The 57,671-nt window shown below is 59.9% G+C and carries 47 protein-coding genes (2 of these 47 running past the window's edge); 21 read left to right on the top strand and 26 right to left on the bottom strand.

The window, feature by feature from the left end; all coding sequences use genetic code 11:
- From ACSQ8V_RS03600 to purN, 6 genes are all read right to left on the bottom strand, one after another.
- Positions 1–384, bottom strand: the 5' end (the start) of a protein-coding gene (locus ACSQ8V_RS03600; protein ID WP_436204918.1) for a transporter substrate-binding domain-containing protein. 483 nt of this gene lie to the left of the window's left edge; 384 of the gene's 867 nt are visible here — the first part of the coding sequence; its start codon is at positions 382–384; the stop codon falls past the left edge of the window.
- 385 nt (positions 385–769) lie between these two features.
- Complete coding sequence (gene nadC, locus ACSQ8V_RS03595; protein ID WP_436204917.1) at positions 770–1,654, bottom strand: carboxylating nicotinate-nucleotide diphosphorylase; 885 nt, start codon at positions 1,652–1,654, stop codon at positions 770–772.
- Positions 1,654–2,784: a quinolinate synthase NadA gene (gene nadA / locus ACSQ8V_RS03590; protein WP_436204916.1), complete on the bottom strand. Its 1,131-nt coding sequence runs from the start codon at positions 2,782–2,784 to the stop codon at positions 1,654–1,656. The genes nadC and nadA overlap by 1 nt, the downstream gene beginning before the upstream one ends.
- A gap of 160 nt (positions 2,785–2,944) precedes the next feature.
- On the bottom strand, positions 2,945–4,141 hold the full coding sequence (locus ACSQ8V_RS03585; RefSeq protein WP_213762349.1) for a DesA family fatty acid desaturase: 1,197 nt from the start codon (positions 4,139–4,141) through the stop codon (positions 2,945–2,947).
- A gap of 281 nt (positions 4,142–4,422) precedes the next feature.
- Entirely contained in the window at positions 4,423–5,724 is a 1,302-nt protein-coding gene (locus ACSQ8V_RS03580) for an RsmB/NOP family class I SAM-dependent RNA methyltransferase (RefSeq protein ID WP_436204915.1), read from the bottom strand.
- Positions 5,721–6,371, bottom strand: a complete 651-nt coding sequence (gene purN / locus ACSQ8V_RS03575; RefSeq protein WP_436180912.1) for a phosphoribosylglycinamide formyltransferase — start codon at positions 6,369–6,371, stop codon at positions 5,721–5,723. Before purN ends, ACSQ8V_RS03580 begins: the two co-directional genes overlap by 4 nt.
- A gap of 1,248 nt (positions 6,372–7,619) precedes the next feature.
- Here purN and ACSQ8V_RS03570 point away from each other — a divergent pair.
- The 6 genes from ACSQ8V_RS03570 (at position 7,620) to dut (ending at position 14,842) form a co-directional block, all read left to right on the top strand.
- Positions 7,620–8,609 carry a bifunctional riboflavin kinase/FAD synthetase gene (locus tag ACSQ8V_RS03570; protein ID WP_436180911.1) on the top strand — a complete coding sequence of 330 codons (990 nt, stop codon included), beginning with the start codon at positions 7,620–7,622 and terminating at the stop codon, positions 8,607–8,609.
- Between the two features lie 151 nt (positions 8,610–8,760).
- The gene (ileS, locus tag ACSQ8V_RS03565; RefSeq protein WP_436204914.1) at positions 8,761–11,595 is read left to right on the top strand and encodes an isoleucine--tRNA ligase; all 2,835 of its coding nucleotides are present in this window, start codon (positions 8,761–8,763) and stop codon (positions 11,593–11,595) included.
- Positions 11,595–12,095, top strand: a complete 501-nt coding sequence (gene lspA / locus ACSQ8V_RS03560) for a signal peptidase II (RefSeq protein ID WP_089163444.1) — start codon at positions 11,595–11,597, stop codon at positions 12,093–12,095. Before ileS ends, lspA begins: the two co-directional genes overlap by 1 nt.
- A gap of 38 nt (positions 12,096–12,133) precedes the next feature.
- Complete coding sequence (gene coaBC / locus ACSQ8V_RS03555; RefSeq protein ID WP_436204913.1) at positions 12,134–13,351, top strand: bifunctional phosphopantothenoylcysteine decarboxylase/phosphopantothenate--cysteine ligase CoaBC; 1,218 nt, start codon at positions 12,134–12,136, stop codon at positions 13,349–13,351.
- A 34-nt stretch (positions 13,352–13,385) separates the two neighbouring features.
- Entirely contained in the window at positions 13,386–14,399 is a 1,014-nt protein-coding gene (locus tag ACSQ8V_RS03550) for an LLM class flavin-dependent oxidoreductase (protein ID WP_436180907.1), read from the top strand.
- Positions 14,396–14,842 carry a dUTP diphosphatase gene (gene dut / locus ACSQ8V_RS03545; RefSeq protein ID WP_436204912.1) on the top strand — a complete coding sequence of 149 codons (447 nt, stop codon included), beginning with the start codon at positions 14,396–14,398 and terminating at the stop codon, positions 14,840–14,842. Before ACSQ8V_RS03550 ends, dut begins: the two co-directional genes overlap by 4 nt.
- A gap of 15 nt (positions 14,843–14,857) precedes the next feature.
- On the opposite strand, the gene ACSQ8V_RS03540 is transcribed toward dut, so the two are convergent.
- The 9 genes from ACSQ8V_RS03540 to clpS form a co-directional block, all read right to left on the bottom strand.
- The gene (locus tag ACSQ8V_RS03540; protein WP_436204911.1) at positions 14,858–16,141 is read right to left on the bottom strand and encodes a D-tagatose-bisphosphate aldolase, class II, non-catalytic subunit; all 1,284 of its coding nucleotides are present in this window, start codon (positions 16,139–16,141) and stop codon (positions 14,858–14,860) included.
- A 4-nt stretch (positions 16,142–16,145) separates the two neighbouring features.
- The gene (locus ACSQ8V_RS03535) at positions 16,146–17,120 is read right to left on the bottom strand and encodes a tagatose kinase (protein ID WP_436204910.1); all 975 of its coding nucleotides are present in this window, start codon (positions 17,118–17,120) and stop codon (positions 16,146–16,148) included.
- The gene (locus ACSQ8V_RS03530) at positions 17,113–18,105 is read right to left on the bottom strand and encodes an ABC transporter permease (protein WP_436204909.1); all 993 of its coding nucleotides are present in this window, start codon (positions 18,103–18,105) and stop codon (positions 17,113–17,115) included. The genes ACSQ8V_RS03535 and ACSQ8V_RS03530 overlap by 8 nt, the downstream gene beginning before the upstream one ends.
- On the bottom strand, positions 18,102–19,628 hold the full coding sequence (locus ACSQ8V_RS03525) for a sugar ABC transporter ATP-binding protein (RefSeq protein WP_436204908.1): 1,527 nt from the start codon (positions 19,626–19,628) through the stop codon (positions 18,102–18,104). Before ACSQ8V_RS03525 ends, ACSQ8V_RS03530 begins: the two co-directional genes overlap by 4 nt.
- Positions 19,625–20,521 (bottom strand): substrate-binding domain-containing protein, encoded by an 897-nt coding sequence (locus ACSQ8V_RS03520; protein WP_436204907.1) that lies wholly within the window; start codon positions 20,519–20,521, stop codon positions 19,625–19,627. Before ACSQ8V_RS03520 ends, ACSQ8V_RS03525 begins: the two co-directional genes overlap by 4 nt.
- 27 nt (positions 20,522–20,548) lie before the next feature.
- Entirely contained in the window at positions 20,549–21,355 is an 807-nt protein-coding gene (locus ACSQ8V_RS03515) for a DeoR/GlpR family DNA-binding transcription regulator (protein WP_436204906.1), read from the bottom strand.
- Between the two features lie 82 nt (positions 21,356–21,437).
- The gene (locus ACSQ8V_RS03510; protein ID WP_436204905.1) at positions 21,438–22,811 is read right to left on the bottom strand and encodes an amino acid permease; all 1,374 of its coding nucleotides are present in this window, start codon (positions 22,809–22,811) and stop codon (positions 21,438–21,440) included.
- Between the two features lie 142 nt (positions 22,812–22,953).
- A complete protein-coding gene (clpA, locus tag ACSQ8V_RS03505) occupies positions 22,954–25,254 on the bottom strand; it encodes an ATP-dependent Clp protease ATP-binding subunit ClpA (protein WP_213762335.1) in 2,301 nt (766 codons plus the stop codon).
- Positions 25,251–25,565, bottom strand: coding sequence for an ATP-dependent Clp protease adapter ClpS (gene clpS, locus ACSQ8V_RS03500; protein WP_031359828.1), 315 nt, complete (start codon positions 25,563–25,565; stop codon positions 25,251–25,253). The genes clpA and clpS overlap by 4 nt, the downstream gene beginning before the upstream one ends.
- Positions 25,566–26,195: 630 nt before the next feature.
- Here clpS and ACSQ8V_RS03495 point away from each other — a divergent pair.
- Entirely contained in the window at positions 26,196–26,405 is a 210-nt protein-coding gene (locus tag ACSQ8V_RS03495) for a cold-shock protein (protein WP_031359827.1), read from the top strand.
- A gap of 100 nt (positions 26,406–26,505) precedes the next feature.
- Here ACSQ8V_RS03495 and ACSQ8V_RS03490 read toward each other — a convergent pair whose 3' ends face one another.
- From ACSQ8V_RS03490 to icd, 3 genes are all read right to left on the bottom strand, one after another.
- Complete coding sequence (locus ACSQ8V_RS03490) at positions 26,506–27,096, bottom strand: ImmA/IrrE family metallo-endopeptidase (RefSeq protein ID WP_436204904.1); 591 nt, start codon at positions 27,094–27,096, stop codon at positions 26,506–26,508.
- Between the two features lie 20 nt (positions 27,097–27,116).
- Positions 27,117–27,641, bottom strand: coding sequence for a hypothetical protein (locus ACSQ8V_RS03485; RefSeq protein ID WP_213762333.1), 525 nt, complete (start codon positions 27,639–27,641; stop codon positions 27,117–27,119).
- Between the two features lie 205 nt (positions 27,642–27,846).
- Positions 27,847–29,100 (bottom strand): NADP-dependent isocitrate dehydrogenase, encoded by a 1,254-nt coding sequence (icd, locus tag ACSQ8V_RS03480; RefSeq protein WP_213762332.1) that lies wholly within the window; start codon positions 29,098–29,100, stop codon positions 27,847–27,849.
- Between the two features lie 428 nt (positions 29,101–29,528).
- On the opposite strand from icd, the gene ACSQ8V_RS03475 reads away from it, so the two are divergent.
- The 9 genes from ACSQ8V_RS03475 (at position 29,529) to ACSQ8V_RS03435 (ending at position 40,494) form a co-directional block, all read left to right on the top strand.
- A complete protein-coding gene (locus ACSQ8V_RS03475) occupies positions 29,529–30,107 on the top strand; it encodes a pseudouridine synthase (protein ID WP_436204903.1) in 579 nt (192 codons plus the stop codon).
- 328 nt (positions 30,108–30,435) lie between these two features.
- Entirely contained in the window at positions 30,436–30,630 is a 195-nt protein-coding gene (locus tag ACSQ8V_RS03470) for a hypothetical protein (protein ID WP_213762330.1), read from the top strand.
- A gap of 340 nt (positions 30,631–30,970) precedes the next feature.
- Entirely contained in the window at positions 30,971–31,426 is a 456-nt protein-coding gene (locus ACSQ8V_RS03465; RefSeq protein WP_218627180.1) for a DUF192 domain-containing protein, read from the top strand.
- 359 nt (positions 31,427–31,785) lie between these two features.
- Positions 31,786–33,891 carry an elongation factor G gene (fusA, locus tag ACSQ8V_RS03460; protein WP_436204902.1) on the top strand — a complete coding sequence of 702 codons (2,106 nt, stop codon included), beginning with the start codon at positions 31,786–31,788 and terminating at the stop codon, positions 33,889–33,891.
- A gap of 147 nt (positions 33,892–34,038) precedes the next feature.
- The gene (locus ACSQ8V_RS03455; protein WP_213762327.1) at positions 34,039–34,533 is read left to right on the top strand and encodes a cupin domain-containing protein; all 495 of its coding nucleotides are present in this window, start codon (positions 34,039–34,041) and stop codon (positions 34,531–34,533) included.
- Between the two features lie 259 nt (positions 34,534–34,792).
- Positions 34,793–36,478 (top strand): ABC transporter substrate-binding protein, encoded by a 1,686-nt coding sequence (locus tag ACSQ8V_RS03450; RefSeq protein ID WP_436204901.1) that lies wholly within the window; start codon positions 34,793–34,795, stop codon positions 36,476–36,478.
- A gap of 52 nt (positions 36,479–36,530) precedes the next feature.
- On the top strand, positions 36,531–37,565 hold the full coding sequence (locus ACSQ8V_RS03445) for an ABC transporter permease (protein ID WP_436206582.1): 1,035 nt from the start codon (positions 36,531–36,533) through the stop codon (positions 37,563–37,565).
- Positions 37,562–38,425 (top strand): ABC transporter permease, encoded by an 864-nt coding sequence (locus tag ACSQ8V_RS03440; protein WP_213762324.1) that lies wholly within the window; start codon positions 37,562–37,564, stop codon positions 38,423–38,425. Before ACSQ8V_RS03445 ends, ACSQ8V_RS03440 begins: the two co-directional genes overlap by 4 nt.
- Positions 38,422–40,494, top strand: coding sequence for a dipeptide ABC transporter ATP-binding protein (locus ACSQ8V_RS03435; RefSeq protein WP_436204900.1), 2,073 nt, complete (start codon positions 38,422–38,424; stop codon positions 40,492–40,494). Before ACSQ8V_RS03440 ends, ACSQ8V_RS03435 begins: the two co-directional genes overlap by 4 nt.
- A 1,020-nt stretch (positions 40,495–41,514) precedes the next feature.
- Here ACSQ8V_RS03435 and ACSQ8V_RS03430 read toward each other — a convergent pair.
- The 3 genes from ACSQ8V_RS03430 to aspT form a co-directional block, all read right to left on the bottom strand.
- On the bottom strand, positions 41,515–42,378 hold the full coding sequence (locus ACSQ8V_RS03430) for an aldo/keto reductase (RefSeq protein WP_436204899.1): 864 nt from the start codon (positions 42,376–42,378) through the stop codon (positions 41,515–41,517).
- A gap of 94 nt (positions 42,379–42,472) precedes the next feature.
- Positions 42,473–44,245, bottom strand: a complete 1,773-nt coding sequence (locus tag ACSQ8V_RS03425) for an aspartate-alanine antiporter family protein (protein ID WP_436204898.1) — start codon at positions 44,243–44,245, stop codon at positions 42,473–42,475.
- Between the two features lie 118 nt (positions 44,246–44,363).
- Positions 44,364–46,046: an aspartate-alanine antiporter gene (gene aspT / locus ACSQ8V_RS03420; RefSeq protein ID WP_436204897.1), complete on the bottom strand. Its 1,683-nt coding sequence runs from the start codon at positions 46,044–46,046 to the stop codon at positions 44,364–44,366.
- A gap of 581 nt (positions 46,047–46,627) precedes the next feature.
- On the opposite strand from aspT, the gene ACSQ8V_RS03415 reads away from it, so the two are divergent.
- From ACSQ8V_RS03415 to ACSQ8V_RS03400, 4 genes are all read left to right on the top strand, one after another.
- A complete protein-coding gene (locus ACSQ8V_RS03415; RefSeq protein ID WP_213762319.1) occupies positions 46,628–47,608 on the top strand; it encodes a LysR family transcriptional regulator in 981 nt (326 codons plus the stop codon).
- A 40-nt stretch (positions 47,609–47,648) separates the two neighbouring features.
- Positions 47,649–48,641 carry a 2-hydroxyacid dehydrogenase gene (locus tag ACSQ8V_RS03410; RefSeq protein WP_436206581.1) on the top strand — a complete coding sequence of 331 codons (993 nt, stop codon included), beginning with the start codon at positions 47,649–47,651 and terminating at the stop codon, positions 48,639–48,641.
- Between the two features lie 256 nt (positions 48,642–48,897).
- Complete coding sequence (locus tag ACSQ8V_RS03405; RefSeq protein WP_436204896.1) at positions 48,898–49,989, top strand: ligase-associated DNA damage response exonuclease; 1,092 nt, start codon at positions 48,898–48,900, stop codon at positions 49,987–49,989.
- Positions 49,986–51,656 (top strand): ATP-dependent DNA ligase, encoded by a 1,671-nt coding sequence (locus ACSQ8V_RS03400; RefSeq protein ID WP_436204895.1) that lies wholly within the window; start codon positions 49,986–49,988, stop codon positions 51,654–51,656. Before ACSQ8V_RS03405 ends, ACSQ8V_RS03400 begins: the two co-directional genes overlap by 4 nt.
- Positions 51,657–51,855: 199 nt before the next feature.
- Here ACSQ8V_RS03400 and ACSQ8V_RS03395 read toward each other — a convergent pair whose 3' ends face one another.
- Complete coding sequence (locus tag ACSQ8V_RS03395; protein ID WP_213762316.1) at positions 51,856–52,308, bottom strand: hypothetical protein; 453 nt, start codon at positions 52,306–52,308, stop codon at positions 51,856–51,858.
- A gap of 241 nt (positions 52,309–52,549) precedes the next feature.
- Between ACSQ8V_RS03395 and ACSQ8V_RS03390 the strand changes: the two genes are divergently transcribed.
- Positions 52,550–53,719: an MFS transporter gene (locus ACSQ8V_RS03390; protein WP_436180886.1), complete on the top strand. Its 1,170-nt coding sequence runs from the start codon at positions 52,550–52,552 to the stop codon at positions 53,717–53,719.
- A 1,001-nt stretch (positions 53,720–54,720) separates the two neighbouring features.
- Here the strand turns inward: ACSQ8V_RS03390 and fahA are convergent.
- The 4 genes in view from fahA to ACSQ8V_RS03370 are tightly spaced (at most 22 nt apart) and all read right to left on the bottom strand, a layout consistent with a single transcriptional unit that may run on beyond the window.
- Positions 54,721–56,058 (bottom strand): fumarylacetoacetase, encoded by a 1,338-nt coding sequence (gene fahA, locus ACSQ8V_RS03385; protein ID WP_436204894.1) that lies wholly within the window; start codon positions 56,056–56,058, stop codon positions 54,721–54,723.
- The gene (gene hmgA / locus ACSQ8V_RS03380; RefSeq protein WP_436204893.1) at positions 56,055–57,407 is read right to left on the bottom strand and encodes a homogentisate 1,2-dioxygenase; all 1,353 of its coding nucleotides are present in this window, start codon (positions 57,405–57,407) and stop codon (positions 56,055–56,057) included. The genes fahA and hmgA overlap by 4 nt, the downstream gene beginning before the upstream one ends.
- Positions 57,408–57,429: 22 nt before the next feature.
- Entirely contained in the window at positions 57,430–57,651 is a 222-nt protein-coding gene (locus ACSQ8V_RS03375) for a DUF2783 domain-containing protein (protein ID WP_436206580.1), read from the bottom strand.
- Positions 57,651–57,671, bottom strand: partial view of an FAD-dependent oxidoreductase gene (locus ACSQ8V_RS03370; protein ID WP_436204892.1) — the 3' end only. Its footprint extends 1,647 nt past the window's final position; the window shows 21 of its 1,668 coding nt (coding positions 1,648–1,668); its start codon lies beyond the right edge, outside the window — the gene reads right to left on this strand; the stop codon is at positions 57,651–57,653. Before ACSQ8V_RS03370 ends, ACSQ8V_RS03375 begins: the two co-directional genes overlap by 1 nt.

The raw sequence follows: 57,671 nt of genomic DNA, 5'->3' as shown, positions 1-57,671 counted from the left end.
TTGATCGGCGGACACGAAAGCGGCGGGCGTCGATGCGTACGGCGTGGAGAAAGCGATGATTTTCTCGCGTTCCGGCGTGACCGAAATGGCGTCCATGAGCACGTCGAACTTGCCTGCCTGCAGGCCGGCGATCATGCCGTCCCAGTCTTGCGTGACCAAGTTGCACTGGATCTTGATGCGGGCGCAGACGTTCTCGATCAGTTCCGGCTCAAAGCCGCCGAGCTTGCCGCCGGGAAGCGTCAGGTTCCACGGTTCGTACGCGCCTTCAGTGGCGATCGTGACGGATTTCCAGTCTTTTGCCTGGGCGCTGGCAGCGCCGAGAGCGATTACACCAACGGCCACCGATGCAGCCAGCCGGGCGAGCAATTTCGTTTTGCCTGTCATTGTTAAGCCACTCTTCCACGAAGGTTGTTGGATCAAGTGGCGAACGCCAACTTGTATATACAAGCATGGAGTGAACAAAAAGGACTGGCAACGTTTTTTTCGCCTAAGCAGGGGAAGTTAGGGAAAATACTGAGGAGCTTGATGGATAAGGCTTACGGAGGCTTTACTACGGTTGATGCAGGGAATTTGACGGGCGGTCGTTCGATTTGTTTTAAGGTTTATTGAAGTTGTCTAGACACAATGGGAGAAGAATGCCGGCTGATTGCTGCTCGGCCGGCGGTGACCTGTGGCGGATTGGTTTTGAGCGCAGCGGCCGGAGCCGGTGCGGGATTGCTGCTTTCAGGCTGTTCACCCAGCCTGAAAACAGCAACCGGGCATCACGCCGCTATTCAAGCCGCATCGAATAATCCGTGGCCCGCACGTCCTTGGTCAGCGCGCCGATGGAAATTCGGTCCACGCCGGTCTCGGCAATCGTCCTCACGGTATCGAAGTTCACACCGCCGGACACTTCCAGCACCGCCCGGCCGGCGGTCAGCCGCACGGCATCGCGCATGGCATCGAAGGCGAAATTGTCGAGCAGGATCGATTCCGCCCGATGCGCCAGCGCCGTTTCAAGCTGTTCGAGCGTCTCCACTTCAATCTGAATCGGCACGCCGACATTCAGCGCGAGCGCCGCATCCATCGCCGCACCCACGCCGCCCGCCGCGGCAATGTGGTTTTCCTTGATCAGAATGCCGTCGTAAAGGGCCAGCCGCTGGTTCGCGCCGCCGCCCACCCGCACGGCGTACTTCTGCGCCAGACGCAAACCCGGCAAGGTCTTGCGCGTGTCGAGAATCCGCGCCCGCGTCCCTTCGATTGCATCAACATAACGACGCGTCGCGGTCGCCACCCCCGACAACATCTGCAGGAAATTCAGTCCATTACGCTCGGCCGTCAACAGCGCGCGCGCCGGCCCGTGCAACAGAACCACGGGCGTATTGGCGATCATTCGCGCCCCTTCGCGATACAGCCATTCCACGTGAATAGATCCATCCACCCGGCGCATCACCGCTTCGAACCACGGAACGCCGCACAACACCGCTTCCTCGCGGACCGTGACGCGTGCCGTACGCTGCACGTTGGCAGGCACGAGAAGCCCGGTCCGGTCTCCGTCGCCGATATCTTCTGTCAGTGCATCGGTGACGTTGCGCTGAAGCGCCTGATCGAACACAGCGCCGTACAAGGCCCGGATTTCTTCAAGCAAGGGAGAAACCAACTGACTCGCCGCCATCACGCCGCTCCTACGTTTGAAAACAACGAAACATCCTTCGCGAGATCACCGCTTGCCTGCACGCGCTTCTTGTGACGGGCAGCGAAATCGAGCATGCGGTCGATCGGCAACCGTGCGCGCGCCGCGATCTGGGAATCAACGAAAATCTCGTTGTGGCCGCGTTCCAATACGGCCGCCAGGTTCGCAAGGCCGTTCATCGCCATCCAGGGGCAATGCGCGCAACTCTTGCAGGTCGCGCTGTTCCCGGCCGTTGGCGCTTCGATGAACTCCTTGTCCGGCGCCGCAAGCCGCATCTTGTGCAGGATTCCAAGATCCGTCGCGACGATAAACCGCTTCGCCTCAAGCCTCACCGCCGCATCGATCAACTGCGTGGTTGAACCCACCACGTCAGCCAACGCGACCACCGCTTCCGGCGATTCCGGATGAACGAGGATTTTTGCATCGGGATACTCGGCGCGCAGCAGATCGAGTTCGATGCCTTTGAACTCATCGTGGACAAGACACGAACCTTGCCACGACAGCATGTCGGCGCCGGTTTTCTTCTGGATATAACCGCCCAGATGCCGGTCGGGCGCCCAGAGGATCTTTTCACTGCGCGCATGCAGATCAGCAACGATCTCCAACCCGATCGACGATGTCACCATCCAGTCCGCCCGTGCTTTCACCGCAGCGCTGGTGTTTGCGTACACCACGACCGTGCGATCGGGATGGGCATCGCAGAAAGCGGAGAATTCGTCGGCGGGGCAACCCAGGTCGAGGGAACACGTGGCGTCGAGATCGGGCATCAGCACGCGTTTTTCGGGGCTGAGGATTTTCGCGGTCTCGCCCATGAAACGAACACCGGCCACGATCAGCGTCTGTGCCGCGTGATCGCGCCCGAAACGCGCCATTTCCAGCGAATCCGCTACGCAGCCACCGGTTTCATCGGCGAGTTCCTGCAACTCGGCATCGACATAATAATGCGCGACCAACACCGCTTTCTCGCGCACGAGCAACGCGCGGATGTGCTCCTTCAACTCGCGCTTTTCCTCGCGCGACGGGGCGTCCGGCACTTTCGCCCACGCCTGCCCGATGCCGCATGTCAGTCCCTGCGGCCGGTCGTACTCGACGCTTTTAATCGCCTGCTCCATCGCTTCCTCGTCTCCGTGTCTCGTGAATACGCCGTGAATCCGTCGTGAACCTGTCGTGAAAACCAGGCCCCAAAACGACAAAACCCCGCCAGAGCGGGGTCTTGTGACGTCATGAAATTTTAACGGATATCGATGACGAAGGTCGGCGCGGTTGCTGCCGTCAGGCGTAGCGTCGCAGGCGTGACGCGAAGTCCTGCAGCGCCTTGATGCCGCTCTGTTCCGCCCGGTGACACCAGTCCTGCAATTGCGCGAGCAGTTGTTCGCGCGACGCATTGGAACGGTCCCACATGGCGGCCAGATCCTGACGCAATTCAATGTAGGTGCGCAGCTTGTGGTTGTCCGAGAACAGCGCCGGCAACTGCTGGCGTTGCGGCTCGTCCAGACCCGCCTCTTCCTTGTGCGCCCACTTGCGAGCGCCACGCATCAGTTGATATTTGTCGGCGGAGCCGCCTTCTTTCAGCTTCGACAATTCCTGCCGATACGCACGCTTCATTGCCTTGCCATAACGCGCCATCACTTCATAGCGATTCGACAGCACGGCTTGCAGCGTGTCGTGATCGAGCACCGGCTTGGAAGCCGACAGACGCGGCGTAGGCGCGATCTTCTTGACCTTGGCCAGCTTGAACGCCGACATGATGCGGATATACATCCAGCCGATATCGAATTCGTACCACTTGTTCGACAGCTTGGCCGACGTTGCATACGTGTGATGATTGTTGTGCAGTTCCTCACCGCCGATCAGGATGCCGAGCGGGAAGATGTTCGTGCTGGCGTCCGCCGAATTGAAGTTCCGGTAACCCCACCAGTGCGCGAGTCCGTTGACTACGCCCGCTGCCCAGAACGGAATCCAGATCATCTGCACGGCCCAGACTGTCAGTCCCACAAAGCCGAACAGCGCAATGTCGATGACCATCATGATGCTGATGCCGAGAATGGGGTAGCGCGTGTAGACGTTGCGTTCCATCCAGTCATTCGGCGTGCCGTGACCGAACTTGCGCATGGTTTCTTCGTTCTTGGCTTCCGAACGATAAAGTTCAGCGCCTTCAAGCAAGACTTTCCAGATGCCGCGCGTTTGCGGGCTATGCGGATCTTCTTCGGTCTCGCATTTAGCGTGATGCTTGCGATGGATTGCCGCCCATTGTCCGGTCAGCATGCCGGTGGTGGCCCAAAGCCAGAAGCGGAAAAAGTGGCTGACGACCGGATGCAGTTCCAGCGCGCGGTGCGCCTGGCAACGATGCAAATAGACGGTCACGCCGATGATCGTGATGTGCGTCATCACGAGCGTGAACAGCAAGATCTGCCACCACGAAAGGTCGAGCAATCCGTTGGCGAGAAACTGAAGCGATGAATTCAGCAAGGCAATTTACCTGAAAGGCGGAAAAAATAGCCGAACGAAAACCGAATCGACGGCTGTTGGGTGCATGAAAGGATTATGCACGTGGTTCGACGGCATTTTACGTCATGCGTTCCAAGTCTTTGTGTCGATTAGGGAAAATTTTGATTTCGCGCAGGGTCAACAGGAAATTTGACCGCTAAATCGCGTTGCTGTTTAGTGCGGTAAACACGAATTTCCCGCTTTTGAAAGCTTTGGCCGGGGATCGCTTCCCGATTCCGCCGGCCAAACCGAGCAAATATTACTTATTCCTCTGCGGCTTCCTCAACTACGGCTTCCTTCGCGGCAACTGGCAACCGTTCAAGTACGGCAGCGAAGAAGCCGTCCGTGCCGTGCTTGTGCGGCCAAAGTTGCAGGTAGTCGCCCGTGTCGAGGTCAATGCGTTGTTCAGCCAGCACCTCGCGCGCCGGAACCAGCTTGAAGCCCGGATGCGTTGCCAGGAACTGGTTGACCACGCCCTCGTTTTCCGCTTCCAGCATGCTGCATGTTGCGTAGACGAGACGGCCGCCCACTTTTACCAGCCGCGCCGCGCTGGTCAGGATGGACAACTGCTTCGGCGTCAATTCCGCCACCGATTCCGGCGACTGGCGCCATTTCAGGTCCGGATTACGGCGCAACGTGCCGAGGCCGGAACACGGCGCGTCGACCAAAACTCGGTCGATCTTGCCGGCCAGGCGCTTGATCTTGGCGTCGTGCTCGCTGTCGATCAGGACCGGATTCACATTCGACAAACCGCTGCGAGCCAGGCGTGGCTTGAGTTTGGCAAGCCGGCGGTCGGACACGTCGAAGGCGTAGAGACGGCCCGTGGAACGCATCATTGCACCGAGCGCCAGCGTCTTGCCGCCCGCGCCCGCGCAGAAATCGACGATCATCTCGCCGCGCCGGGGCGCAACCAGCGAGCACAAAAGCTGGCTGCCTTCGTCCTGCACCTCGATCCAGCCATCCTGGAACGGTTGCAGGCGCGTCAACGCCGGCTTGCCGTCCACACGCACGCCAAACGGGGCATACGGCATTTCGCCTGCATCGATACCGGCTTCGGTCAGCGTCTTGATGACCAGTTCACGCGTCGCCTTGATCGGGTTTGCGCGCAAATCGAGCGGTGCCGGGTAGTTCAGCGCGGCGGCGAGCAAGGCGAGCTCTTCGGTATCGAAGCGCTTCGTCATGGCGTCGTAGATCCACTGCGGCAAATTGGTCCGCACCCGCACCGGCAAGCTGCCCGGATCGATCTTCGATACCTGGTTGAGCCACTGGTATTCATCGGCGGAAATGAAGGGCTTTACCGCCGATAACCCCGCCGTCTGCATCAAGCCCAGCAAGGCGAGACGCCGCGCGAGGTTGCCGCTGCCGCTTTCGGCGAGATGCGAAAATTCCATCTTGCGGCGCAGGACGGCGAACACCGCTTCGGCGATCACACCGCGTTCGTTGTGGCCGAGCTTCGGATGCGCACGGAAAAAGCGGCTGGTAGCCGCGTCGGCGGGGCCGCTGAAGCGTAGAACGTCTGCCAGCAACGTCTCTGTTTGTCCTATCAAAAATCCATGAAGCCTCATACGCCCTCCCCGGCAATGTCGGCAAAGAGCCATTGCGGCTCTGGTGGCGTGAGCACGACACGCTCGCCGTCGATGGCAAGACGCCCTTCGACGAACCAGCGCACCGCGCGTGGGTAAATAATGTGTTCGACAGCCAGCACCCGCGCAGCGAGCGTGGCGGCGTCGTCGCCGGCCATGACCGGCACCGCCGCCTGCGCGACGATAGGGCCATGATCCAGCGTCGGCGTTACAAAATGGACGCTTGCGCCATGCACGCGCACGCCGGCATCGAGTGCTTGCTGGTGGGTTTTGAGCCCTGGAAAGCACGGCAGCAGCGACGGGTGAATATTGATCATGCGCCCTGCGTAGCGTTCTACGAAGGCGTCGGTCAGTACGCGCATGAAGCCTGCGAGCATGACGAGATCTGGCTCGAAGCCGTCGATTACGCGTGCAAGCGCCTGATCGAAGGTTTCACGCGTGGTGAAATCACGGTGATCCACAACAGTTGCCGGGATGCCATTCTCCGCCGCGAACGCAAGCCCGGCGGCGTCTGGGCGATTCGATATGACGGCGGCCACCAACGCCTGCCAGCCGTCGCGCGCGCAAGCCCGCACGACGGTTTCCATATTGGTTCCCCGCCCGGAAATCAGGATGACGATTTTTTTCATCCGCGGATTTTATCATTCAAGGAGGGCCGGGCAGATCGTTCGGGGATGGGCGTTCGCACTTGGTCGGGCTTTGGGGGCGGGGTGGTCGGTTCTGGGGGGTAGTGGTCGGGGGTCAGTGCTGGGTTGGTGGTTTCGGCGTTAGCGGTCAGGGGTCAGTGCCGGGTTGGTGCTTTCGGCCTTAGTGGTCTGCGAGAGTCGGATTTTTTCTTTATCACTATTAGCCACTGTGCGTGGCGGCACGTCATTTCTTTGTCCAAAGCGACAAAGAAACGAAGCAAAGAAAGCGCTTTAACCGCTCTACCCTAAGTGTCCACAGCGTGCAGTTTTCATTCATGGGTGCCCCAAAAGCACGGTGCTCGCCAGAGCCACCGATGTGTGAACCCCTCTTTCTCCGAACACCGATACCCACACGCTTCGCCACCAGTGATTGAACCTGCCCAAGGGGCACCCCGCGCTATCCGCGGACGACCTCCCTCCAACTTTGTGCGCATGACGGACCACGCCGCCAACCCGCCAAGAAATGGGGCCGCGAAGATGCGTAAGGCCATAGCCTACGAAAATAACCGCACTGACCAAGCGGCTAACCCACGAAGAACCGTAGAAGCAAATACGCGTTAGGCCGTGCTGGTTCCTGGTCAATTCGTGCTTGCCCGAGAGCACGGGTGGCGAGACGTGTTCATTGGCAAGCGCGAGTCTACGAGTACGCGTGAGGCCGTACTGGCTCCTTGGCAACTGGTGCTTGCCCGAGAGCGTACGGGGCGAAGCGTGTTCGTGTCAGGATTCGCGAGAAGGAGGGGTTCACACATCCTCCGCTCTGGCGAGCACCGTGCTTTTGGGGCACCCATGAATCAAAACTGCACGCTGTGGACACTTAGGGTAGCGTGGTTTGAAAGCGCTTTCTTTGCTTCGTTTCTTTGTCGCTTTGGACAAAGAAATGACGTGCCGCCACGCACAGTGGCTAATAGTGATAAAGAGAAAATCCGACTCTCGCAGACCGCTAACGCCGAAAGCAGCAACCCGGCATTGACTCCGACCGCTAACCCCGGAACCGAACACCCCGACCACCAACCGCCAAACCGTCCCCGGGCGCTCCAGCCCCAAAACCCCGCCCGACCAAGTGCGAACGAAACCCCCACCGCCCCTGAACGTTTATAATCGAACGCTTTGCGGCTTCGCGCTGCACGCGCAGTGCCCCAACGGGCAGTGCCCCCGCCCATTTAACCGCCAACCGCCGACCCAACCGATATCGTGAGAGTCTTTCGCGGCCTACCCAATGCCGAAAGCCGCGCGCCCTGTGCGCTGACCATCGGCAATTTCGACGGTGTCCACCGAGGCCATCAGGCGCTGCTCGCCCACGTGCGCGCCGCCGCGGACGCCCGCGGACTGCCGGTCTGCGTGATGACCTTCGAGCCGCATCCCCGCGAATTCTTCAATCCCGCCGGCGCACCGCCCCGCATCGCCATGCTGCGCGACAAACTCGAAGCGCTGCGCACAAACGGCGTGGATCGCGTCGTGGTCGAACATTTCAATCACACCTTCGCCAGCCAGCCGCCCGATACGTTCGTCGAAAACGTGATCGTGAACGGCCTGCACGCGCGCTGGGTCATGATCGGCGACGACTTCCGCTACGGCGCCAAACGTGCCGGCGATTTCGAATCGTTGCAAGTAGCCGGACGCAAACACGGCTTCGAAGTCGAACAAATGGCAACGGTCGCGGACCTTAACGGCGCGCGCATTTCGAGTTCGGGCGTGCGAGCGTCGCTGGTAGCCGGTGATCTGGACGCCGCCCGCGTCGCACTCGGCCGCCCCTACGTGATCAGCGGCCACGTGGTCCACGGGCAAAAGCTCGGCCGCGATCTCGGCTTTCCCACGCTCAACATGCCGATCGCCCACAAGCGGCCGGCGCTCGCAGGCATCTTCGTCGTGCGCGTGCATGGGCTCGGACCCGACCCGCTGCCCGCCGTGGCGAGCCTCGGACTGCGCCCAACCGTGGACGATTCCGGCCGCGTGCTGCTCGAAACCTTCGTGCTCGACTGGCATGGCGACGCGTACGGCAAGCTCGTGCGTATCGAATTCCTGAAAAAGCTGCGCGACGAGGAAAAATACGTGGACCTCGAAACCCTGACGGCAGCCATCGCGCGCGACGTGACCAACGCCCGCGCGTATTTCGCTGCAGACGTGAACTCAAGTGGCCGCGACAGCGGTTTCGCCATCTCGGCCACCGATCGAATTAGGTGAGCGCGTGGCGCCGGGAGCTTAGATTGCCAATAAAGCCCCCGACGCGCTGCCCGCTGCCTCGCTAAATACGCATCTTCGAGCCCGTTCCCGAGCTTGTCCGCTTGGAACCGCCGCCTCACCGCCGCTTCATCGAATAGATATCGAGTCATCCATGAGCAACAAGAAAGAAGCCAAGCCCCAGTCGAAATATCCGGTCAATCTGCTGGATACGCCGTTCCCCATGCGGGGTGACTTGCCCAAGCGCGAGCCGCAATGGGTGAAGGAATGGCAGGACAACAAGATCTACGAAAAAATCCGCGCCGCCAGCAAGGGTCGCAAGAAGTTCATCCTGCACGACGGCCCGCCGTATGCAAACGGCGACATCCACCTCGGGCACGCGGTGAACAAGATCCTGAAGGACATGATCGTGAAGGCGCGCAATCTGGCGGGCTTCGATGCGGTCTATGTCCCCGGCTGGGATTGCCACGGCATGCCGATCGAAATCCAGATCGAGAAGCAGTTCGGCAAGTCGCTGCCGGCACGCGAAGTGATGGAAAAAGCGCGCACCTACGCGAGCGCGCAGATCGAAAAGCAGAAGCTCGGCTTTCGGCGCCTTGGTGTGCTCGGCGACTGGGACAATCCGTACAAGACGATGAATTTCACCAACGAAGCGGGCGAAATCCGCGCGTTGGGGAAGATCCTCGAGAAGGGTTATGTGTATCGCGGGCTGAAGCCGGTGAACTGGTGTTTCGACTGCGGGTCGGCGCTGGCTGAAGCCGAAGTCGAGTATCAGGACAAGGTCGATCCGACCATCGACGTGCTGTTCGCTTTTGCCGAGCCGGAAAAGACGGCGCAGGCGTTCGGCCTGAACGCGTTGCCTAAGCAGGAAGGCGGCGTGGTGATCTGGACCACCACGCCGTGGACCATCCCCGCGAACCAGGCGCTCAATGTGCATCCGGAGATCGTCTATAGCCTCGTCGATACCGAAAAGGGCCTGCTGATCCTGGCCGAAGATCGCGTGGAAGAATGCCTGAAGCAGTACGGCCTCACGGGTTCGACCATCGCGACCACGACGGGCGAGAAGTTGAGCGGCCTGCGCTTTCATCATCCGTTAAGCGCGGCCCACCCCGGCTATAAACGCACGGCGCCTGTGTATCTCGGCGAGTACGTGACGACTGAGAGCGGCACGGGGATCGTGCATTCGTCGCCGGCATATGGTGTGGAAGACTTCGTGTCGTGCAAGGCGCATGGCATGACGGACTCGGACATCATCAACCCGGTCATGGGCGACGGGCGATATATCGAATCGTTGCCGTTGTTCGGCGGACTCTCGATCTGGGAAGCGAATGACCAGATCGTGGAAGCCTTGCGCGGCGCACATTCGCTGCTGAAAACCGAGAAGTACAAGCACAGCTACATGCACTGCTGGCGCCACAAGACGCCGATCATCTATCGCGCGACATCGCAGTGGTTCGCCGGCATGGACGTGAAGCCCAACGATACGTCGCGCACGCTACGTGAGACGGCGCTGGAAGGGATCGAGAACACGGCGTTCTTCCCGGCATGGGGCAAGCAGCGCCTGTACAGCATGATCGCGAACCGGCCTGACTGGACGCTGTCGCGGCAACGTCAATGGGGCGTGCCGATGGCATTCTTCGTCCACAAGGAAACCGGCGAACTGCATCCGCGTACGCTGGAACTGCTCGAAGAAGTGGCCAAGCGCGTGGAAGTGAGCGGTATTGAAGCGTGGCAAACGCTCGATCCGGCGGAACTGCTCGGCAATGAAGCCAACATGTACGAGAAGAATCGCGACACGCTCGACGTGTGGTTCGATTCCGGCACGACGCATTGGCACGTGCTGCGCGGCTCGCACAAGGATTCGCTGCAATTCCCGGCGGATTTGTATCTGGAAGGCTCGGACCAGCATCGCGGATGGTTCCATTCGTCTCTGCTTACCGCCTCCATGCTCGACGGCCGGCCGCCGTACAACGCGCTGCTCACGCACGGTTTCACCGTCGATGGCGAAGGCCGCAAGATGTCGAAGTCGCTGGGTAACGGCGTCGATCCGCATGAAGTGTCGAACCGGCTGGGCGCGGAAATCATCCGCCTGTGGATTGCATCGACGGATTATTCGGGCGAACTCGCGATCTCCGAAGAGATCCTGAAGCGCGTGACGGAGACGTATCGGCGAATTCGCAATACGTTGCGTTTCCTCTTGTCCAATCTCTCCGATTTCGACTTCGAGAAGAACGCGCGTCCGGTGGAAGACTGGCTGGAAATCGATAAATACGCCGTCGCCCTCGCGCAAAACCTGCAGGACGATGTGCTCGCGCACTACGAGAAATTCGAGTTCCATCCGGTTGTATCGAAGCTCGCGACGTTCTGCTCGGAAGACCTCGGCGGTTTCTATCTGGACGTGCTGAAGGACCGGCTCTACACCATGAAGCCCGATTCGCGCGAACGCCGCGCGGCGCAGACGGTGTTGCATCACATTGCGCACGGTTTGCTGCGGCTGGTCGCGCCGTATCTGTCGTTCACGGCGGAAGAGGCGTACAAGGTGCTGCAACCTGGCCGCGATACCATTTTCACCGAGGTGTATCACACGTATCCGCAAGTGCCCGAGGCCGGCGAGTTGCTCGACAAGTGGACGCTGATCCGCTCGGCGCGCAGCGACGTTACGAAGGCACTGGAAGAAGCGCGCACGGCCAACTTGATCGGTTCGTCGCTGCAGGCCGAAGTGGACGTACGGGCGAGCGGCGCACGGTACAACGCGTTGACCAGTCTCGGTGATGACCTCAGCTTCGTGCTGATCACATCGGCGGCGCGGGTGGTGAAGGTGGCGAGCGAAGCGGAAGAAGGCGTTGACGTGATTGCATCGACGTATCTGAAATGCGAACGCTGCTGGCATTACTGTGCGGACGTGGGGGCATCGGCGGAACATCCTGGATTGTGCGGCCGATGCATCACCAATCTCTTCGGCAACGGCGAATCGCGGAGCGCAGCATAATGGCAAGAACGATGTCGAAACAAAGCAGCGGGTCACTCGCGCCGTGGTTGGGCGTGGCGTTGATCGTGATTCTCTTCGACCAGTTGTCGAAGATCGCCGTCGCCCGCGTGTTCACGTATGGCGAGCCGCACGCGCTCACGCCCTTCTTCAACCTGTTCCTGATCTACAACCGCGGCGCGGCGTTCAGCTTTCTCGCCACCGCCGGCGGCTGGCAGCGTTGGGGTTTCACCGCGCTCGGCGTGGTCGCGGCTATCGTGATCTGTTATTTGCTGAAACGGCACGGCACGCAGCGGCTGTTCTGCACGGCGTTGGCGCTGATCATGGGTGGCGCGATTGGCAACGTGATCGACCGGATTGCGTATGGCCATGTGATCGACTTTCTGGATTTTCACGTCAATACGTGGCACTGGCCGGCGTTTAATCTCGCCGACAGTGCGATTACCATCGGCGCCGTGCTGCTCGTGTTCGATGAATTGCGGCGCGTGCGCGGGGCAAAGTAAGTTTCTTCGCACGGTAAAGCATGACGATGGAGGCGGGATTGGACAACGCAGAACTCGCAGGAAAGCATCTCGTACTTGGGCTGTCAGGCGGTATCGCGTGCTACAAGATCGCTGAACTCACGCGTCTGCTGGTGAAAGCCGGAGCGACCGTGCAGATCGTGATGACCGATGCCGCCACGCAATTCATCACGCCTGTGACCATGCAGGCGTTGTCCGGCCGTCCCGTGTACACATCGCAATGGGACACGCGGATTGCCAACAACATGGCGCATATCGATTTGTCGCGTGAAGCCGATGCAATCGTGATCGCGCCCGCTTCCACCGACTTTATCGCCAAGCTCGCGCATGGCAATTGCGACGATCTGCTCTCCACGCTGTGTGTGGCGCGGGATTGCCCGCTGCTCGTCGTGCCCGCGATGAACCGCCAGATGTGGCAGAACCCTGCGACGCAACGTAACGTTGCGCAACTTCGCGGGGACGGCGTGCAAGTGCTCGGACCCGATTCCGGCGCGCAGGCGTGCGGTGAAGTGGGCGATGGCCGGATGCTGGAACCATCGGCGACATTCGAAGCAATCTGTGCATTCTTCCAGCCGAAGATTCTGCAAGGACATCGCGTGTTGATTACGGCCGGTCCGACCTTCGAACCGCTCGATCCCGTGCGTGGCATTACGAACCGATCATCCGGCAAGATGGGCTTCGCGCTCGCACGTGCGGCGGCTCAGGCCGGTGCCGACGTGCATCTCGTGGCCGGTCCGGTTGCGTTGGAAACGCCTTGGGGTGTGTATCGCGAAGATGTGCAGACCGCGCAGCAAATGCACGACGTGGTGTTGCACGCCACACCAGATGCGGACATCTTTATTGCAGTAGCGGCAGTCGCGGATTGGCGCGTTGAGCACCTCAGCGAGCACAAGATCAAGAAGACCGCCAATCAGCCGATGCCCACCTTCACGTTCGTCGAAAACCCGGACATTCTCGCGACCGTCGCGCGTTTGCCTAACCCGCCGTATTGCGTCGGTTTCGCGGCGGAAAGCGGCGATCTCGAAGTGCACGGCGAAGAGAAACGCGCGCGCAAGAATGTGCCGTTGCTGATCGGCAATCTCGGGCCGCTGACCTTCGGTCTCGACGACAACGAGGTCGTGCTGTTCGAAGCATCGGGTATCACGCGTCTGCCGCGCGCCGATAAAAAACTGCTGGCGCGCTTGTTGATTGCCGAGATTGCGAAGCGGGCGCCGCGTGGCGGTTCACTGCTGTCTTAGCCTGCCGGTTTAGCCCATTGCTGTTGCCAGGACCATGACGACGAAACTCTCCGTACTCGATCAAACGCCGGTCATTCACGGCCATAGCACCGCTGACGCTATCGCGGCCACGCTCGATCTCGCGCGCCTCGCCGACGACCTCGGCTACACGCGTTACTGGTGCGCCGAGCATCACGGTTTGCGCGGGGTATCGAATCCATGTCCTGAGGTATTGCTGGCGCGAATCGGCAGCATTACCCAGCGCATCCGGATCGGTTCGGGCGGCGTCATGCTGCCCTACTACAGCTCGTTCAAGGTCGCCGAACAATTCCTGATGCTTGAGGCACTGTTTCCGAACCGCGTGGACCTGGGCGTTGGCCGTGCGCCCGGCGGCGACATGCGCACAGCGCAAGCAGTGGCCGCCGGCGACTACAATCGCGGCGATATTTTCCCGCAGCAAGTGGGCGAACTCGTCGGCCTGTTCGACGGCACGCTGCCCGAAGATCATCTCGCGCACGGCGTGCTATTGCAGCCGGAAATCGCCACGCGCCCCGAGTTATGGATGCTAGGTTCCAGCGATTTCGGCGGCCTGCTCGCCGCGCAGCTCGGCATTCGTTTCGCGTTCGCGCATTTTATTAATGCGCAATATGGACACAGGGTGGCGGAGGCGTATCGCGACCGGTTTGTATCGCGCAACGACTCGAAGCCTTATCTCGCGGCCGCCGTGTTCGTCATTTGCGCCGATACCGAAGCAGAAGCCGCCGCACTGGAACGCGCGGTTGATTTACGTCGTGTGCAAATGGCGTACGGCCTCAACATGCCGATTCCATCGATTGCTCAAGGTGCGGGCCAGGCATTTGGCGAACGCGAACTGAGCGTGATTGCGCGGGAAAAAAATCGCAGCATCATTGGCACGCCGGAACGCGTGACCGAACAATTGCATGAACTTCAACAACGCTTCGACGCCGACGAACTGATCGTGCTGACCGTCGCGGGAAGTTACCCCGCGCGCATGCGCTCGTATGAATTGCTGGCCGAAGCATTCGAACTCAACAAACAGAACCCATGAAACTCGACATCAAGATCCTCGATGCGCGCATGCGCGACTATCTGCCCGCCTACGCCACGACTGGCAGCGCCGGACTCGACCTGCGTGCGTGCCTCGATGAACCCATCACGCTCGAACCCGGCCAGACGACTCTGGTGCCTACGGGACTTGCGATTCATATCGAAGATCCGGGTTATGCGGCGCTGATTCTGCCGCGCTCAGGCTTGGGTCATAAGCATGGCGTGGTGCTGGGGAATCTGGTCGGTTTGATCGACTCGGATTATCAAGGCCAGTTGATGATCTCGACGTGGAATCGCGGCGCGACGGCGTTCACGCTGAACCCGCTTGAACGCCTTGCGCAACTGGTGATCGTGCCGGTGGTTCAGGCAACGTTCAATATTGTCGATGACTTCGCCCAGAGCGAGCGCGGCGCCGGCGGTTTCGGGAGCACGGGCAAGCACTGAGCTGGTTCGAAGAAATTAAGCGCGGCACGCCGCCGCGTATGTTCGGATAACCTGCCGCACGCGATCCTGCACGAGCGCGAGCGGCTCGTTTTTCAGCTGCCCGCGGCGCACCGCCCAATACTGCTCAGGCAAGAACTGGCTGAGCAAATTCTCCGGAATCTTCAAAGCGCTCAGGTTATCCAGCAACGTTTGCGCCGCTGCGCCGATCTCTGCATCGGCCCAGTAATAACGCACGCGGTCGCTATAACTATAGGTGCGTAACACGCGTTGCTGCTCAGCATCGCCGTGATAATACTTTTCCCAGTAACCCGGTTTGCTCAGCATCACGCGCTCAACGACCGTGCGCAGATTCGATCGTTTATGCGCATCGATCAACTGCGTTTCTATGTCGGCCAATGCATACAACGCCTCGCGCAATGCGAACGTCACGCCCGGCCCCACCTTGAGAATGCGAAAGCCGTCGCGGACTAAAGCGCTTAGCGCTTCGGGCGTTTGATAATCCGTGGAATGCGCCTCGAAGACCATGCCGGGCAGATCGTCCAGCGCGCTCTTCAACGACTCGGCACGCGCCGGCTCATAGTCGATCACCTTCGTGTGATCGAACTCCACGCCGGGTTGCACAACGAGGGCAATCACGCGCGGCCACGTGTCGTGCACGCCGTGTTCTTGCCACGCTTGTTTGTGGATCAGGGCCGTTTCAATCGCCGCTTCACGCGAGGTTGGCTCAACGATGTCCAGCTCTTCCGCCGCGCCACCCGGCACCGGTACTTCCGTGCCGATCACATACACTGGACTCACGCTGAGACCCGCACGTTTCACCGCGGCCTCCGCTACCGCGCACAAACGTGCGGCCCTTGCAGCAACCACCGCATCGGATAAGCGCTCGGGGTCATCGGCGCAGGACATGCTGGTATCGAGGTGAATCTTCGTGAAGCCCGCCGATGCATACGCGTCGATCAATGCATCGGCGCGATGCATGGCTTCTTCTGCGGGAAGATGACGCCACGCGTTCGGCCCAAGGTGATCGCCGCCGAGAATCAGATGTGCATGAGGGAAACCAACGCGCTCGGCAATCGAACGAACGAAGTCCACGAAATCCGCCGGCTTCATGCCCGTATAACCGCCGTACTGATCGACCTGATTCGATGTCGATTCGATTAGCAAAGGCGTCTCGTCTTCCAGCGCCTGCCGCATGGCCGCTTCCAGCACCCACGGGTGCGCGGAGCAAATCGAATAGATGCCAGCCAGCCACACCGACGCCGGGTGTGCATTGCTCAAACGCGAAACGATCGAGTTCATGGCTTCACTCCGTGGCTGATTGCAGGAAGGTATCGAGTTCGGCGAACGTTGCCGTTCCTTCCATCGGGCCTTTGACTCCCACCGCCCGCGCGCCGCTTGCACATGCATATTTAAGCGATGTAGCCACGTCCATGCCCTGCGCGCGGCAACTGATATACGTCGCGCCGAAGCAATCCCCGGCGCCGGTCGGATCGAGTTCCTGCACTTTGAAGGCCGGCCGATGCGTCTCGCCGTTGGCATCGAAGTAACTGCAACCTTCCGCGCCGCGCTTCACGATCACTTCCTTCACGCCGCGCTTCAGCAGTTCATCGATCGCCCCGCGCTCCGACGTCGCGCTCGCCAGCAAGGTCACTTCATGACCGCTCGGCAGGAACACATCGGTGTAGTCGAGGATGAAGTCGAGCGCGTCGCGCATCTCCGGAATCCGCAGCATTTCCTTGCGGATGTTCGGATCGAAACTCACCGTGCCGCCGTTCCTCTTCACCGTTTCGATAGCCTGCTTCATCGCCTCGATAATCCGGAACGAGAACAACGACGACCCCATCACGTGGAAATTGCCGCAGTTCGCGAGCAGATCGTCCCGCAGATTCGCCACCGACAACTGCGCCGACGCGCTGTTCGTAATGTTGTAGATGAAGTCGCGATCACCGTCCTCGCGATACGTGACGAACGCGCTGCCGGTGGTCGCATCTTTCAGCACCGCGATACCGGATACGTCAACGCCATCGCTGCGCAAGCGCTCGACGTTGAGCACGCCGAAGTCGTCGTCGCCCACGCAGCCGATCATCGCGCACGGGCTGCCGAGCTTCGCGACCTGATCGATGAAAATGGCCGGCGCGCCGCTCGCGAACGGGCCAATGAGCGTCCCCGGTTCACGAAAGCTCTGGCCGATTTTAGTGGCCATGATTTCGACCAGGATCTCGCCCATCGCGACGATGGTGCCGGGCTTCTTGGAGGGAATACCGTTTGAGTTAGGCATGACGTTTCTTCGTTTGAACATCGATACACACCGCGACCAGGATCACGATGCCTTTCACGATGAGTTGATAGAAATACGGAACGCTGAGCAGGTTCATCCCGTTGTTGATGACGCCGATAATCAGCGCGCCGATCAGCGTCCCGGTGATCGTTCCATAGCCGCCCGAGAGACTCGTTCCGCCGAGCACGGCAGCGGCGATGGCATCGAGTTCATAGCCGATCCCCGCATTCGGCTGCGCGGAGTAAAGCCGCGAGGTCATCAGCACGCCGCCAATGCTTGCGAGCAAGCCGGAGATCATGAAGATCATGATCCGCAGCCTGTTGACATCGATACCCGAATACAGCGCCGCCTCGCGGTTTCCGCCCGCGAGATACGCCTTGCGTCCGAATACGGTACGCGAGAGCACGAAGTGATTCAACAGCAGCAGGACCGCGAGGATCCAGATCGGCAGCGGAATACCCAGCACAAGACCGTTGCCGAGGAAGGCGAAGCGATCATCGTCGATGGAAATGGGCACGCCGTTCGACGTGAGGTAGGCCAAGCCCCGGAAAACGCCCATGGTGGCGACCGTGACAATAAACGAGGGAATCGTCAGTAACGCGGTCAGCGATCCGTTCACGGCCCCTAAAACGAGCCCCGTCACCATCGCAGCGATCACGGCCACGAGCGGCGACGCGCCATGCTCCAACGTGAATGCGCAGACGGTGCCGACGAGCGCCATCGTCGCACCGACCGACAGGTCGATATCGCCGAGTAGAAGCACGTACGTCATGCCAAACCCGAGGATCGCGATGATGGAAACCTGCATCACCACATTCACGAGGTTGTTCACCGACATGAAGTTCGGCGACAGTGCCCAGAAAAATCCGCACAGGACAATCAGCCCGACGACGATACCGCCGTAGTGCCGGGCCGCGCGTTGTAGCGCGCCGCTTGCGTGCGAGCGGCGCGTGGACGCGGCGCCGCTGAGTTGAGTCGGGTTCATGCTGTTTTGGCTCCTGTTGCGTACGACATCACGTCTTCCTGCGTTGGACCATGCGCATCAAATTCATGGACGATGCGTTTCTCGCGCATCACGACAAGGCGATCGCTCATGGCGAGTGCTTCCGGCAATTCCGACGAGACAAGAATGACCGCGGTCCCGGTCGAAGCCAGCTCACGGATCACGCGATAAATCTCGAACTTCGCGCCTACGTCAACGCCGCGCGTGGGTTCATCGAGGATCAACACTTTGGGTTTCAACGCCAGCCATTTCGAGAACACCACTTTCTGCTGATTGCCGCCGCTCAGGTTTCCAACCGCTTGAAACGGCCCCGATGCACGGATGTTCATGCGCGTGATTGCGTTCGCGGTTTCATCGCGTTCGAAGCGGCGGTTCAGGATGCCGAAGCGCGAACCGTGTTCTTCGAAACTCGCCATCGTCACGTTGTTGGCGATCGAATGCATCAGCACGAGACCTTCGTGCTTGCGGTCTTCCGTGACAAACGCGATGCCCTCGCGAATGGCATGCGCCGGATTGCGCAACTTCAGCCGCTTGCCGCTCATCGTAATTTCGCCGCTTGGCCGGCCGATACCGAACAACGCCTTCATCACCTCCGAGCGTCCCGCGCCGATCAGTCCGAAGAAGCCCAGGATTTCTCCCGCGTGAATCTCGAAGCTGATGTCTTCAAATTGGCCGGGAAGTGTGAGGTTGCTCACCTTCAGCAACGGCAACGAAGGACATGCATAAGGCGTCTCGCGACGCGGATACACATCGCTCATTTCGCGGCCGACCATCATCGCGATCAACGCACCGATAGTCGTCTCGCCCTTCTGCAATGTCGCGATGTAGCGACCATCGCGCATGACCGAGATGTCGTCGGAGATACGCATGATCTCGTCCATGCGGTGCGAGATATACACGACCGCCGCGCCCGTCGCCGTCAGCTTCGTGACGATATGAAAAAGAATCTCGGCTTCGCGATCGCTCAGCGAGGACGTAGGTTCATCCATGATTACAAGCGATGCGTCGCGGCTCAGCGCCTTGGCAATTTCCACAAGCTGGCGCTGCGCCATGGAAAGTCGCGAGACGGACGAAGTGGCATCAATATCGATACCCAGGTCATCCAGCAACGCCTGTGCTTGTGCATACAAGCGCTTGAAATCGACGATGCCAAAACGCCGCGGCTCGTGCCCCGCGAACATGTTCTCGGCCACGCTCAGGTTCTTCGCGAGACTGAGCTCCTGATAGATGATCGCGATGCCGGCCTTCTGCGACTCACCGGGATTCGCAAACGTAGCCAACGATCCGTTCAGCAAAATCTCGCCACGCGTGGGCGCGTGAACGCCCGCGAGAATCTTCATCAGCGTGGACTTGCCCGCGCCGTTCTCGCCGAGCAGCGTATGAACGCGGCCCGGCAAAATCGAGAGCGAGACGTCCTTGATCGCCTCGACCGGACCGAACGATTTCGCGATACCGCGCAACTCGAGCAGCGGCACCATCGGGCGCGGGTTTAAAACCGTATTCATTTCACCGACGCGTTCAGATACTGACCCGGCGTCACCGGTTGCAGCTTCGGTACGGGCTGCTTCTCTGCAACTTTCACCGCAGTGTCCACGGCGAGCGCGCCCATCTTGTCCGGGTACTGACGAATCACACCGACGAAGTTCGGGTTCTTGTCCACCGCTGCACGCGCTTCCGGCATGCCGTCGAAGCCGATCACCTTCACGTGATTCCCCGCCGATTTACCCGCCACCGCTGCGGCCATTGCAGCGTCATCGCCAAAGCCGAAGATACCCGCGAGATCAGGATTCGCCTGCAGCATGTTCTGCGCCGCGCTCAATGCATCGGCGCGCGTGATGCCCGGCTGCACCGCGACGATCTTCACATCGGGACATGCTTCCAGCGCCTTCTTGAAGCCCGTCACGCGGTCGATCACCGATTGAACCGTCGGATAATCGATCACACCAACCTTGCCCTTGCCGCCCAGCACCTTGCACATCAACGCGCCGGCTTGCAGGCCGCCCGCGTAGTTATCGGTGGCGATGTGCGACGCGACTTCCACGCCTTGCGCGCTGATATCGACGGTGATCACCGGAATCCCGGCGCGCTGCGCCGTCAGCACGGCGGCTTTCACGCCTTTTGAATCCACCGGCGAGATCACGATCACATCGACCTTCTTCGTCACGAAATCCTGGACGTCGGCAATCTGCTTGCTCAGGTCCTGATTCGCAATCGCGATATCGATCTGCGCGTGATCCTTCGCCGCTTCAGCCTTCATCGCATTGGCGAGTTCGACGTAAAACGGATGTTGTTGCGTGAGCAGAGATGCGCCAATCTTTACATCGGCGGCTTGGGCGGCCGTTGCAGTTGCGGCGAACGCGGTGACGAGAACAGCAAGAAGTGAACGACGACGAAACATGTGACTATCTCCAGTTATTGTTTAGGGTTACTGACCATGAAATTCAAGAATCCCTTCTTCCCGCCGATGCACGTCCAGTCCAGCTTTGAGAATCAGGTCGAGTGTCGGCGGGTCAATGGCGTCATCCAGTACCAATCCGCCCAGGCGGCTCACGTGGCAGAAAACCTCGCCCTCACCTTGCAGCGCCGGCTGGTAAGCCACGACTACGATTCGTTTGGCATTTTTTAACGCGGCTTTGAATACGCTTGCCAGACGCGGATCGGCGCACAGCAAATTGCCCTCGCGGTCGATACCGCTCGCCTCCAGCACCACCAGATCCAGCGACATTGCAAACAACGAGCGCTCGGCGTCCGGCCCAAGCAGCACGGTGGAATCGTCATCGAGCGAACCGCCGGTGAGACGCAATTCGCAGCGCATGAAACGCTGGACGGTCGGCACCATCGCGATGTCGTTAAGCGTCAGCGCGAGGTTTGCGCGGTCGGCAAGCAGCGGCAGCAACTTGTGCGTAATCAGACCTGCGCCAATGAACGCCGACGCGTGGTCATCGATGAAATCCGCCGCCATGCGCGCAATCGCCATATCGGCGGCCTGCCGTGTCGCGCTCGGAGGCACCGCTGCCAGCAGGTTCTCGCCGGGCCGTTGCGCGACGTAGCGCGCCTTGCCAAACGCCCGGATGAGGTAGCGCTGCTGCTCCAGGTAATTCAGGTCCGACCGAATCGTGACGCTGGACACGTCGAACGCTGTAGCGAGTTCGTCGACCGATACTTCACCGCGCTTGCGGACAAGCTCGACGATACGCAGACGCCGATGAAGCGAATTCTTGTTGGCCAACACGGGCAGCACCACCTTTGCACTTTCGTTTCGAAAGATTTTAGTTTCGAAACGAAAGACATGCAAAGGGGTTTCTGGCCGGTGTTTACCCGCGTTTCCTATACCAGAGCAGATAGGTGGCGACGAGAACCACCATGAATGCCAGACCATAGACGAGCGTCATGCGGAATTCGCTCGTGAAGGCGGTGGTGATTATGATCGCGGCCATCAAACCCGCGCCCAGCAAACTTCCGAACGGGTGCAGCACCATCCGGAAAGACAGTGCCGGTCCGTCGTAGCGGGCGCGGAAAAAGAGGTGCGTGACGAAGATCATCAGCCACGCGAACATCGCGCCGAAGATTGCCAGCGACATCATCAAGCCGAACGCCATCGCCGGCCAGAACGCGGTGAGGATGGTGGCCAGCGCAATGCCGCTGGTCGACAAAGACAGCGCGGCGGTGGGCACGCCATTCGCGCTCAGACGCCCGAAGCGCGCCGGCGCGTAACCGGCCCGCGACAGGCTGAACATCATGCGGGTGGTGATGTAGAGCTGGCTGTTCATCGCGGAAAGCGCCGCAACGAGCACCACGAAGTTGATCACGCCCGCAGCGAACGGGACGTGCGTGGCGGCCATCACTTTGACGAACGGGCTTTCGTCGGTGCTGGCCTGCGTCCATGGAACAATCGCGAGCATCAACGCCAGCGTGAGCAGATAGAAGAGCACCAGCCGGAATACGGTCGAGCGAAAAGCCCGGGCCACGGCGCGTTGCGGATCGCGCGCTTCGCCGGCCGCGACCGCGATCGTCTCGATGTTCAGGTAGCTGAAAATGGAAACGATGACCGCGAACCACATGCCCTTCACGCCGTGCGGAAAGAACCCGCCGTGCGCCGTGAAGTTGTTCAGCCCGACGCCGGATGACACCGGCGCGCCATACACGAACACCGCGCCGAGCAAGATAAACGCGACGATCGCCACGATTTTCAGCATCGAAAACGCGTATTCGATCACGCCGTACACCTTGACGCTCGCCGCGTTCACGCCAATCAGCGCGGCGGAAAAACCCACGATCCAATACCAGCCCGGCACGTTCGCGAACCAGTACTTCATGAACACGGCGACCGCGCTGACCTCGGTGCCGACCGCAAACACGACGGCCGACCAGTACGCGTAGCGGACCAGATATCCCGCGAGCGGCCCGATATAAAACTCCGCGTACGCGCCAAACGATCCGGACGTCGGGTGCGCAACGGTCATCTCGGCCAGCGCGCCCATCAGCAACAACGCGATCAACGCGCCGATCGCATAGCTCACCAGCACGCTCGGCCCGGCGAAACCGATCGCGAAACCGCTGCCTAAAAAAAGCCCCGTTCCGATCGCGCCGCCGATAGCAATCATCGACATCTGTCCGGCGGTCAAACTCCGGTGCAGCCCCTTCTCCCGTTCTACGATGGTCTCGAACGACCCACGTTTAAAGCTCAAATCAACCTCTTGAAGTCATTATCCGCAACAAATGCGCACGCAAAAAAGCGAGGCGGCGCGAGAAATTTCCCCGCGCCGCCTCGCCGATGATGACACACCTCAAGCGTGCGTCACCTGACTTCAGTCATCGCCTGCTAATCAGTCATTCAACCTCGACCGCTTCCGGATTCGGATTACGCGGCACCGGGCTTTCGTCGAAAGTGAGTGCGACCTTGTCGTTCTCGTCCACGTCCACCGTCACGCGACCACCCGACATCAGCTTGCCGAACAGCAGTTCGTCCGCCAGCGCACGACGAATCGTGTCCTGAATCAGGCGCTGCATAGGACGTGCACCCATCAGCGGGTCAAAACCGTGCTTCGCCAGATGCGCGCGCAAGCCGTCGGTGAAGACCGCGTCGACCTTCTTCTCATGCAACTGATCTTCCAGTTGCATCAGGAATTTGTCGACCACGCGCATGATGATTTCCTCATCCAGCGAGCGGAAGCTGATGATCTGGTCCAGACGGTTCCGGAACTCAGGCGTGAACATCCGCTTGATATCGGCCATTTCGTCGCCGGTTTCCCGACGATTCGTGAATCCGATCACCGACTTCTGCATTGCTTCGGCGCCCGCATTCGTCGTCATGATGATGATGACGTTGCGGAAATCCGCCTTGCGACCGTTGTTATCGGTCAACGTGCCATGGTCCATCACCTGCAGCAACACGTTGTAGATGTCCGGATGCGCCTTTTCGATTTCGTCGAGCAACAGCACGCAATGTGGCTTCTTCGTGACAGCTTCGGTCAGCAAACCACCCTGATCGAACCCGACATAACCCGGCGGCGCGCCAATCAGCCGGCTTACCGCGTGACGCTCCATATACTCGGACATGTCGAAACGCAGCAATTCGATACCCAGCGTGAACGCCAGTTGCTTCGCCACTTCCGTCTTGCCGACGCCCGTTGGGCCCGAGAACAGGAACGCGCCGATCGGCTTGTCCGTCTTGCCGAGACCCGCCCGCGCCATCTTGATCGCGGCGGCGAGTGCATCGATAGACTGATCCTGACCGAACACCACGCTCTTCAAGTCACGATCCAGCGTCTGCAACTTGCTGCGATCGTCCTGCGACACGCTTTGCGGCGGGACGCGCGCGATCTTCGAGATGATCTCTTCGATCTCGTTCTTGCCGATAGTCTTCTTCTGCTTCGACTTCGGCAGGATGCGTTGCGCTGCGCCCGCTTCATCGATTACGTCGATAGCCTTGTCCGGCAGATGACGGTCCGTAATAAAGCGTGCCGACAATTCAGCCGCCGCCGACAACGCACCCGACGAATATTTCACGCCGTGGTGCTCTTCGAAACGCGACTTGAGACCGCGCAGGATCGCGATGGTCTGCTCGACCGTCGGCTCGGCAACGTCCACCTTCTGGAAACGACGCGACAACGCTGCGTCTTTTTCGAAGATCCCGCGATATTCCGTGAACGTGGTGGCGCCGATGCACTTCAACTGACCCGACGACAACGCCGGCTTCAGCAAATTCGATGCGTCCAGCGTGCCGCCCGACGCAGCACCTGCGCCAATCAGCGTGTGAATTTCGTCGATGAACAGCACCGCATGCGGGCGTTCCTTCAATTCTTTCAGCACCGTCTTGAGACGTTGCTCGAAATCGCCACGATATTTAGTACCGGCCAGCAATGCGCCCATATCGAGCGAATACACCTGAGCGTCCGCAAGAATATCCGGCACTTCGCCACGCGTAATGCGCCAGGCGAGCCCTTCGGCAATGGCGGTTTTACCGACACCGGCTTCACCGACCAGCAGCGGATTGTTCTTTCTGCGACGGCACAGCACTTGCACCACGCGCTCGACTTCCAGTTCGCGGCCGATCAGCGGATCGATCTTGCCATCCTTCGCGAGCTGGTTCAGGTTCTGCGTGAATTGCGCAAGGGGAGTTTCCTTCTGCGCAGCCGCATCTTCTGCTTCCGGGTTCACGTCGCTGCTGGCCTTCGCTGCATCGCCGGAATTCGTCTTCGCGATGCCGTGCGAGATGAAATTGACGACATCGAGGCGCGTCACACCCTGCTGTTGCAGGTAGTAGACAGCGTGCGAGTCTTTTTCACCGAAGATAGCGACAAGCACGTTCGCGCCGGTCACTTCCTTCTTACCATTCGATGTCGATTGCACGTGCATGATCGCGCGCTGAATCACGCGCTGAAAACCAAGCGTCGGCTGGGTATCGACATCGTCCGTGCCGGGCACGGTCGGGGTGTTGTCGTGAATGAAATTGCGCAGGTTTTGACGCAAATCTTCAATATTTGCTGCGCATGCGCGCAACACTTCAGCCGCGGTCGGGTTGTCCAACAAGGCCAGTAAAAGATGCTCGACCGTAATGAACTCGTGCCGCGCCTGACGTGCTTCCATAAACGCCATGTGCAGACTGACTTCCAGTTCCTGGGCAATCATGCTTCCTCCATCACACACTGCAGCGGATGACCCGCTTGCCTCGCGTGGCTAACGACTTGCTCAACTTTGGTCGACGCGATGTCCCGCGTATAGACCCCACAAACTCCCCTGCCCTCGCGATGAACCTTCAGCATGATTTGCGTCGCAGTCTCACGATCTTTATTGAAATGTTCCTGCACGACGAACACGACGAATTCCATCGGCGTGAAGTCGTCATTCAGCAGCACCACTTTGTACATGGACGGCTGTTTCAGCTTTTGTTCCTGCCGCTCCAGTACGGTGCCATCCTGCTTGTTGGGATTGATCGCCATACGCCCATTCTAAACAACTCGGACAGGCTCGCCATCTCGCCAAAACTCCGTTCGCGATGAGAACTGAACGGTGTCGCCGCACACTTCGCGCAACCTGTCGCTTGCTGAATTCCGCCAGCCCTTGTGACACGGGCCGGCCCTCTTGAAACATCGTTGAATCCAGTATCGCACAGCTCTCAAAAAAACGAATTGTCCACTCGGACGCGGTCTGCCTTCGGTACCACCTTGGACGCCTTCCACGCGCCGACTGACTGAGTAACCCGCTTGTTCGAATCACTCATGCGACCTACTCCTGCAACCCGCTGCGACTGCTGGTGCCAGCCGCCTGTTGCCTGTACTCCTCATGTGCGTCGATTATGCGACTTTTCAAGATGGCGTGCTTGTGCGGCGGGATACGCGCAAAGCGGGAAAAACCCTTGAAATGAGGTCTTTACAACGCCTTGACGACCATCTCAAAATTTTCTTGACACGTGATTTAAGAGATTAAACAATCAAACTGGCACTTTTTTCCGAAAGCGTTTCAGTTGGAGAAAGGCCGCGGTGAGCTTGTGAGGAGGGGGCCATCCACATTGTGGGTTGCCAAGCTTTTCGAGCGTGCTCGTGGTAGCGACGAGAGTGAGAGGGGAAGTGATGTCAACTGGTACGGTCAAATGGTTCAACGACGCGAAAGGCTACGGATTCATCACGCCCGATGAAGGCGGCGAGGATCTGTTTGCTCATTTCTCGGCGATACAGATGAATGGTTTCAAGACCCTCAAGGAAGGCCAGAAGGTCAGCTTTGAGATCGTCCAGGGACCCAAGGGCAAACAGGCGTCGAACATCCAGGAATCTGCTGCCTGACCGTTCGATAGCGCGCTGTCCTCGAAACCCGGCATTGCGCCGGGTTTTTTTATTTTTGCATCGCGAGGGGAAACCCGCAGGGCGCACCCTGGCCTTTTACCTATTTGTGTTTGCCAATTCCGACATTCCTCAATCGGAACTCCATGGCCGGATGGGAAACACGAAATTTAACCGCCATCACGTCGATAAACCGCGTCAACGGCATTTTCTCGGTGTTGTGCTCCGCCTTGTATGCATCGATTACGCGCCGTCCCAACGACTCAATGAGCTGTTGCGGCATCAACAGTTCCGCAGCAAACCGGTTTGCCTCGGATTCGTAACTGTTCCAATAGGATTCGCTGCGATTCATAGTGCTTTTGTCGTCGATAAATTCGTGGCGATCGGTGGATCTGTGCATGCAAAAGTGCGCTATTTCGTGAGCCAGGGTGAATCGACGCCTTGGGCCATAGGCATTTTCCGCCGGATTGATCCAGACCCTTGCCGGCCCCTCGTGACTCAGCGTTATCTTGCCGATCGTATTGGCAGCGCCAGGATCCGCATGTTCGGTCACCTCGATCTGGAGCAACCGCGCGATTTCGTCGACGTCGATGGGGGGTGCGGACTCCACCATGTCGTAATGGCGCTCGGCCATCAAAAATGCCGCCAACGCTGCGGTGGTTCGCAAGACAGGTATTGCGGAAACGATTGTCATATTCTCCCCTCTCAAACGGTCTAGGCACTTTCCAGGTCGCTGGCGATACGGGTCAGCGCATCATGTTCGCTGCGCGCGCGCGCCTTACGCTGGTCCGCGTTGTCCAGTTGCGCACGCATCACCTCCCTGAGTTTTTCCTTTACCTGATCGTCGAAATGCTGGACCACCTCGGCGTTCTTCATGACTTCTTTCACCACTTCGACCGCGCACCCGTTAGTGCGGCCCATTTCGGCCACCAATGCCGCAAAGGCGTCCGCGACGTGCCGTTCTTTCTCCATGGCGAAATGCTGCGTGAAAATCAAACCCGCCATGGTCAGGAAAACGGCAACCGCCGCGATCATGAATGTTGAGTAGACAATGTATGTGTTCGCAATGGAAATTGCGTCGGCACCGCTCGCCAGGCTCGTTGAACTAAACCGGTTTATCAGCGTGAACGCCACAACACCTCCGACCACGCCGCCGGCGAGGCCGCCAAGCAAACCGCGGGTTTCCACCGCGAGCCAGCGGGCGAACAACGTAGTCACGTGCGAATTTTGGTGAGACATAGGCGCGTCCAACGTAAGGCGAACTGTATAAAAACACATATGTTGTCCAGCAAATCGAGGGTATCACTCCGCTGCAGTGAAACACTCGCTTGCGACAAGTTTTGACAGAGTTGTGCGGAGTAGCCCGAAGGCATTCGCGCTGCCCATGAAAAAGCCCCGGGCGAGTGACTCGCGCCGGGGCTTTCCTTAAGAAGCTTGGCCGAACTTACATGTTTTCGATCAGAACCTGCCCGAAGCCCGAGCATGAAACCTGCGTCGCGCCTTCCATCAAACGCGCGAAGTCATACGTCACCCGCTTTTGCAGGATCGACTTTTCCATCGACTTGATGATGACGTCCGCCGCCTCAGTCCAGCCGAGGTGGCGCAGCATCATTTCAGCCGACAGGATTTCCGAACCCGGATTCACATAGTCCTTGCCCGCGTATTTCGGCGCGGTGCCGTGCGTGGCTTCGAACATGGCCACCGAATCCGACATGTTCGCGCCCGGCGCAATGCCAATACCGCCAACCTGGGCCGCCAGCGCATCCGATACGTAATCGCCGTTCAGGTTCAGCGTGGCGATCACATCGTACTCGGCCGGGCGCAGCAGGATCTGCTGGAGGAACGCATCTGCGATAACGTCCTTTAGCACAACGTCGCCGCCCTTCGGGCTCTTGATCTTCATCCACGGGCCGCCGTCGATGAGTTCCGCACCGAACTCCTTCTGGGCCAGCGCATAGCCGAAATCACGGAACGCACCTTCCGTGTATTTCATGATGTTGCCCTTGTGCACGAGCGTGACGGTGTTGCGATTGTGGTCGATGGCGTACTGGATCGCCTTGCGGACCAGGCGCTCCGTGCCTTCACGCGACACCGGCTTGATTCCGATCCCCGACGTTTCCGGGAAGCGGATCTTCGTCACACCCATTTCTTCGCGCAGGAACTTGATGACCTTCTTCGCCTCTTCCGACTCGGCCGCCCATTCGATGCCGGCGTAGATGTCTTCCGAGTTCTCACGGAAGATGACCATGTTGACCTTTTCCGGTTCGCGCACAGGCGACGGCACGCCCTTGAAATACTGCACCGGGCGCAGGCAGACATACAGGTCAAGTTGCTGGCGCAGCGCGACATTCAGCGAACGGATGCCGCCGCCGACCGGCGTGGTAAGCGGCCCTTTGATAGAAACGACATATTCCTTCAGCACGTCCAGCGTTTCATCCGGCAGCCACACGTCGGGGCCGTACACCTTGGTGGCCTTCTCGCCCGCGAAGATTTCCATCCAGTGGATCTTCTTCTTGCCTGCATAGGCTTTTTCCACCGCTGCGTCCACGACCTTGATCATCACCGGCGTGATGTCCAGACCCGTACCATCGCCTTCGATAAAAGGGATGATCGGCTGGTCGGAAACGTTGAGCGAGTAATCCGCATTGACGGTGATCTTGTCACCGCCCGTCGGAACCTTGATGTGCTGATACGGCATGGTCGACTCCAAAGATGGCTGGCTAGCTAAAACAGAAATGCGCAGAATGCGTTCGGAAATTCGGCGAAAAGCGGATGAGCGAACGGTGGCCGGGCCACCAGCGCCAATGCCGGCGCGGCGCCCGAGGCGACCAGAAGGGTATTCTAGCCCACCGTGCACAGGGCCTGCCCGGCACCCGTCTTGCCGCGTTGCAACAAAACGGTGCACGCAAGCGCGGTCCGAAAGACCGTGCGTTGATGCTATTGCCGCGATTGTGGCTGCCGTTGTGCCTACGATCGACCGCTGCCCGATTCATGTCTTATGTCTTATATAAGACATGGCGCTTCGGATTATGCATTAATATCGCGCCATCCGCCATAGCCGGATTCCCGCGCTGCGCTTGAGCGCCGCCTCGTTTCCTTATTGCGTCTCCTCATCGATTCCCCGCCATGCCGCTGCTTGCTCTTAACAAACCGTTCGGCACTATCTGTCAATTTTCGCCGCACGAGAAGCATCCTTCGTTAGGCGTTTGGGTGAAGACGCCCGGCGTTTATCCGGCCGGCCGCCTGGACACGGACAGCGAAGGCCTGCTACTCCTCACCGACGATGGCGCGCTCCAGGCGCGCATAGCCGAGCCCCGTCACAAGCTGGTCAAACGGTATTGGGCACAGGTGGACGGCGCGCCCGACGCAGATGCTCTCGAGCGTCTGGCGGCAGGTGTGGACCTGGGGGAATTCGTGACGCAGCCGTGTGGCGTGAAGCGGGTTGAACCCGTGGAACGAGTGGGCCAGCTTTGGCCACGCAACCCGCCTATCCGATACCGCGCCGCCATTCCGACCACGTGGATCGAACTGTCGATCAGCGAGGGACGTAACCGGCAGGTGCGTCGAATGACCGCAGCCGTCGGATATCCAACACTGCGGTTGGTGCGCGTGGGTATCGGCGCGCTGGATATATTCAGTCTCGGACTCGCACCGGGCGCATCGATCGAACTGCCGCCGCGCGCGCCATGGAATGGCATCGTTTAAGCGTGAAGTTTCACCGGAACCTGGAGATTACAAATTAATTTCGGCTTCCAAACAATCATCGCTGCACGATTCCGAAAAAACAGGTCAACGGACTTCCTCCATGCGGCGTTATTCGCTGCAGATGCCTTAAAACCGCCATCCGGCATTAGCGAAGGACCGCAACACACAGCCGGCACACGAAGGCTTTATGTAAGGTTCAAGCGCTCGCAGCGGGATCGAAGTTTTGTTCGAATCCCCTGTCAACCAAAAGGTGGATGGCTCGTTTACCGACATGACTCCATCGACCGGGTCATAAGGTTAAATCAAACTAAAGCTGAGGATTCACAACATGAACAAACTGATCGCTGCTCTCGTCGCTGGCCTGTTCGCAACGGCTGCATTTGCACAAGCTTCGGCTCCGGAAGCATCGGCTCCTGCAGCTGCTTCGACCGCTCACAAGTCGACACACAAGAAGTCGACCCACAAGAAGGCTACGCACAAGAAGGCAGCTTCGGCTGCAGCTGCTTCGGCCGCGTCGGAGTAAGTTGGTAATAGATCGCGGTAACGCGACGCTACACCAAGCAGTGCTGCCGCGAAAGCGGCATTGAAAGGCAGACACCTGGAAAGGTTTCTGCCTTTTTCTTTGGGTCTTGGGATCGGTTGGGTTATTGATGCGGGTTGTATTCGTCCACTCACTTTTTGTCGGCGTGCGCGCGCTCAAGTAACATGCGCCAGTCTTCACTGATTCTTCAGCTAACCGGCTTCATCTCACCAGGAGTTTCGCCGTGCGTCTTTCATGGCTCTCGCCCCGTTCGGTTTCATCGTTTCATCTTGGGCGTCTTGTGCGCCGCGCGATTGTCGCGTTCTCCGTTCCACTCGTTTCGTTGATCGCGGTCGCGCCGCTGGCAGCACACGCTCAACCGCTGGCTGCAGAAGCAGGACAAATGCCGCCGGGTGCGAAAAAGCCCGCCGATTTTCCGCACACGAAACTCACCGCGGGCATGTATGTGATCGACGCAGCCGTGGCCGCGAACGATGCCGATCGCGAACAAGGCCTGATGTATCGCACGAAGCTCGAGCCCAACGAAGGCATGCTGTTCGTCTTCAATGAAACAGCCGTGCATTGTTTCTGGATGAAAAATACGTTGATCCCGCTGTCGATCGCATTCATGCGCGCGGACGGAACGATCACGGATATCGACGAAATGCAGGCCGAGACGGAAAACAACCACTGCCCGCGCAATAATGGTGTGTTCGCACTGGAAATGAGCAAAGGCTGGTTTGCATCGAAAGGACTTCAGCCGGGCATGCAGATCAAGGGGTTACCTGCATTGCAATAACGTATGCATCGAGCGGGGTTAGTCTCCGGGGTTAGTCTCTTCACGCCCCCGCTCACGCGGCGCTAGTCCCGCGAGTTGTGTCCGAAGCCGGCTGTCCGCTTTTTGCGCGCACGCCGGCTTTCTGCTTTTCACTGCACAGGACTCAACCCGGGACGGCGCCCGGGACACCGCGCGCGTCATCAAAGATTCATCTTTTTTGCCGAGCTGGCAAGAATCCTGCAAAGACCCTGTCGACGCGCTATTCTAATAAACCAGCGAAGTGAGCACCCAGCACGACAAAGCTTCGCTCCGGAGCCGCCGGACGGGCCATTGTGTCCGGTTCGGGCTACAAAGCTCCAACCAATCAACAGGAGGTTCAAGTGCCCCGCAAGACTCCCATCGACCGCTATCGGAATATTGGTATCAGCGCTCATATCGATGCCGGCAAGACCACCACCACCGAACGCATTCTTTTCTATACCGGTGTGAATCACAAAATTGGTGAAGTTCACAACGGCGCGGCCACGATGGACTGGATGGAGCAGGAACAGGAGCGCGGCATCACGATCACCTCCGCCGCCACCACGGCCTTCTGGAAAGGCATGGCGGGAAATTATCCGGAACACCGGATCAATATCATCGATACGCCGGGACACGTCGACTTCACCATCGAAGTGGAGCGCTCCATGCGCGTGCTCGACGGCGCCTGCATGGTCTATGACTCGGTCGGCGGCGTGCAGCCGCAATCCGAAACGGTCTGGCGCCAGGCCAACAAATACAAAGTGCCGCGCATTGCGTTCGTCAACAAGATGGACCGCGTGGGCGCCGACTTTTTCCGCGTGCAACGGCAGATTGGCGAGCGCCTGAAAGGCGTCGCCGTGCCTATGCAGATTCCCGTGGGCGCTGAGGAACACTTCCAGGGCGTGATCGACCTGGTCAAGATGAAAGCAATCATCTGGGACGAAGCCAGCCAGGGCGTGCTGTTCGAATACCAGGAAATCCCCGACAACCTGCTCGCCACCGCTGAAGAATGGCGCGAGAAGATGATCGAGGCAGCAGCGGACGCAAATGAAGCGCTGATGGACAAGTACATCGGCGGTGAGGCGATCAGCGAGGACGAGATCAAGGCAGCCATCCGCGCGCGCACGCTCAGGAGCGAGATCGTCCCCATGTTCTGCGGCAGCGCCTTCAAGAACAAGGGCGTGCAGGCCATGCTGGATGCGGTGATCGACTACTTGCCGTCGCCAGCGGACGTGCCCGCCATCATGGGCCTGGACGAGTACGACAAACATGCGGAACGTCATCCGACCGACGAAGATCCGTTCTCCGCGCTCGCCTTCAAGATCATGACGGACCCGTTTGTCGGCCAGTTGATCTTCTTCCGGGTGTATTCGGGCGTGGTGAATTCCGGCGATACGGTCTACAACGCGATCAAGGAAAAGAAGGAGCGGCTTGGCCGGATTCTCCAGATGCACGCGAACGAGCGTCAGGAAATCAAGGAAGTGCGCGCCGGCGATATTGCCGCGGCCGTGGGTCTGAAGGAAGCCACGACCGGCGACACGCTGTGCGATCCGGCTCATCCGATCATTCTCGAACGCATGATTTTCCCGGAACCGGTGATCTCCCAGGCGGTCGAGCCAAAGACGAAGCCCGACCAGGAAAAGATGGGTATCGCGTTGAATCGGCTGGCGCAGGAAGATCCGTCGTTCCGCGTGCAGACCGACGAGGAATCCGGCCAGACGATTATTTCCGGCATGGGCGAGCTGCACCTGGAAATTCTGGTGGACCGGATGCGGCGCGAGTTCGGCGTGGAAGCCACGGTCGGCAAACCGCAGGTCGCGTATCGCGAGACGATCCGCATCCCGGTCGAGGATATTGAAGGCAAGTTCGTCAAGCAGTCGGGCGGACGCGGCCAATACGGTCACGTGGTGCTGAAGCTGGAACCGCAAAAGCCGGGCACGGGTTATGAATTCGTCGATGCAATCAAGGGCGGCGTCGTGCCGCGCGAATACATTCCGGCGGTCGACAAGGGTATTCAGGAAACGCTGAAAGCCGGTGTGCTGGCAGGGTATCCGGTGGTGGACGTGAAGGTGACGCTGACCTTCGGCTCGTACCACGACGTGGACTCGAATGAAAACGCGTTCCGCATGGCTGGGTCGATGGCGTTCAAGGACGGCATGAGGAAAGCCAAGCCGGTGCTGCTCGAACCGATGATGGCCGTGGAAGTGGAAACGCCCGAGGATTTCATGGGCAACGTGATGGGCGATTTGTCGTCACGCCGCGGGATCGTGCAGGGTATGGAGGACATCGCGGGCGGCGGCGGCAAGATTGTGCGCGCCGAGGTGCCGCTGGCTGAAATGTTCGGCTACTCGACCACGCTGCGCTCGCTCACCCAAGGCCGCGCCACGTACACGATGGAGTTCAAGCACTATGCCGAGACGCCGAACAACGTCGCGGAATCCATCGTGAATTCAAAGTCCAAGTAGACGTTGCCGGGCTCGACGACGAGTTGGGCGACCGAAGAAGTCCGTTGTTGCCTACCGGCGGCAACGGACTTTTTTTGGGGCTTTAGCCAGATTGAAGGTAGCGTAGATCGACGGCGGCTTTTCCACGGATCGGCGGAGACGAAGACAATGAGCGACGAACATCAGCACGAGCATGAGCACACCGACTGGCGCGAGAACGGCGTCAAGGTGATCAAGGGCGATCAACTCGATACCAACACCGCGCAAACGCCCGGCATGAATCGCGCGGCGGCGATCAACGCAGCGCGCGTAGGCGCGCAGAAAATCTGGGCCGGCACGGTCACGATTCACCCGAACGCGAAAACCGGCGCGCATCATCACGGCGCGCTGGAAAGCGTGATCTACGTCGTGCGCGGACAGGCGCGCATGAAATGGGGCAATCATCTGGAATTTACGGCCGAAGCCGGACCGGGTGATTTCATCTTCGTGCCGCCGTATGTGCCGCATCAGGAGATCAATGCGCTCACCGACGAACCACTGGAATGCGTACTCGTGCGCAGCGACAACGAGGCGGTGGTGGTGAATCTGAATATCGATGCGGTGGAGGAGCCCGAGGAAGTGTTCTGGGTCGATCCGATCCATAAACATCCGCATCAGCATTGAACGCCACGGCATGACCACACGGAGGCGCGGAATTTTCTACCGCCCTCCTCACGCCTGGTCTGCAAGCTTTTCCGCAACGTCGTGGCTGTCCCACAGCACGCGCAATTAATTGGCATGTGAAACGCGCGCCGGGAATCGAAACACTATTTGCTCCGCTAAACTGAAAGCGCATCCGATTCCGTCGCTGCCGCCGCCCCTCGTCGGGCGGCGCGGTATCGTCGAGTCAAAACAACAACCGAACCCCGAACCGGACAGCCCGATGAAAAAGACCGTAACCGATCTGGACTCGCTTTCCCCCTTCAATGCAGCGCTGGAGCAATCGAGGGGATCGGCAGGAGAACTCGGCAACCATGCCATCGACGAATTCAAGGCCGGCCGGCTGTCGCGACGCGAATTGCTAAGGCACGCGAGCTTGCTGGGTTTATCGATGGCCGCTGGCGGGTTGATCGGCATGCCGCGCGCGCGGGCGCAAGCGCCTGCGGGCAAGCCCGGCGGCACGATCCGCGTGGCGCATCTGACGCCGTCGGGCCAGGTCGATCCGCTCACCGTCACGGACCCCGCCGGCCTCGCGCTGATCAATCAGACGGGCGAATTTCTCATCGACGATGACGGTCAGGCGCTCGTGCTCCGCCCTTCCCTCGCGCTTTCGTGGAAGCCGAACGACAAGGGCGATGTATGGACCTTCAAGCTGCGCCCGAACGTCAAGTTCCACGACGGCCAGTCGATGACCGCCAAGGACGTCGCGGCAACATTCAACCGGCTCGCCGATCCGGCCAGCGGATCAGCGGCGCTCTCGGTGCTCAAAGGCGTGCTGTCGAAGGGCTCGGTGAAGGTTGTCGACGACATGACGGTCGAGTTCCATCTCGACGCACCGAACGGCAACTTCCCGTATTACGTTTCCTCGGACACGTACAACGCCGTGATCCTGCCGGCGAATTTCAGCGGCACATACGAGAAGTCGTTCCCAGGCACGGGGCCATTCAAGTTTGAAAAGTACACGCCGAAAGTGGGCGCATCGTTTGTACGCAACCCGGATTACTGGGGCGAAAAAGCGTTGCCCGACCGGGTGACGTTCGCGTTCTACGCCGACGAACAATCCGAGCTGCTTGCGTTGCAAGGCCGGCAAGCCGACGTGATGGGCGACTTCACCGTACAGGGCGGACTCAGCATGATGACGAATCCCGAGTTCAAGGTGCTCGGCGTGAAGTCGAGCGCGCATCGGCAAATGCATATGCGCACCGACACAGGCCCGTTCAAGGACAAACGCGTGCGCCAGGCATTGGCGCTGGCGGTGAATCGTGAGGTGATCGTGAAGGGGTTGTTCAAGGGCCACGCCACGCTCGGCAACGACAGTCCGTTCTCGCCGGTGTTTCCGTCCAGCGACCTGTCCGTGCCGCAGCGCAAACTCGATGTCGCGAAGGCAAAACAATTGCTCGCGGCAGCGGGCGTGCCGAACGGTTTCGACGTCACGCTCACGACCGAGAAGTACATGGAAATTCCCGATCTCGCTGTCGTGATCCAGAACGCGGCGAAGGCGGTCGGCATCCGCATCACGCTGAAGGTGGAAAGCCAGGAGCTGTATTACGGCGCGGGCACGTACGGCAAATCGGACTGGCTCGACTCGCCGCTCGGCATCACGGATTATGGACATCGCGGCGTGCCGAACGTGTTTCTCAATGCACCGCTGACCAGCGAAGGTACGTGGAACGCGGCACATTTCAAGAATCCGCAATACGACAAGCTCGTAGCGGATTTCGTGGCGGCGCTCGACGTGGCATCGCAGAAAAAACTCTCGGGGCAAATCCAGGCGCTGCTGCTCGATGAAACCCCGGTTGTGATTCCGTACTTCTACGATCAGTTGATCGTCACGCGGGCGAACGTGAAAGGCGTGCGCTTCAATGCCATTTCGCAGTTGTATTTCCAGCGCGCGACTATCGGCGCGTAGCCGGTTCATTTTGAATCTCGCGCTCATTGAAGGCTGACCCGAGGATGCTCCGATCATGAACACGGTCTCTCCTCCCGCCGCGCCGGGCGCGCCGAAAGTAAGCTCACGCAGCAACGCCGGAAGCGCCGCGCGCATTGCGCGGTTTATCGGCGTGCGGCTGCTGCTCGCGATCATCACGTTGTGGCTGTTGTCGGTGATCGTGTTCGCGGGCGGCCAGTTGCTTCCCGGCGATGTCGGTCGCGCAATCCTCGGCCCCCTCGCCGACGCCCGCGCGGTCGCAGCGCTCAATCATCAACTGGGCGTGGACCGGCCGTTGCTCACGCAATATGCCGGCTGGATCGGCCACTTCCTGCGTGGCGACATGGGCGAGTCGTATGCGTATCGCGCGCCGGTGGCACCCTTCATAGGCGACGCGTTGTTGAATTCGGCGAAGCTCGGCGCGCTGGCGTTTATCGTCGTCGTGCCGCTTGGCATTGCCGGCGGCGTTTACTCCGCGCTGCATGAAGGGCGCTGGATCGACCGGACCATCAGCATTGCGGGGTTATCGGCGACGGTCGTGCCGGAGTTCGTCTCGTCCATCGTGCTGATCCTCGTGTTCGGCATCTGGCTGCAATGGCTGCCGATTGAAGCAACGTTTCCGCCCGGGTCGAACGTGCTGGTCCAGTTGCAGCATCTGATCCTGCCCGTGTTGCCGCTGGTGCTGGTGTTCTTCGGTTACATCGCACGAATGGCGCGCGCCGGCACCGTTGAAGCACTCGATGCCGACTACACGCGCACCGCGATCCTCAAGGGCCTGCCGCGCCGCGTGGTGATCATGCGCCACGTGCTGCGCAATGCGTTGCTGCCAACCGTTACCGTCGCCGCGACGCAGCTCGGCTATATGATCGGCGGGCTGGTGGTCGTGGAGACGCTGTTCCACTATCAAGGCATTGGCTCGCTCATTTATAACGCAGCCAAAGGCAAGGACTTTCCGATGCTCGAAGCCGGCGTGCTGACCGTTGGCGTGATTTATACGGCGGCGAACCTGATCGCGGATGCGCTGTATGTCGTGTTGAATCCGCGCTTGCGGGTGAGGAACGCGCAATGAGCACCGCAACCGTCGCGCCCGCGCCGCACAAGGCGCCGCGTTTCGAACGCAGCAAGGCCTTGCTGCGTTCACCCACGTTCGTGGTCGGCGTGCTGATCCTGTTGTTCTGGGTCGCGTGCGCGCTGATCGGACATTGGGTCGTGCCGCAGGACCCGTACGCGTCCGATCCGTTGAACTCGCTCACGCCACCTGACGCCACGCACTGGTTCGGCACCGATCAACTCGGCCGCGACGTATTCGCGCGCGTGATCGTTGGCGCGCGCGACATTCTTACCATCGCGCCGCTGGCGACCCTGCTCGGAACACTAGCCGGGACGGCGGTTGGCTTGATCGTGGGTTATTTCGATGGATGGGTGGACAACGTGATCGGCCGGCTGATCGACGCGGTGCTCGCGTTGCCGCTGGTGATCGTCGCTCTGCTCGCGCTCGCGGCGGTCGGCGCGAGCAACGTCACCGTGATCCTGGTGATCGGCATCACCTTCATGCCGATCACCGCGCGCACCGTGCGCGCCGCCGTGTTCGCCGAGCGCAATCTGGACTACGTGCTGGCGGCGCAATTGCGCGGCGAAAACGCGTTCTACATCATGTTCGCGGAGATCCTGCCGAACGTGCTGCAGCCGATCATCGTGGAAGCCACCGTGCGGCTCGGTTACGCTATTTTCGCGGTCGCCACGCTGTCGTTCCTCGGCTTCGGCATTCAGCCGCCATCGGCCGACTGGGGCCTCGCCCTCTCCGAGTGCTACACGCTGATGGCGGGCGGCGCATGGTGGACCGTCGTGTTCGACGCCGCCGCAATCGCCTCGCTGGTAGTGGGCGTGAACCTCGTCGCCGATGGTATCCAGGGAGTGCTCGACCGATGAACGGACCGCCGCCCTCGGCCTTCCCCATCTTCGATGGATCGAAGAGCGCCGAAACCGATGCGCTGACTCTTGTCGGCCTGACGGTCGCGTACCGTTCGCGCGGGCGGGACCGTGAAGTATTGCAGGACATCTCGCTGCGGATAAAACGCGGCGAGGCATATGGGCTAGTTGGCGAATCCGGCTGTGGAAAGTCCACCGCGGCCCTCGCGATATTGCGTTATCTGCCACGCAACGGCCGTGTGAAGTCGGGGAAGATTTCGATCGCCGGCCACGACATCGCTTCGATGAACGCCGACGCGTTGCGGCACATGCGCGCCAACGCGGTATCGATGGTTTATCAGGACCCGGGCCGCGCGTTGAATCCGTCGCTGACGATTGCGCGGCAGGTGTCCGAGGCGTTCGAGCTCGCGGGTGCGTCGGTGCATGAAGCGCTGGAACACACCATCGACATCTTGCGGCGTGTGCGGATCTCATCACCCGAGCGTGTGATGGATAGTTATCCACATCAATTGTCGGGCGGCATGCAGCAACGCGTGGTCATCGCGATGGCGCTTGCGTGCAATCCGGAGTTGCTGATCCTCGACGAACCCACTACCGGGCTCGACGCCACGGTGGAAGCCGAGGTGCTCGACCTGATCGCGCAATTACGCGAGGAGCTTGGCACAGCGGTGCTTTTCATCAGCCACAACCTGGCGGTGATTGGGCGGATGTGTGATCGCGTGGGCGTGTTGTATGCGGGAAAACTGGTTGAAGAAGGCACGACGGACGATGTATTCGCGCGGCCGCGGCATCCGTACACGGTGGGCTTGCTGCGCTGCCTGCCGACCACGGGACGCAGTAAGGACACGGGCCGGCTCGACACCATCCCCGGCTCGCTGCCGCTGCCGGGATCGGTGACGCAGGGGTGTATCTATGCGCAGCGCTGCAAGCTCGCCGATGACCGTTGTCGTCGTGACGCGCCGCCGCCGTATCGGGTCGCGGCCGCGCATGGCGACCAAATGGCGCGCTGCCACTATCACGAACGTGCAATCGACTTGCCGCGTGCAACGCCGGAGGTTTTGAGCGCGGCTGTCGACCGGACAGATGCGCCGGTTGCGTTGCGCGCGGAGAATTTATCGAAGACGTTTCATGTCGGCGGGGAGTCGCTGCGGGCGGTGCACGATGTATCGCTGGAACTGGCGCTGGGTGAAACGCTTGGGCTAGTCGGCGAGTCAGGCAGCGGCAAGACGACGCTCGCTAAGCTGTTGTTGGGCTTACTCTCGCCGGATGTGGGAGGCGTCATAGAACTCGACGGCGCCGCCCTGCCCGCGCGCGTGACAAACCGTAACGACGAGCAGGTCAAGTCGCTGCAGATCGTGTTCCAGAATCCGGATTCCGCGTTGAACCGGGCGCATTCGGTGCGTCGGCTGATCGCACGGTCGTTGTCGAAACTTGGCGCGTTGCGTGGGGCGGCGAAGGAGGCGCGGCTGCAATCGCTGACTGCCGCCGTGCGTTTGCCCGAGCGTTACCTGAGCTCGCGCACGCGGCAATTGTCGGGCGGGTTGAAACAACGCGTGGCGATTGCGCGTGCGTTCGCGGGTGATCCGCGCGTCGTGGTCTGCGACGAGCCCACGTCCGCCCTCGACGTCTCCGTGCAAGCCGCCATCCTGAACCTGCTTGCCGACTTGCAGCGCGAACGCGGCGTGAGTTATGTCTTTATCTCGCACGACCTGCACGTGGTGCGTTATTTATCCGATCGTATCGCGGTGCTGTATCTCGGCCGGCTGATGGAGATTGGTCGTGCGACGGACGTGTTCGACGGGCCACATCATCCTTATACCGAGGCGTTGTTGTCGTCGATTCCGGCAGTCGGCGACGAACCGCTGGCGCGCGAGCGTATCCGCCTTTTAGGTGAGTTGCCGAGTGCTGCGAATCCGCCGTCGGGGTGCGTGTTCCATACCCGCTGTCCGCGCAAGATTGGAGCGATCTGCGAGCAGGAGGAGCCGCCGTACGCGCATACCGCCGATGGGCACAGGATTCGGTGTCATATTCCCGTAGCCGAATTGAAGCGCTTGCAAAAGTCTGAATAAGACGCTCGCGCCGGTGGATTGGGGGTGGGTTCTGGTGGGTTCCGAGGTTAGCGGTTGGGGTTGGTCGGTTCTGGGGTTAGCGGCCGGGGTCTATGCCGGGTTGGTGCTTTCGGCCGTGGTGGTCTGCGAGAGTCGGATTTTCTCTTTATCACTGTTAGCCACTGTGCGTGGCGGCACGTCATTTCTTTGTCCAAAGCGACAAAGAAACGAAGCAAAGAAAACGCTTTCAAACACGCTACCCTAAGTGTCCACAGCGTGCAGTTTCTATTCATAGGTGCCCCAAAAGCACGGTGCTCGCCAGAGCCACCGATGTTTGAACCCCTCCTTCTCGCGAATCCTGACACGAACACGCTTCGCCCCGTACGCTCTCGGGCAAGCACACTTGCCAAGGAACCCGCACGGCCTCACGGGTGTTTACGGCTGCGGTTCTTCGCGGGTTAGCTACCTGGTCTGTGCGACCGTATTCATAGGCCACAAGCTTCATGCGTGTTTGTGTTTACTGCTTTCAGTTTTTGTGAATTGGCTGCGCGTTCTGTACAGCTATTTTCGTCGGTTACGGCCTTACGCATTCTGCAGCATCGTTTCTTGGCGGGTTGGCGACGTGGTCCGTCATGCGTACAAAGTTGGAGGGAGGTTGCCCGCGGATAGCGCGGGGTGCTCCTTGGGCAGGTTCAATCACTGGTGGCGAAGCGTGTGGGTATCGGTGTTCGGAGAAGGAGGGGTTCACACATCCTTCGCTCTGGCGAGCACCGTGCTTTTGGGGCACCCATGAATAGAAACTGCACGCTGTGGACACTTAGGGTAGAGCGGTTAAAGCGCTTTCTTTGCTTCGTTTCTTTGTCGCTTTGGACAAAGAAATGACGTGCCGCCACGCACAGTGGCTAATAGTGATAAAGAGAAAATCCGACTCTCGCAGACCGCTAACACTGAAAGCACCAACCCGGCATCAACCCCGACCGCTAGCCCCAGAACCGACCAACCCCGCCCTAACCCCGCCCCCCGCCCCCCGCCCCTACCGTCTCAAAGCATTTCCAACTGGCGTTTCGACTTCGGCGGTTTGAACTGCGCGTCTATAAGACTTAATTCTTCCCCCGACAAATTCACCTCTCGCGCCGCTGCGTTCTCAATCACATGAGCGACAGTCGCGGCTTTCGGAATCGCCATAACCTGCGGTTGTCGCAAGACCCAAGCAAGCGCGACTTGCATCGCAGACAAACCGCGGGCCTTCGCGATGTCGTTGAGTACACTTTGTTTCGGCAGACGCGCGTGATCAACAGGGCTGTAGGCCATCGCCGGCATATTGCGTTCGCGCAGCCACGGCAGGAGTTCAAATTCGGGACCGCGCCGCGCGACGTTATACAGAATCTGGTTGGTCGCGCACCGGTTGCCATTTTCCAGGGCAAAGAGTTCGACCATGTCCCCGGTGTCGAAATTGCTCACGCCCCAATGGCGAATCTTGCCCTGCGCTTTCAAAGCCTCAAAACCGCCGATCACCCCTTCCAGGTCTTCACCGCCACGCCAATGCAGGAGATATAGATCGATACGGTCAGTCTGTAGCCGCTTGAGACTTCGCTCACACGCGGCCTTCACGCCAGCTTCGCTACCGTTATGCGGATAAACCTTGCTGACAATAAAAAGCTCGTTACGGCGATCTTTCAATGCTTCGGCAATCAGCTTTTCACTCTCGCCTTCACCGTACATTTCCGCAGTATCGATCACGGTCATGCCAAGGTCCACGCCAGTCGTAAGCGCGGCGATTTCCGCGCTGCGGGTTCTGGCGCTGTCGCCCATTTCCCAAGTACCCTGGCCCAAGGCCGGAAGTTGCTCTCCGGTCCCATGCATGGTTGCTGCAGGAAGACGAACGGTTTTTTGCTGCGGCGTCATGGGCGGCTCCCTTTTATCCTGAATGTTGTTGGGCTCCAGCCGTCGGCCTCAGTTCAAATTTTTTTGAGTGCACTCGCGTGCACTCATCCCTTCGTCAGACCAATCCCACCACCAGCGGTCCCAGCAATGTCAGCAATACATTCGCCAACGCATAGGTAATCGCGAACGGAACCGTCGGCACCGCGCTTTCCGCTTTATCCAGCACGCCGCCAAACGCCGGATTCGCACTACGCGATCCGGTCAGGGCGCCCGCCAGAAGCGCTGCGTTTGTGTATCGCAACACGTATCTGCCGAAAAGCATCGTAAGAACGAGCGGCACGATAGTCACGATCGCGCCCAGCAAAAAGATCGTGAGGCCGCTGTTCTTCACCGTCACCACGGCCGCCAGCCCGGAGTTCAGACCCACCGCCGCCACGAAGGCCGCGAGCCCGAAATCCTTCATCAGTTGCGATGCCGCCGACGGCATCACGCCGTACATCGGATGCTTGCCCCGCATCCAGCCGAATAGCAGCCCGGCCAGCAAACAGCCCCCGCCGGAGCCCAGCGTCAACGGCACGCCGCCCACATTCACCACGATCAACCCGATCAACAAACCGAGCACGATCCCCACGCCCATGTAGATGAAATCGGTCTTGTTGGTAATCGGCAATTCATAACCCGCTGCATCCACGGCGCGCTTCGTATCCTGCGGCGAACCATAGAACGTAATGACATCGCCATGTTCGAGCTGGGTTTCAGGAAGGATCGGCAACGGCTGGTCCGCCCGGCGAATTTCCTGCACGAATACGCCGTGCCGCAAGTCGCGATCCACGGTCGTGCGCACCGCGGCAATCGTCATGTGATTCATGCCCTTGCGCGTGAACACGCCCTGCCGGTTCTGCATCACGACACTGATGCCATCGGTGTCCGCGACCTCTTCACCAATGTTCGACGCCGCCGTCACCATCACTTCACGCCGGCCGACGACCAGCACGATATCGTCGACTTGCAGCATCACGTCCGGGCGAGGCTCCACCGCTTTACCGGCCCGGCGAATTCGCTCGATCGTGATCATGTCGGACTCGGCCAACTCGATCTCGGCGACTGTCCGGCCCGCCGCACCGCTCACGCCCACTTCGCCTGAAGCGGCCTTGATCGCCAGCCCCCCGGCATCCGCGCCACCCGCGCGCTCCGCCGCACCGCCGCCACCTGTCACGCGATACGCCCGCCCGACCAGCTCCGGCATCGCCGCTGTCTGGCCGGCTCCGTGCGCGACCGTGCCGCCCAGCAAACTTTTTTCCGCTTCGGCTGCGGCCTCCTTCAATCCCTGCCCCATGAACTTCGGCAAGATATTCACGCACACGATGATCGCGCCCAGCGATCCGAATACGTACGTCACGGCATAAGCGACCGCCACGTCGCCCTGGAGCGCTTTGGTTTCGGCAACCGGCAGCCCGAGCCGGGCGATGGCGTCGCCGGCTGTGCCGATAATCGCCGACTGCGTCAACGCCCCGCCGGCCAATCCCGCGGCAATCCCCTTGTTCAAGCCGAACAGCTTCGCGCAGATCAGCACCGTCACCAGCGCCGATACCGCGAGGAACACCGCCATCGCGATCTCACGCAAAGTCTTGCGCGACAGTGAGTTGAAAAACTGCGGCCCCGAGTCGTAACCGACTGCATAGATGAAGATCGCGAACATGACAGACTTGACGCCATTATCGATCTGTACACCGAACTGACTGATGACGACCGCCGCCAGCAACGACCCGCCCACACCGCCAAGCTGGAACTTGCCGAAGTTGATCTGGCCGATGAAGTACCCCACCGCCAGAGAGAGGAATAGCGCAATCTCCGGTGACTTCGTGAAAACCTGATGTATCCATTCCATAGTGCCCTCGCTAGTTTCGTATGCCCTGCCCGACCTGCTGAATCTGGATCCGAACCTGAACCTGATGCTGACGCTTCCCACCACGCGCCTATTCCGGTTTTCTACGACGTAAGCCTGTTCATCCCACCTTCCCCGCGAGCCCGACGATCACCGGTCCCATCAGCGGCAGGAGAACATTCGACAACGCGTACGTGATCGTGTAGCCGATCACCGGCGTTGCATTGCCCGTCACACTGACCAGCGCGCTGATCGCGGGCGTGCTGCATTGCTGGCCGGCGATCGCGCCAAGCAGCATCGGTACTTCGAGTTTCAACAGCCAGCGTCCCACCGCGAGCGATACCAGCGCCGGCCCGAGCGTGATGACCACGCCCGCCAGCGGCAGCGCAACGCCGTATTCGCGGATCAGGCGGATCGCATCGGCGCCGGCGCCCAGCCCGACCGCCGCGATAAACGTGCACAGTCCGAAATCCTTGAGCACCTGCGCTGCAGCGGAAGGCAGCGAACCGATCACGGGATAGCGCGAACGAATCCAGCCGAACAGCAGCCCGGACAACAAACAGCCGCCGCCGGTACCCAGCGCGACCTCCACGCCGCCGACGCGCGCGCTCAGGTGCCCCACGACAATCCCCGCAATCACGCCGATGCCGAGAAACACGAAGTCGGTTTTCAGCGTCGCGCGCACCACGTAGCCGAGCTTCGCCGCGCCGCGCCGCACGTCATCGGCCGAGCCGATCAAGGTCAGTACGTCGCCACGATGCAATTCCGTCCCCGGCAGCGCGGGGATCGTGCTGTCCAGCCGCGTGACGGCCGAGATATAGACACCGCGGCCATCGGCGGACGTTGCGCGGGCGCGCACCTGCGCCACGGTCAGGCCATGTACTTCGCGCCGCGTGAGCATGACGTCGAGGGTGTCGGCGTAGACGTCGGCGACATCGCGGCCGATGACTTCCTCGCCAATGGCCGGCAGCGCCTCCACGAGCGCCGTACGACGCCCGCCAATCACGATCCGGTCACCCTTCTTCAACACGAGATTCGGCTGCGCTTTCACAAGCGAGCGGCCGCGCACTACGCGCGCCACGGTGATCTCGTTGCCATAGCGTTTTTCGAGGGTATCGATGCTCAGATCCGCCGCACTCGTGACGCGGACTTCGCGCGCGACGAGCGACGGCGCCGCGAGCCGCTGTCCGTCGGCCAGCGCGCTGTCGCCACCGAGCACGCGCCACAGGCGCTCGGCTTCGTCGCGCAGATTCACGCGCAGCATGAGCGGCGCGATCTGGCTGGTGAACAATACGATGGTGACGAGCCCGAACAGGTAACTCACGCTGTAGGCCGTGACGATATTTGCCTGCAGCCGGGCAATCTCGGCAGCAGGCAGCGCGAGCTTGCCGATTGCCTCGGACGCCGTGCCGACCACGGCCGATTCCGTCGCAGCGCCGGCGAGCAACCCGGCCGCGGTACCGCGATCGAGCTTGAAGAGTGCGACGGCCCCAAGCACCAGCCCGAGTACCACCACCAGTTCAACGACGGAAAGGAGCCCATAGCGCCAGCCGCGCCCGATATTCGCAAAGAATTGCGGCCCACCGGTGAAACCCAGAGCGAAGATAAACAACGCAAAAGCAATATTCTTCAGATCCGGCGAAAGACGCGCACCGCTTTGTCCGAGAATCAGCGCCACAATCAAGGTGCCGCATACCCCGCCGAGCTGTATGGGTCCGAACTTGAAAGAGCCAATGAAAAAACCGAGTGCCAGACTCGCAAACAACGCAATTTCCGGTTGGCTCGCCAGCAAGTTCCAGATCATGAAATTATCGCCTCTATTGATTATTTAAATGAAACTATCAAACGGCTTTGAATGACTCAAATTAAGGACATGATTAATTGTGATCGTGATTCTGGAATCGATGAACAGTGCATCTCCGGGATGTCAGTTTGCCAGTGGTCAAGTCGGGACGGTATAAATTTAACGCCCGCCTTCATTTTTGGCACTGATTGGCATCGTTTCCATTCAATAAAACCCCTGTATTGACAACGTCCGGCAGAGCTTATCGCGGTTCGGCTAGTCGGACCGCCTGTTTGTATGCAATAAGCCAAGCTATTTATCGAACGCTTCCAAAGTCGAATGACGTAACACAACTCTTGAAACAAGAATCTGCATAAATCAGACGATCCATTCCAAAATCCGGAGAAGTGTAATTTTCCATTGCAATGAGTTAGCAAATGTGAAAGTCTTGCGGTTAATGCGGAATGCAAACAGGAAACGAACGAGATATTGCAATTCCGCATGGGTGTCAATACGCTTTTTGGCGCCGATCAACAATGCCGTATGCGCGGTGATGCGTAATACGGTCCCACGCTTTTTTGGACACTGAGAGGTAAGAGACGATGAATCAAATTCATGCCATGCGGGTGTTCGTGCGGGTGTCGGAAACCGAAAGCTTTCGGCGTGCAGCACAACAACTTGATGTATCGAACGCGCTTGTTACTCGCGCAATTGCAATGCTGGAAGCGCATCTACGTACCCGGTTAATCAATCGCACTACTCGTAACCTCTCACTTACAGAAGCTGGCACGCGTTATCTCGAAGGCTGCCGGGCATTGCTCGAAGAACTTGATCATCTCGAGTCAATGGTGGCGCATACCGAAGGCGACCCTAGCGGTACATTGCGCGTGGTGGCATCCGGGTCGCTTTCGCTCATGGCGCTGACGCCACTGATCGACGGCTTCCGGCAGGTCTATCCGAAGGTGAATGTGCGGCTAACCTTATCCGAGCGTCATGTGGATCTTGTGGAAGACGGATTCGATGTCGGTATTGTCACGGCATTCATGGTGACGAGCACGGCATTGGTAGAACGCCCGGTCGCCACCAACACACTGATTCCCGTCGCAACGCCCGCTTATCTGGAAGAGCACGGCTCGCCCAGCACGCCGACCGATTTGCTGCACCACGCGTTCGTGGCTCTCCCCAGCGAAATGCGCAGCGCCACCTGGCACTTCCGGCATCGCAACAACGGCAGCGCCGACCAGGTCACGCTCGCCCCTGTCTATACTGTCAACAGCGCATTGATGGTGCGGCTGGGAACGCTTGCGCACATGGGCATTTCGATCATTCCGGAAGGAATTGTCGCGGCAGATCTGGAGAACGGCTCGCTGGTACGGGTATTGGGTGATTACGCTATTGACGATCCGGACGTGAAGGTGTCTATCGTATATCCAGGTCGACAATATCTGCCGGCCAAGACGCGCGCATTCATTGACTACACGCTTGAACATATGGGCCCGGGCGGCGAAGTCGGATTACCGCAGCCGGAAACCGTTCTTTCGCGGCTTTCCATGGTGCCCCCGACGAGCGCGGTCGTTAACTGATATACGTTTTTAAGGCTGACGGGGAGACCGTTCGATGCCGATTCATATAATCGTCTTCAGCAGCCGGCAATATGATCGTGATGTCTTCACCGAGGCAAACGCGGCATTTGGTTACTCCCTGCAATTCCAGGAATCACAGCTTGACGCGCAAACGGCCATTCTTGCCCACGGGTGTGCGGTGGTATGTCCGTTCGTGAATGACATCCTTGACGAAGCTGTCCTGGAAACACTTCGTGAGGGCGGAACGCAGCTCGTGGCGCTGCGTTCGGCAGGTTTTAATCACGTCGATCTGGCGGCGGCAGTCCGGCTCGGAATTGGCGTGGTACGTGTACCGGCTTATTCTCCGCATGCAGTGGCAGAGCACGCCGCCGGGTTGATCCTGACGCTGAATCGCAAGTTGCATCGCGCTTATGCCCGGACTCGCGATGGCGATTTTTCGCTCAACGGCTTGCTGGGTTTCGACCTGCACGGCAAAACGCTTGGCATTATCGGCACAGGCGCAATCGGGCGGGTATTCGGCCGCATCATGGCCGGTTTCGACATGAAGCTGCTGGCGTTCGATCCTGAAACGCCAGCAGCTGATCTTCTGCAAGCCGGAGCGCGTTATGTTCCCCTCAATACCCTCCTGGCTGAGTCGGATATTGTCAGCCTTCATTGCCCGCTTTTACCTTCCACCTATCACCTCATCGACGCCGCCGCACTCGCCCGCATGAAACACGGCGCCATGCTGATTAATACGGGCCGCGGCGGTTTGATCGACAGCCGGGCGCTCATTGGCGCGTTAAAAAGCGGGCAATTAGGCCTTCTTGGCCTCGACGTCTACGAGGAAGAGGGTGGTCTCTTTTTCGAAGACCATTCGAATCACATGCTGCAGGACGACGTGCTCGCGCGGCTATTGTCGTTTCCAAACGTAATCGTTACCTCCCATCAGGCGTTCTTCACACGCGAAGCCCTCGGCGAGATCGCCACTACCACGCTCGGGAATGTAAAAGCCTGGTTTGACGGCTCTCCGCGCTATCAGGTATTTCCCTGAATATCCAATTGCGCGATTCAATGCGAAGTTTATCGGCGGGTATTTTTATACTTCCCGTCCGATAAATCAGCTTTTTGGATAATCAGAGTATTCTTCATACAATTAAAATTTTCAAGAATATTGTGGTTGCATTACCTCAGGACGGCATGCCGTTTGCTGTAATCCAATAACCCTTCGGCCGCTGCGGCTATTTCCGCCTGGCCGTCCTGGCGCCGTATTTTCCTGTCGTTATCTTTTATCCGCGAGCGGGGACCGGTTGGACGCATCGCAAGACTTGATCGTCGCGAGGCCGGAAGGCCTTTATTGCCCGCCGGGCGATTTCTACATCGACCCGTGGCGTCCCGTTGATCGGGCAATCATTACGCACGCCCATGCAGATCACGCCCGCGCCGGGCACGCCCGTTATCTCGCGGCTGAGGCGAGTGTCGGCGTCTTGCTGTCGCGGCTGCCGGGCATTTCATTGCAGGGTGTTCCGTACGGCGAGCGCCTGGTTGTCAACGGCGTCTCCGTGTCGCTGCATCCGGCCGGCCATGTGCTCGGCTCTGCACAAGTGCGCGTGGAACACGCGGGGCGCATCTGGGTCGCCTCGGGCGACTACAAGGTCGAACCCGATCCCACTTGCGCACCGTTCGAACCGGTTCGCTGCGACACCTTCATCACGGAATCCACGTTCGGCTTGCCGATTTATCGATGGGAACCGTCCCGCGCTGTCTTCGATGGCATCGATTCGTGGTGGCGGCATAACGCGGCTGAAGGTCGGGCTTGCGTGTTGTTCTGCTATTCGTTTGGCAAGGCGCAGCGGATTCTTGCAGGCGTCGATCCGGCCATTGGCCCGATCTTTTGCCATGGCGCCGTGGAACCGCTGAACCGGGCATACACGCAAGCGGGTGTGCATTTGCCCGCGACACGGCCCGTCAGCGACATCGCCGCGAAGGACAAGACGGCGTTCAAGGGCGCACTGATCATTGCGCCGCCGTCCGCTCAAGGCAGCCCGTGGATGCGTCGCTTCGGCGACTATAGCGATGCGTTTGCGTCGGGCTGGATGCGGCTTCGCGGCACGCGACGGCGGCGCGGTCTGGACCGTGGTTTCGTGCTCTCCGATCACGCCGACTGGCCGGGTTTGCAAACCGCTATTAGTGCAACGGGCGCGCAACGCGTAATTGTGACGCACGGACAAATCGAGCCGATGGTGCGCTGGCTTCGCGAACAAGGTCTGGAAGCGGGCGCGTTCACGACCGAATACGGCGATGACGCGATAGAAGCCGACGCAGCGGAAAGCGGTCAAGCGAGCCAGTCCGCGCAGCAAGCCGTCGAACCCCCTCCTCCGCCTGAGGCCAACTCGCGATGAAACGCTTCGCCGCGCTGTACACCGCTCTGGACGGCACCACGTCGACGAAAGAAAAACTCGAGGCGCTGATCGCGTATTTCTCGGCGGCCGAACCCGAGGACGCCGCGTGGGCGTCGTACTTTCTCAGCGGCGGCAAACCTCGCCAATCGGTGCCCACCCGCCTTCTCATCGAATTTGCCCGCGAGCGCGCCGGCTTGCCGGAATGGCTCTTCGACGAGTCGTATCAGGCGGTCGGCGATCTGGCCGAAACCATCGCGCATATCCTGCCGCCCGCGCAGCGCACGTCCGAACTCGGCCTCGCGCAATGGATCGAGGAACGCGTGCTGACCTTGCGCGGCCTGGAGCCGAGCGAGCTACGAACCCGTTTGCTCGGCTACTGGGACGAACTCGACTGGAGCGAACGTTTCTTGTTGACCAAGCTGATAGGCGGAGGGTTTCGGGTGGGAGTCGCGCGCCAACTCGTCGTGCGCGCACTCGCCGAAGTCGCGGGTGTGGATCACAAACGCATTGCCCAGCGTATGGTCGGCTGGACCGATTCGCAGCAAGCGCCGGGCGCAGCGCGTTATTTGCGGCTGATCGCACCGGAAAGCACGGACGATGAAAACGCCGCCACGCCACATGAAAGCGACCTTGGTTTGCCCTATCCGTTTTTTCTCGCTCATCCCTTGCAAGCCGATCCGGCGACGCTCGGCATGCCGTCGGAGTGGGTGATCGAATGGAAGTGGGACGGGATTCGCGCGCAACTCGTGAAGCGCGGCGGCCGGGTGTGGCTGTGGTCGCGCGGTGAAGATCTCATCACCGACCGCTTTCCCGAACTCGCCTCGCTCGGCGCCGCGCTGGCGGACGGCACCGTCATAGACGGCGAAATTCTTGCGTGGGAACCCGGTGGTCACGCGCCATTGCCGTTTGCGCGGCTGCAACCGCGGATCACGCGCAAGACCTTGTCGAAGAAAGTGCTTGCCGATTCGCCCGCCACGTTTCTCGCCTACGACTTGCTGGAAGCCAATGGCCGCGATCTGCGCGTCACGCCGCTGATCGAACGCCGCGCGCACCTCGATGCATTGGCCACCGCGTTGGGTGAGACGCTGGCGGTCGACCTGCTGCGGGTGTCGCCGATGGTTGAAGCGCCCGATTGGGAGACCCTGGCCGCGTTGCGCGACGAAAGCCGCGGCCGAGGTGTTGAAGGCTTGATGCTGAAAGGACGTGAATCGCTTTATGGCGTCGGGCGCACGAAGGCTTCCGGGACCTGGTGGAAATGGAAGATCGATCCGTATGCCATCGACGCCGTCTTGCTTTACGCGCAACGCGGCCACGGCCGACGGGCGAGTTTGTACACCGATTTCACCTTCGCCGTGTGGGACGAAGCCGATGGCGTGCGCACTCTTGTGCCGTTCGCGAAGGCATATTCCGGCTTGACGGACGAAGAGATGCGCAAGGTCGATGCGGTCGTGCGCAAGACGACCATCGAAAAATTCGGGCCGGTGCGCAGCGTCACGCCGACGCTCGTATTCGAGATTGGTTTCGAAGGGATTCAGGCGAGTCCGCGTCATAAGTCGGGCATTGCCGTGCGGTTTCCACGCATGTTGAGATGGCGTACGGACAAACATATTGACGACGCCGATACGCTCGGCATGCTCAAGGGGTTCCTCGAAGGGGCGGCACCATGAGCATGCCAGCCGATGACGAGGGCACGTATAATCAGGATACCAAACAAAATAGCGACACGAAAATCCGTGCCCCGCGACCGCGTCGGATACCGAGAACACGCGCAGCGCAGGCGAAAGCCGGTGCCGATAGTCATCGATCGGGACGTTGGGGCGAGCGAATTTTCGTGGTCGCCGGGGATCGGGTAATGGCGGTGCGGACTCAGTGATAAGTCATCTTCGATGATGTCAGTTTCGTCAGCGTCCCGCGCTGGAACCTGTACCAGCCGTCGGCACTTTTCAGCACCACTTCATCGCGCTGCCAGAACACATTGGTGAGTTTCATGCGCTTTGTCATGTGCTCAACCGTGGGCGGGCGCCTGGTGAAATCGTAGAGAACGAGTTCGGGCGAGCCGGTATCGAATGCTTCGACAATCATCCGCGCCCCCGACGGCTCTTCGAAATGCGCAATGCGGCGGGCGTTCAGCTGATCGAACGGTTTGCCATCGATTTGGGCTTCGAAAGTGGCTCCTTGCTGAACGAACACCACGCTGCCGCCACTGGTGCGGATCGGTCCCGCGCTCGCGTCGGCTTCCTGAGCGAACACCCCCGGCACGGCCGCGAATGCCAACAGCGCGGCAACAATCAACGGGAAAAAATGCCGGAGTGCAGTCATGAAGGTCCTTGGTTGTAAAGCAGCAACCCTGCAACCTAGTCTGCCCGATGGCAAAAAGCAACAGTGAGAGTCTCGCAAAAGGCTGAAAATCCAACTCGTTGAATCAACTGTACAAATCTCGGGGTTTCCACCGAGCAAACGCAACAACGTTCGGTACAATTTGATTCCTTCAGCTCGCCCGAGCCTGCGTTCTTCACCCCGATAACGCGCGACCGGCCAGCACTCAGTCACCGCTTACCTCATGCCTCTGCCCCTTCTCGCCCTCGCCATTGCCGCGTTCGGTATCGGCACGACCGAATTCGTCATCATGGGCTTGTTGCCCAACGTCGCGCGGGATCTCGGGGTATCCATCCCCGCAGCCGGCATGCTTGTGTCGGGTTATGCGCTGGGCGTGACTATCGGCGCCCCTATTCTCGCTATCGTCACCGCGAGAATGCCGCGCAAGAAGGCGCTGATGAGCCTGATGGGTGTATTCATCGTCGGCAATCTGCTGTGCGCCATCGCGCCGGGTTACTGGATGCTGATGGCCGCGCGCATTTTGACCGCGTTCTGTCATGGCGCGTTCTTCGGCATCGGCTCGGTGGTCGCTGCGGACCTGGTCGCGCCCAACCGCCGCGCGCAAGCCATCGCGCTGATGTTCACCGGCCTCACGCTGGCGAACGTGCTCGGCGTGCCGCTCGGCACCGCGCTCGGTCAGGCGGCCGGCTGGCGCGCGACGTTCTGGGTGGTGACGGTGATCGGCCTGGTCGCGGCTGGTGCGCTGGCCGTGTGCCTGCCGAAGCACATCGAGATGAGGGAATCGAGCATCCTGCGCGAATTCAACGTGCTCAAGAATCCGCAAGTGCTGATGGTGCTCGGCATCAGCGTGCTGGCATCGGCGAGTCTCTTTTCCGTGTTCACGTACATCACGCCGATCCTTGAAGACGTCACCGGTTTTTCACCGCACGCGGTCACGTTGGTGCTGCTGTTGTTCGGGCTTGGGTTGACGGTTGGAAGCACGCTCGGCGGCAAGCTCGCGGACTGGAAGCTATTGCGCTCGCTGCTGACGTTTCTTGTGTCGATCATTGTGGTCCAGGCCATTTTTGCCGCCACGATGCACGCCGCCATTCCCGCGATGATCACCGTCTTCGTCTGGGGCGTGCTGGCTTTCGCGATCGTTCCACCGTTGCAGGTGTTGATCGTGAACCGTGCAAGCGATGCGCCGAATCTTGCGTCTACGTTGAATCAGGGTGCGTTTAACCTCGGCAATGCGATTGGCGCGTGGCTCGGGGGCATGACGATTGGCGCGGGGGCGGCGCTCACGGCGCTGCCGTGGGTAGGCGTGGTGATGGCCTGCGGCGCGTTTGGATTGACGTTGCTGTCGGCGTCGATGGATCGACGGGCGCGGCGCGCGAGCATCGGAGTGGTTTAGTTTCGCTCGCGCCGGTGGACAGGGGTGGGGGGGTTGGGGGTTGGTGATCGGTCGGTTTCGAGGTTAGTGGGCGGGGTCAATGCCGGGTTGCTAGGTTCTGAGGGTAGCGGTCGAGTTCATTGCCGGGTTGCTGCTTTCAGAGTTAGTGGCCTGCATGAGTCGGATTTTCTCTTTATCACTATTAGCCACTGTGCGTGGCGGCACGTCATTTCTTTGTCCAAAGCGACAAAGAAACGAAGCAAAGAAAACGCTTTCAACCACGCTACCCTAAGTGTCCACAGCGTGCAGTTTTCATTCATAGGTGCCCCAAAAGCACGGTGCTCGCCAGAGCCACGGATGTGTGAAACCCTCCTTCTCCGAACACCGATACCCACACGCTTCGCCACCAGTGATTGAACCTGCCCAAGGAGCACCCCGCGCTATCCGCGGAGGACCAACCACCGAATTTGTACGCGTAACGAATCACACGGCCAACCCACCAAATACCGAAGCCGCAGAATGCGTGGAGCCATACCCACGAAGAAAACCGTACAAGCCACGCTATGAACTCACCAAATGCCGAAGCTGTTAATACGTATCTGGTCGCGTGGCCCAAAAAATAGCTGCGCAGACCAAGCAGTCAACCCACCAAGACACGAAGCAGTAAAGACGCGTGAGGCCGTACGGGTTTCTGGGCGCCTGGTGCTTGCCCGAGAGCGTACGGGGCGAAGCGTGTTCATGTCAGGATTCGCGAGAAGGAGGGGTTCAAACATCCGTCGCTCTGGCGAGCACCGTGCTTTTGGGGCACCTATGAATAGAAACTGCACGCTGTGGACACTTAGGGTAGCGTGTTTAAAAGCGCTTTCTTTGCTTCGTTTCTTTGTCGCTTTGGACAAAGAAATGACGTGCCGCCACGCACAGTGGCTAATAGTGATAAAGAGAATATCCGACTCTCGCAGACCACTAACGCCGAAAGCACCCACCCGGCATCAACCCCAACCGCTACCCCCAGAACCCCCGCATCAACCCCAACCACTAACCGGAACCTCGGCCACGCCCCGCGCCGGCAAAACCACCCCTCGGCATTCGCCGAACCCCACCCGATATCCCTCCCCCTGACACCATCCGGTGAGCGTCAATTCATCCCCATCTTCAATAAACCTGCGCTCGCCGCCCTCATCCAGCGCAATCGGACGCTGCCCGTTCCACGTCATCTCAAGCAAGCTCCCGCATGAATCCGGCGTCGGCCCACTGATCGTGCCGGAACCCATCAGATCGCCCACGCGCGTGTTGCAACCCGCCACCGTGTGATGCGCAAGTTGCTGCGCCATCGACCAGTACATCAGCTTGAAATTAGTCCGCGTGAGCTTCGTCGCCGACTCAGCCAGCGCCGGCCGCAAATGCACTTCAAGCTCGATATCGAATGCATGATTACCAGCGTGGCGCAAATACGGAAGCGGTTCAGGCTCCTGCTTCGGCGTGGCGGCACGGAACGGTTCGAGCGCATCGAGCGTGACGATCCACGGCGAAATCGTGGTCGCGAAACCCTTCGCGTTGAATGGCCCAAGCGGCACATATTCCCATTGCTGGATATCGCGGGCGCTCCAGTCGTTAAGCAAAACCATGCCGAAGATATGCGACTCCGCATCCTCACAGTCAATCGGCTCGCCCAGCGCATTCCCCGCGCCAACGATAAACCCCGTCTCCAGTTCAATATCCAGCTTCCGGCATGCACTGAACACCGGCCGCTCAGCATCGGGCAACTTGATCTGGCCGCTCGGCCGGCGCACCGGCGTCCCGCTCACGATCACCGATGAAGCGCGCCCGTTGTACCCAATCGGCATCTCCGACCAGTTCGGCAGCAACGCGTTCTTCGGATCGCGGAACATGGAACCCACATTGGTCGCATGTTCCTTCGATGAATAAAAATCCGTGTAGCCAGGGATATCGATAGGCCGATGCAGCATCGCACTCGCCCGGGGTATGAGCGCGCGTGGACGCAACGCCGTGTTGTTTTTCAGCGTGTCGCAATGGGCGGCAAGCAGCGCGCTCACCTGGACACGAACGTGTCGCCATGTATCCCTTCCCAATGCGATAAACGCATTCAGCGTGGGCTGCGCGAACACCGGTTCGCATTCGATCAACCCCGCGCGATGCACGACGGCGAGGTCGAGAATCCAGTCGCCGATCGCCACGCCCGCGCGCGGCAACGGATTGACTTCATCGGTGAAAATGCCGAACGGCAGGTTCTGGATCGGGAAGTCGCTTGATGGATTATTCGCGGATTCGATCCAGCTTTTAAGCGCTGGATTGCGCGTCGCTTCAAGCGCTTCATGAGTCGGGCCGGCTGAAAAACTCATCGTTGCTCCGGGTTGAAATGTTTGGTCAGTCCCTGCCAGCACTCGTAGTAATGCGCCTGCAATTGCGCGGTTTCCAGAGCGAAGCGGGTTGGCTTGATCAACGTGCGTGTTTCGAACATGAACGCCATCGTGTCGCCTACTTTCACGGGTGTCGATGTATCCGCCTTCGATGCTTTCTCGAAGGTCCCCGCGTCCGGCCCATGTCCCGACATGCAGTTATGCAAGCTCGACCCTCCGGGCATGAACCCTTCGGATTTCGCATCGTAGACGCCATGCACGAGGCCCATGAATTCACTCGCGACGTTCCGATGAAACCACGGCGGCCGGAACGTATCTTCGTTTGCAAGCCAGCGCGGCGGGAAAATCACGAAGTCGATGGCGTCCACTCCCGGCGAATCCGTCTGCGATTGCAGTACAAGAAAGATCGACGGATCGGGGTGATCGAAGCTGATCGAACCGATGGTGTTGAACAGCCGCAGGTCGTATTTGTACGGCGCATAGTTACCGTGCCACGCGACCACGTCAAGCGGCGAATGGCCGATATCCGCGCGCCACAACACGCCGTTCATCTTCGCGACGAGTTCAAACGCGCCCTCGCGGTCTTCATAAGCCGCGTGCGGCGTGAGGAAATCGCGCGGGTTCGCAAGACCGTTCGAACCGATAGGCCCAAGGTCCGGCAGCCTCAACAAAGCGCCGAAGTTCTCACAAATGTAGCCACGCGCGGTGCCGTCCGGCAGCGTGACGGAAAAACGCACACCGCGCGGAATGACCGCTATTTCAAAGGGTTCTATATCGAGCCGGCCGAGTTCCGTCGCGATCGATAACCGCCCTTCCTGCGGCACGATCAGCAGTTCGCCATCGGCGTTGTAGAAGAAACGATCCTGCATCGAACGGTTCGCGGCATAGAGATGGATCGCGCAGCCTTGCATGGATTCGGCCGCGCCGTTGCCGGCCATCGTCACCCAGCCATCGATGAAATCCGTGGGTGCATCGGGCATCGGCAGCGGGTCCCAGCGGAGTTGATTCGGTGGCGTAGGCGGCACCTCGGCGAAGTTCGCGACGAGCTTCGCGCGCAGGTCATTACCTTCAATCTGAGTGAACGGTTGATGCACCGCCGCCGGCCGTATCCGATACAACCACGAGCGCCGATTATGCCCGCGCGGTGCGGTGAACGCGGTGCCCGAAAGCTGCTCGGCATAGAGACCGTAGTTCACACGCTGCGGTGAATTGCGGCCGAGCGGCAGCGCGCCGGGCAACGCCTCGCTGGCGAAGTCGGCGGCAAATCCCGATTGATAGTGGCGGCTCGTGTCGGTATGACTCGTGAACGCGCCGGGCGATTCTGGTTTCATGGTCTTGTCCTTTTCTACAGTTTCATACGCTGGCGGTTGAAGTCACAACGCCGCTGCGTGCCATCGACATCGCTTCGCGCAGCACATCCATATCGCCGATCTGGTTCGACAGCAGCAGGATCAGTTTTGCGTTCACTAGCTGGCTTTCGTCGTTACCAAGGTCGCGATGCATATCGATCAGCGCTTCATAGAAGGCATCAGGATCGGCAAGGCGCAAGGTGGTATCGAGCATGGCGGACCTCATCATGCGGGCTGGGTTTCGTT

The sequence above is a fragment of the Caballeronia sp. LjRoot31 genome, assembly GCF_964253885.1.
In the GTDB taxonomy this organism is placed as follows: Bacteria; Pseudomonadota; Gammaproteobacteria; order Burkholderiales; family Burkholderiaceae; genus Caballeronia.
This window is presented reverse-complemented; position numbering and strand designations above follow the sequence as displayed.

Bases quoted from the DNA above. Each gene is read 5' to 3' on its own strand.
- nadC (WP_436204917.1), bottom strand. From the start codon at position 1,654: ATGGCGGCGAGTCAGTTGGTTTCTCCCTTGCTTGAAGAAATCCGGGCC.
- nadA (WP_436204916.1), bottom strand. From the start codon at position 2,784: ATGGAGCAGGCGATTAAAAGCGTCGAGTACGACCGGCCGCAGGGACTG.
- ACSQ8V_RS03580 (WP_436204915.1), bottom strand. From the start codon at position 5,724: ATGAGGCTTCATGGATTTTTGATAGGACAAACAGAGACGTTGCTGGCA.
- purN (WP_436180912.1), bottom strand. From the start codon at position 6,371: ATGAAAAAAATCGTCATCCTGATTTCCGGGCGGGGAACCAATATGGAA.
- ileS (WP_436204914.1), top strand. From the start codon at position 8,761: ATGAGCAACAAGAAAGAAGCCAAGCCCCAGTCGAAATATCCGGTCAAT.
- lspA (WP_089163444.1), top strand. From the start codon at position 11,595: ATGGCAAGAACGATGTCGAAACAAAGCAGCGGGTCACTCGCGCCGTGG.
- ACSQ8V_RS03550 (WP_436180907.1), top strand. From the start codon at position 13,386: ATGACGACGAAACTCTCCGTACTCGATCAAACGCCGGTCATTCACGGC.
- dut (WP_436204912.1), top strand. From the start codon at position 14,396: ATGAAACTCGACATCAAGATCCTCGATGCGCGCATGCGCGACTATCTG.
- ACSQ8V_RS03540 (WP_436204911.1), bottom strand. From the start codon at position 16,141: ATGAACTCGATCGTTTCGCGTTTGAGCAATGCACACCCGGCGTCGGTG.
- ACSQ8V_RS03535 (WP_436204910.1), bottom strand. From the start codon at position 17,120: ATGCCTAACTCAAACGGTATTCCCTCCAAGAAGCCCGGCACCATCGTC.
- ACSQ8V_RS03530 (WP_436204909.1), bottom strand. From the start codon at position 18,105: ATGAACCCGACTCAACTCAGCGGCGCCGCGTCCACGCGCCGCTCGCAC.
- ACSQ8V_RS03525 (WP_436204908.1), bottom strand. From the start codon at position 19,628: ATGAATACGGTTTTAAACCCGCGCCCGATGGTGCCGCTGCTCGAGTTG.
- ACSQ8V_RS03520 (WP_436204907.1), bottom strand. From the start codon at position 20,521: ATGTTTCGTCGTCGTTCACTTCTTGCTGTTCTCGTCACCGCGTTCGCC.
- clpA (WP_213762335.1), bottom strand. From the start codon at position 25,254: ATGATTGCCCAGGAACTGGAAGTCAGTCTGCACATGGCGTTTATGGAA.
- clpS (WP_031359828.1), bottom strand. From the start codon at position 25,565: ATGGCGATCAATCCCAACAAGCAGGATGGCACCGTACTGGAGCGGCAG.
- ACSQ8V_RS03495 (WP_031359827.1), top strand. From the start codon at position 26,196: ATGTCAACTGGTACGGTCAAATGGTTCAACGACGCGAAAGGCTACGGA.
- ACSQ8V_RS03490 (WP_436204904.1), bottom strand. From the start codon at position 27,096: ATGACAATCGTTTCCGCAATACCTGTCTTGCGAACCACCGCAGCGTTG.
- ACSQ8V_RS03485 (WP_213762333.1), bottom strand. From the start codon at position 27,641: ATGTCTCACCAAAATTCGCACGTGACTACGTTGTTCGCCCGCTGGCTC.
- icd (WP_213762332.1), bottom strand. From the start codon at position 29,100: ATGCCGTATCAGCACATCAAGGTTCCGACGGGCGGTGACAAGATCACC.
- ACSQ8V_RS03475 (WP_436204903.1), top strand. From the start codon at position 29,529: ATGCCGCTGCTTGCTCTTAACAAACCGTTCGGCACTATCTGTCAATTT.
- ACSQ8V_RS03470 (WP_213762330.1), top strand. From the start codon at position 30,436: ATGAACAAACTGATCGCTGCTCTCGTCGCTGGCCTGTTCGCAACGGCT.
- ACSQ8V_RS03455 (WP_213762327.1), top strand. From the start codon at position 34,039: ATGAGCGACGAACATCAGCACGAGCATGAGCACACCGACTGGCGCGAG.
- ACSQ8V_RS03450 (WP_436204901.1), top strand. From the start codon at position 34,793: ATGAAAAAGACCGTAACCGATCTGGACTCGCTTTCCCCCTTCAATGCA.
- ACSQ8V_RS03440 (WP_213762324.1), top strand. From the start codon at position 37,562: ATGAGCACCGCAACCGTCGCGCCCGCGCCGCACAAGGCGCCGCGTTTC.
- ACSQ8V_RS03435 (WP_436204900.1), top strand. From the start codon at position 38,422: ATGAACGGACCGCCGCCCTCGGCCTTCCCCATCTTCGATGGATCGAAG.
- ACSQ8V_RS03430 (WP_436204899.1), bottom strand. From the start codon at position 42,378: ATGACGCCGCAGCAAAAAACCGTTCGTCTTCCTGCAGCAACCATGCAT.
- ACSQ8V_RS03425 (WP_436204898.1), bottom strand. From the start codon at position 44,245: ATGGAATGGATACATCAGGTTTTCACGAAGTCACCGGAGATTGCGCTA.
- aspT (WP_436204897.1), bottom strand. From the start codon at position 46,046: ATGATCTGGAACTTGCTGGCGAGCCAACCGGAAATTGCGTTGTTTGCG.
- ACSQ8V_RS03415 (WP_213762319.1), top strand. From the start codon at position 46,628: ATGAATCAAATTCATGCCATGCGGGTGTTCGTGCGGGTGTCGGAAACC.
- ACSQ8V_RS03400 (WP_436204895.1), top strand. From the start codon at position 49,986: ATGAAACGCTTCGCCGCGCTGTACACCGCTCTGGACGGCACCACGTCG.
- ACSQ8V_RS03395 (WP_213762316.1), bottom strand. From the start codon at position 52,308: ATGACTGCACTCCGGCATTTTTTCCCGTTGATTGTTGCCGCGCTGTTG.
- ACSQ8V_RS03390 (WP_436180886.1), top strand. From the start codon at position 52,550: ATGCCTCTGCCCCTTCTCGCCCTCGCCATTGCCGCGTTCGGTATCGGC.
- fahA (WP_436204894.1), bottom strand. From the start codon at position 56,058: ATGAGTTTTTCAGCCGGCCCGACTCATGAAGCGCTTGAAGCGACGCGC.
- hmgA (WP_436204893.1), bottom strand. From the start codon at position 57,407: ATGAAACCAGAATCGCCCGGCGCGTTCACGAGTCATACCGACACGAGC.
- ACSQ8V_RS03375 (WP_436206580.1), bottom strand. From the start codon at position 57,651: ATGAGGTCCGCCATGCTCGATACCACCTTGCGCCTTGCCGATCCTGAT.